This is a genomic window from Runella sp. SP2 (genome assembly GCF_003711225.1).
Classification (GTDB): Bacteria; Bacteroidota; Bacteroidia; order Cytophagales; family Spirosomataceae; genus Runella.
Map to the genome: position 1 here is coordinate 4436327 of NZ_CP031030.1, position 57671 is coordinate 4493997.

Below are 57671 nucleotides of genomic sequence, written 5' to 3' on the forward strand. Positions count from 1 at the left end.
CAACGAAAACACCGAGATTACTTTTTACCAAGATGCGACCCTCCAAGGCAAGAAAATCAAGGCGGGGACGTATTCCCTTTTTACGATTCCCAATGAAAACGAATGGGTGGTTATTTTGAACAAAGACCTCAACTATTGGGGAGCGTATCAGTACAAAGAAGCCAACGACGTGGCCCGCTTTACCGTAACGCCAAAAAAATCAGAAACGGTCATCGAAAACTTTTCCATTCAGTTTCCCAAAGGAACCGACGCACTACTACGCATGGGCTGGGACACCACCATGATTGAGCTACCCATTCAATTTTAGTTTGTTCCTACAGAGGCGTCGGCGACGCTAAGCCTTTTTCGCCCCGACGGGATGTCGTCGGGGCTTTTTTTGTAAATTTGTAGTAGGGTGATTGTTGCGTGTAACACTACAAAAAATACGGTACAACTTTTCGATGGTGCGAGCCAGAAAATATTAACTTCTTAAACAAATCAATATGAATGCAAAAGACATTTACAAAATGACCGACGAAGAACTATTAGCCGAGAAACAAAAACTGAAAAATTCCAAAATTTTTCATGCTTTATTTATTGGTTTTCTTGCAGGAATACTAATAGTCGGCCTTGTTTCGTGGAGCTTGTCTTCAAAGAAGAATTTTGGATTCTTAATTCCAATGTTGATTCCAGTTATTCTCATTTATAAGCAGCTAAAGAAACCAAACACCAACAAGGAATTAGAAGATTTACTAAAAAAACGTGGCTTAGACTGATAGCTATATGGTGCGAGCGTTCCCGCTCGCGCTATCGGCGGTTTCGCAGATACCCCTAATTTGTATAGATCGAAACTACTTACAGTTAGAGTTTCGTATATTTAGGAGTAAGCAGCAATTTTAGACGGACCATATGTGGACACATAAAAACACTTTCGCTATTGGTGGACTTGAAAATATTGGGTATGCACCTGGACAAGATTTTTTAATCGTTTTATCAAGCCAAGGACAAGGGATTTTTAATTGCAAAACAGGAGAAAAAGTTGCAAGACAATATGACGATTCTGACTCGTGGGAGAAATTCAATGAGTCAACGAATTCAATTGTAGGTTTTGACGTTTTAGAGAATGTAGAAATTAATACTTGTGGACTTTACGGAGAAGACAATTTATCAAAGACAACACAAGACGGCTGGGCATTAACCGTTTCCGAACCCGAACCTGACGACAAGCCCTTCGAAAAATATTTGGTTAAAAGGATTTATCTACAATCGGCTGACAAAAAAGAAAAAATATTTGTTGGAAAAGACGGCGCTTGCGAGTTACGAGCTTTTGGTTTTTCAGACACAGGTGATACGTTCGTAATTGCTCTAAGTTGCGACTTGACAATTTATAGCAGGACATAAATGCTACGACAAAAAACTGCTGCTTACATGGGTTTTGTGTTATGGAGGGCTGACGAACAAAGGCTTATCTTTAGTTTTTCAATTTGGCTTTGGGTCATGGGCTGGGCTGACGTTCCCTGATTTCCACCACAACACAAAGCCCTAAACGTCAGTGAGCAGTCAAAAAAGACAACCTAATATAAAAACAGTGTATCAAAATGGCAGCAAAAGACATGAAGACAATCTGGCAAGTTCCCAAATATTTACCCTACGTTCAACCAAATTTAACTGACGAAATTATCAAAGAAGCTGAGAAAAAAATTGGATATAAACTCCCCAATGAATATTTAGAGCTTTTAACAATCCAAAATGGTGGATACATTAGATACACAATTAAAGACACACTGCACTCTCAAATTTCAGGTATTGGACCTTACTATCCTTCCATTACCGCCTTTGAATGGCTGAAAGAGTATGAAGGACTTAGTTTTGAAGTTGACGCACTATTTCCTTTTGATGGAGATGGGCATTGGAATATTTGTCTAGACTATCGTCAAAATAAAGATGAACCAGAAATAACTTATATTGACACAGAAATTGATTTTGAAAAGCCAATTGCTAGAAATTTCAAGGAGTATATTGATAAGCTAATCATTGAGACTGAAAATCAATTTGTAATCGAGACAAATGCCCCTATAACAGAAACTTTAAAATTCATTTCTATCTCAATAAATAACGACTTTGGACAACCTGACTTATTTGCACATGGTTATCCAATTTACAGTAACAAATTCAATGACAATTGGATTTGGGTTAGTCCTAATAAAGTACCAAATGGTTTTATTAGGCAAGGTGAAGACAGGTATGAAGAGCTAAAAGGACAAATGGAAATTCAATCGGTACAATTTCCAGAAATTGATAAAGATTTTTTATTGATTACATTTTCAGGAAATGAACAAGCAGAAGAATTAACAACCTTGTTCAGGAATAATGGATTAACAATACGTGAATTAAGTGCGTACTTAAACAAAAGCTCGAACCGCTAACATCATAATCGCAATAGTGGCACTAACAGTTGTAAACCCTACATTTATGCTTCTATCAAACGTTTACACCCCGAAAGCTTTCGGGACACAAATGCCCCACCATAGCTAATAAGTAAACCGTTATGTGGCAGCCTAAAAGACGACACCGATAAAAAATGACAGTAAACGAAAGACACAAAATTAGCCTTACAGAAAATGGTTTTACGATTATTGAAAATATCTATTCTGATAAGGAAATAGAACAAATTTTGTTGATTATTGATCAAGCCGACAATGATAAAGAAACATTTAAAAAGTCAGCTGACATTTTTGCAATTAGGCAGTTTCTAAAAGAAATTCCTGAGACACAAAAATTGGTGTTTAACGACAATCTAAAGAGCATAGTTAGACAACTTTTTGGGGACAACTACTTTGTAGTTAAGAGTATTTATTTTGATAAACCAGAAACTTCAAATTGGTATGTTCCTTACCACCAAGACTTGACAATTTCAGTTGACAAAAAAATAAAACTTGCAAACTTTGGTCCTTGGACAACAAAGCAAAATCAATTTGCTGTTCAACCACCAATTGACATTTTGGAGAATATTTATACAATCAGAATTCACCTTGACGACACAGACGAAAATAACGGTGCATTAAGAGTAATTCCAAAATCACATTCCAAGAAAATTTATAGACCTGAAACAATTGACTGGACGACAGAAACTGAAACTACTTGCAACGTGAGTAAAGGCGGAATTATGATAATGAAACCTCTAATTTTGCACAGTTCAAGTAGGACAACAAACAATAAAAAAAGACGAGTAATACATATTGAATTTTCAAATCAAGAATTACCAACAGAATTAAAATGGGCAGAACGACTGAACTGAGAAAAGAAAGCTGACTGCATAACATGGATTTTACGTTAGGCAGGGTGACGTGCAAACTTGCAGCTTTGTGCTTCTATTCAAATTCAGTGCTGGTTGGCAGTTCTGTGCTCCGAAACCCGCCCAAACACAAAGCCCGAAAAAGTTATGCTGCACTTCGATGGTGCGAGCGTCCCCGCTCGTACCCCTTATTTACAGGCTTCTAAGCCTTGCCGTTACCGAAATAGGCTTGAAGCCTTGGAATAGTCAGCACAAGCAGGATGCTCGCGCTATCGGTGAATAGTCAGCACAAACGAAACGCTCGCGCTATCAGCTTTACTACTTCCTCAAAAATTGTTACCTTCGCCTCATTCAATTTTTTGTTTATGTATCCTTCTACATTTTCAAGCTTACTTCCTCCACCAGTAGCCTGCTAAACTAAGCAGCCTATTTTGGTATTTGATGGCTCTTCCTTGGAAGAAGTGTCTTTTATTGCCTATTGGCAAGCCCGCTCGGTTGTTTAGTTTCTGCCCACGCACGCAGTTTTTATTGTATTCATCGCTAGACAATCTTTTTTATGACTAAATACATTTTGATGGTACTGACGGGCGCTGTTAGTTACGGCATTCTGTCTTCTTTTGTTAAATTGGCCTACGGATACGGGTATCATTCGGCCGAAATCGCGTTTTTGCAAGCTTTGCTCGGGGCGTTGCTTTTGTTAGGCGTATGGGGGGTATCGGGCAAACCCAACGCTTCTCGTTCCCAAATTCCGTTGTTGCTCGTGGCGGGGGCGGCTATTGGAGCGGCTACTTTTTTGTACTACCTATCAGTCAAATACATTCCCGCCTCTGTCGCTATCGTCCTGTTGATGCAGTTTACATGGTTTAGTTTATTGCTCGAATGGCTATTCTTCCGCAAACGACCTTTGCTTTCCGAAGGCATCATCACGGTTGTTATTTTAGCAGGCAGCATATTGGCGAGTGGGTTACTCTCCCAAGAGCCGTTTTTGTTGTCGTTGCGCGGAGTCTTTATTGTCCTCTGCGCCTCGGTGGTGTATGCTCTTTACATTGTCATCAACAGTCGAGCCGACAAAGCAACTTCGTGGCAAGCCAAAAGCGCCTGGATGATGATAGGCTCGGCGGTCGCGATATTTTTGATGAACTTCCACAGCCTTGTATTTGAGAATCACTTTGGCCTAGGTTTGCTCAAATGGGGCGTATTTTTAGCGTTTTTCGGTACGGTATTGCCCCCTATTCTTTTTGCTATTGGTATGCCCAAAATTGGTGCTTCGACGAGCGGTTTGGTACTTACCGCCGAGCTACCCGTAGCGGTATTGACGGCGCATTTTTTGCTCAAAGAACCCATCAGTTTCCCGCAACTAATGGGCATCGCTCTCATGTTAGGTTCCTTGATTGCCCTGAATCGGGTAACTCGCCAAAAGCATTAAAGTCCCTTCCGTGACGTCGGAGACGCTAGTCCGTTTTCGCCCCGACGGATGTCGTCGGGGCGAATGGCAGTACTTTTTGAAAGCGCTTAGGTTATGGCCTAAGTTTACTCTCATCTAGCCCCTCTGAATTCTTTTTTGTCATCTTCATTTTTAAGTTTAATTTGGCCTTACAACCAAACCTAAAGTAGGACGAGTCAGCAATACAACGACCAACAAACAATGACTGAATTAGAGAAATATATTCATACTTACTTCGGTGTTAACAAAGAAGACTTAACAAAAATCAGTGCGTTTTTCAAACCAATGACACTAAAAAAAGGAAAATTCTTTCTTAAAACGGGCAGATATTCCGACCGGCTTGGATTTGTTCAGGCTGGAATAATTAGAGAATTTGTTTTTATGGACGACAAGGAAGTAACCAAGTGGATTTCAACCAAGGGCTATTTTGTGGTGGACTTATCAAGTTTCGTCTTTCAGCAAACAGCTCGTTGGAACATTCAAGCACTGACCGACTGCGAGCTTTACGTTATTGATCGCAAAGACTATCAAAAAATTGGACAGGTAATTCCTCGCTGGACAGAATTAGAGAAACTATTCATCGCCAAATGCTTCACCGTTCTAGAAGGCAGAATTTTGCAACATCTTTCCATGACAGCCGAGGAAAGATATCATCAACTTTTCAATTTCAATAAAGAATTGTTTAATCAAGTGCCTTTGCAGTACTTGGCATCAATGCTTGGTATAACACCCGAAACGTTGAGCAGGCTAAGAAAAAAAGCGGCTGGCTACACTTCTTGATATTTGTCAAGAGCAAGCCTTGATTTTGTGCTGACCTTTGTATCGTTAATTAAAACGAACGACAGTGTTCACAAAACAATTCAAAAATGAAAAGTATCAACGACAACGCGCCAGTAAAATGCAGTAAGACAATCGCTATCAATGCAAGTAGTGAAAAAGTATGGGCAGTAATGACCAATATTGACAATTGGGCAAATTGGCAAACCGATATAAGTAACCCTAAATTAAATGGAGAGTTAAAACCAGAAACAACATTTGACTGGAAAACGGGTGGGGCAAAAATTCATTCAACACTTCATACCGTTGTACCATTTAAAGCCTTCGGTTGGACAGGAAAAACATTTGGTATGTTTGCAATACATAACTGGACGTTAACAGAAACAAAAGGGCAAACCCAAGTTTCGGTCAACGAAAGCATGGAAGGTTTCTTTGCTACGCTTTTGAAGAAGTCGTTCAACAAAAACTTAGAAAAAGGTATGCAAAACTGGCTAAATTTATTGAAGGCAGAATGCGAAAAATAAGTAACAGAAACGACACATAAAATCAATTTGGTATGGATGTCGGGGCCAGTGAAGTCTGATAGTGCGAGCATCCCCTCTCGTAGCTCTTATTTGCAGGCTTCTAGCCTTGCTATTGACAAATAGGCTTGAAGCTTTGGAATAACCAGCACAAGTAGGATAAGGATAGGATGCTCGCGCTATCAGCGGTTTCGCAAATACCCCCTAAATTTGTATAGATATACAAAGCTGCTTACAGTTAGAGTTTCGTATATTTGGGAATTGGTGTCAATCTTGACAAACCAATTAGAAATTAACAATACAATTGAGTAATTAAATGAACTGCAAAAACTGTAACGCCGAAATCAATTCAAAATTTTGTCCCGATTGTGGGCAACCAGCTACCCTTAAAAGAATTGACGGGAAATACATTATTCATGAAATTGAACACGTGCTACATTTTGAACGTGGAATACTATACACCATAAGAGAGCTGATTACAAACCCAGGACAGAACATACGAAATTACCTATCTGAAAATAGAAGCCGACTAGTAAAACCAATAATTTTCATAATTCTCACATCTCTAATCTATTCATTAACGATTAGTATTTTTCATATTGAAGACGGGTACGTAAAGTTTGAAGGGGCAAAAGCAGAATTATCTACACATTTTAAAATAACTAAGTGGATACAAAGCCATTATGGATACGCAAATTTAATTATGGGAGTTTTTATTGCTTTTTGGACAAAATTATTTTTTAGAAAACATAAATTAAATTTTTTTGAAATCTTGATATTATTGTGTTTTGTGATGGGAATTGGAATGTTAATTTTTGCAGTTTTTGGCATTTTTCAGGGTTTGACACAGCTAAACGTAATGAATATTGGTGGAATGGTTGGTGTAGGTTATTGTACTTGGGCAATAGGTAACTTTTACGGAAAAACACAAATTGGCAATTACGTAAAAGCGTTCTTTGCTTACATGCTGGGAATGATAACTTTTCTCTTTTTAACAATCGCATTAGGAATTGTAATAGACATAATCTCAAAAAAGTAAAGCTTAAAAGATAAGTTTGGGCTTAACGTAGTATGGGTAATACATTCGGATAGAACAAAACTCAAGCGAGCAGCTAGCCTAGCAGTGACTGCTCTCCAACCCTTTTTATTTTATTACGACACCAAAACAAAAATCGGCACTAGCATTCTAGTACCGATTCGCATTATTTACAAAAAAATTTAAAAGCTATCTTACAATCGTAAATGCCTTTCGGTACAGCTGCCCGTCGGCCAACTTAATGATGTAAAAGTAGGTACCATCGGGGACTTCTTTGCCTGTATCAGTACTTTTCCCTTGCCAATCGTTGCGGTAATCGGCGTTGCTATATACCACTCCTCCGTAACGATTATAAACCTCCAAACTTAGCTTAATCCCACGTTTGTTGGTAATCACAAACTTGTCGTTGATGCCGTCGGAGTTGGGTGAAAAGCCTTCGGGAATCACCAAATCAGGCTCGTCGGTAGGCGTCACGACACGGTCGGGTACGTTGGCCGTGGGATCGGTTGTTGAAGGGTTGGTAGGCGTCGTTGTTGTCGTGCCTCCTCCAACAGTGTTATTGTTGCTTGGCGGCGTGGTCGTTGTCACGTTTGGACACGCTTCCGACAGGGCTGCCAACGAGCCGTTGGAGAACTGCCCTGCGCTTACTTCCTTCAAGTCATAGCCACTGGTTGTCGTCAACACTTGCGACAAACCTGATTTGGGAAAGGTTTGGGGCGTGTACCACGTCAACTGCGAGGTAGAAGCGGTGGTGGTGTTGACAATATCAAACTGAATCGTCGCAATCGTGGCCCAGTCCGTCGTTAGGCGTTGGGGGCTTTTTCCCGTACCTGTGTAAAACAAATTCAACGAAACCAAGCCTTTGTTTTGACCTTCAGTAGAACCGTTGAGGTTTTGGGGGCCGTATTCTTGGCCATTTTCCGCTTCGCTACTAAATCGGTATTGTTTTTTTAACACGGGGTTTTTGAGGATACGGTTATCGTAGCTAAAACGAAAGTTGGCATCTCCCATGTTAAAATTATCGTTCATTGACACCGCGCGAACATCAACATCCACTTGGGCAATTTTGGCGTTACAGTCGATTTTACTTACTCTGAGGCGGGCATTGAACATGGTTTGGGCATTTCCTTGGCTCCACAGCCCGACGAAGAGAAGGAATAATAAGGTTATTTTTTTCATGATTCCAGTCGTTTTACGGAGAAACAACACGTTCACCCCACAAAAGCAGGGCGAACGCATTTTTCTGAATTAGTGAGGAGTACGAGAATAACGTCCGTTGTTTTTCTTCCAAAGTACACTGTCAGAGAAGTTTACATCGGCATCCATGTTGTAATCTCCTTTTTTGTACTGGTCGAAAATACCACTTTCGAGTTTCCACCTGTTTGAGTCGTTGAAGTTGATGTCAAAGTTTTCAAAGAAATCATCTTTGTTGCCATCAGCCGCATACATCAGCCACTTGTTAGTGGTGGCGTCTTTGATTTGTCCAAACGACGGCGGGTCGGTTGTCACGTAGCTATCTTGTTGTGTAAAATCAAAAGAAATTTTACCCGCTACAATAGGCACTTTTGTGGGAGACATTACCCCGAGGTGATTACGGTGTTCGACCACCACAAACAAGGCCGACGCTGTCGTGTTTATTGTATAACATGGTTGAATAAAGGTAATCGTACCGTCGTCATGCAACAGCCCCGCTCCTTTCCAAACATTGCTTACACTCACCGAATCAGTCCGTAACGACACCAACACCCAGTCAACTACTGTATTTGGATAAATAAATCCACTGGCGTGTCCTTCGGTTCCTGTATAGTTCCAAGGCACATCGTTATACGGTTGCCCTTTTGGCGTTGCCACCGCAAAATCGCCGATTGGCGTTTGGCCAGGTAGCAATCCACGTTGGTTGAGCGTCGTTTCCATCTTACTTGTACTTGGGTTAAAAGGGCCTTCAAGAAGCACCTTCAACTCCACTGTCAAACAAGCTGGTGGGAAGTTTGACGGAATAATCGTCACGGGAACTTCTACGGTCACGCACAAATTACCTTGGTCGCAGATTGTTAAACAAACCTTATCATTCCCCGTTTGGCCTGCCTGAGGCGTGTATGTCAAACATACCTCGTGGCTACTGTTGTTGACCGACAAACCTGATATGCTGCCTTTCAAAGGTACATTACATTGCGTTACTGTGTGGGTGTCGCCGCCGTTGGGGTCACTAATCGGGCCACATATCGACACGGGTACACCTTCCTTCGTCACGATTGGCGGTAAGGACACAATCGGTGCTTGAGGAATAGTAGGCACCTGAACCCGTGGATACACCGTAATTGGAATATTTACCGTGTCACACAAGGACGGACTGCCATTGTCGCAAACAATCACACAAATAGAATCACGTCCAAAATAACCCGATGAAGGGGTATAAGTGATGCACAACTGTCCACCGACGGTGGTTATTGGATTCGCCGTACCGTGTTTGGGTGCACCGCAGACGGTGAAGCTATTGGTCCCCAATCCATTCGGATCCAATATCGGCATACACGTCGTTGTTATACTGTCCTGTACCGTGATAATGGGCGTCACTACCACCACAGGAGGCTGGTTCGTTGGTGAAGTCGGTATCTCGGGCACAATCGTGATGGGAACTCGGACGGTATCACACAAACCGCCCTGATCACACACAACCAAACATACATTATCCACTCCCGTTTGACCTACATTAGGCGTGTAAGTAATACAGACTTTTCCCGTCTGATTGCTCACCGTCTGAACCGTCGTCCCTTTGCTAGCTGCGCCACACACAGTTACGGTATGTGTGTCTCCAATGTTCGGGTCGTTGATTTCCCCGCAGACAGTCTTGGCTACGCCTGGCGTCGTTACAATGGGTGGCACGACGACAACAGGTGGGTAGTTTATCACGCAATTGGTAGTCGCTACCACAATCACACTTGCACTACTAAAACACAAAGCTACTGGGTCATAAAAAGCTACGTAAAAAGTACCTGCCCCCGCAGTAGTTACGGCACTAGCTGTCAACCTATTGACATTACTAGCAGGAAGCGCGCTGTGGAAGGTAACAATCGTTCCAAACGGCTTGGCCGTCGAATCTACAAATGCCCGTAAATCAACCGTTGTGGTAGGGCAAGAATTTGTAGCCACACGAATCGGCGAAGCTTGACTGTAACACGTTCCAAAATTATAGACGCCATAATACACCCCTGGAGCTGCTGCCGCCGTCTGGGTATTGGTCATTAGGTTGGCTGCTGAAACAGGGAAGCCATTGTGCCATTCAAAAGTAGCCCCTGCTGGCGGTGCCGCCGTGGGCTGATGGGTAGTAAGATCCACCGTTGGCAGCTGGGCATATCCTATAGATATACCCAAAAACCAAACAATGCTCATTACCCAACCTATAAAGATTCTCTTGGTTTTCATATCCAAAGTTCGTTATGTTGAGTAATGATGATTTATTTCAATTGTGGTCCTACCTGCACTGCCGAACAGTTGTCAAGTGTCCAGACATCCGCAATGATTTTTTTAGGAGTAATCGTCAATAAATCAGCAGTACATGTTGTCAAAGAGCCAACAGTGAAGTTCAACGTACCAAGCGCTGTTCCGTCGTAGCGAATAGGAATGTGCAATGTCTGAACTCCCGTATTCGTCGCACAAGCTTGGGTAACCCCGTTTGCGAGTGTAATCCCCGAACCACTCACTGTCAATGGCGTAAAACATCCCGCAGTGGTCACATTGACCGTCACCACCAACGTATGCTGACTTGGCGTACCTGCAACTGGGGCTGGATAAATAATGGTTTTGGGGCAATCAATGGTACCTGCAGCTCCTGCGGAAGTGACGATTACTGTATAGGTTACAGTCGTGCAGAACGCAATTGGGGTGGTACTATCGCATACCTTGATACAGAAATAGTACGTACCTGGCGTAGCTGGGGCGGTGTATGAGTATGCACCTGTCGCGCTATTAATGGTCAAATTACTTGTTAGAGGCAGCGGGTTTGCACCAACTGGCGCAGTACAGCCAGGATCGGAAGCACCGTTAGAATAGGTGTATGCACCAAGTCCTCCTTGTGGTTGCAACTCAGTAGCAGCATTTCCAGTCTTGGCTTCTCCCGTTACGGCCGTTTGTACTGCTGGTAGAGTCACACATGGCAATGAAAGGGTTACCGTTACCCCAACCGCTGGCGCAGGGCTATAACAATTGTTGATGGCATCGTAACAAACAGGATAATAAACGCCACCTACACCCACCGTTCCTGGCAAAAGTACTTTTGTGGAGGCCGATAAGCCCGTGTTTGTGGTATGCCATTCCAAAAGTGAACCTATTGGACACGTGCTTGTCACCAAACCTGTCAAACTTACGGTTGGCAGTGGACATATATTTGTAATTGCCGTTGCTGATAACGTAGGAGCTACCGAACCTGCAGCACAAACACAAGCGTTTATTGACACTGTCACTGAGTCAGACCAGAAGCTAAAACAGCCCGTATTTTTGTCGAAGTACAAAGCGTAATATTTACCTGCAGTAGCTACCGCTGTTGCATTTGTCAGTGTATCACCTGATGAAGCTGGAATTTTTGAAGTACTCCAAACCAAATGCGTACCACTTGGTACAGTACCTGTATTTGTCAACGCATTCAAATTGACCGTTACATTAGGACAGGTATTGGCTGCCGTCGTCGCTGTGATTACAGGAGGTAAAGAACCTGCAGCAGTAGCACCCCTCATGATAAGCTTGAATACTTTGGTATTGCCAATATCTAACGAAGCCAAGTTACCTACAGTAATTCGCACTTCGTCAAAGGTTTGTGTGGTGGTAAATCCAACAATTTGACGTGATGCGCTTAATAGTTCAAGTGAAATTAAGTTTCCTCCGCTCGTTTCTCTAAGCACACCATTCAAGTAAGTCGAAACGGTCGCGGCATTTACGAGGTTTACCCCTATCAACGACGCATTTTCAATATCAAAACCTACAAATTCACCTGCGGCATGTACTGTAGCACCATCTTTAATCGAAATCGATCCGTTGGCTAAAACCCCTGCCGTCAGAATAATTTCGGCAAAGTTTGCACTCGAATTATCGACCACATTCGTTGCATCATTTACGGCACAAAGCAAACAGGCCACTCCTGAAATACCCGTGCGACTTCCACTAATCACCGCAGGATACGTTGGTTGTACAAAGTCCGTTATTGTCGTACAGGTCAATGCAGGTCCAGCGCAAAACGTTTGGAATACCGCACCATAGACCCTTGTTACGCTCAAAACACCTAGTAAGTTACTAATCTCAATCTTCACCTCATCAAACGACGCCGTCGTCACCATACCCACCAACTGCTCGCCTGTGCCTGTCAACAACGCCGAATTTAACGATAACAACGTCCCCGCGCTCGACGTCTCTTGCAACGTCCCGTTCAAGTATGTCTTTATCGTAATCCCTGACAGTAAATTCGCCCCAATCAATCCTGGGTTGGAAATGTTAAACCCTGCAAATGTTCCTGCTGGATAATCTGTCAACTGGTCTTTAACTGCCAATGAACCTACACTTCCCGCCGACACCGCCATCGTGATGGTTGCATAATCCGTGGTATTCGAGCTCACCGCATTGGCGGCATCAGTTACCGAACAACCTAAGCACGCGATGCCAGAAATACCCGTATTCGCACCGCTTATTGACGTTGGGAAAACTGGATTGTTCATCGGTGTTTGGGTGTTACAAACCAATGCTGGCCCAGCGCAATAGCTTTGGAATACCGCACCATAGACCCTTGTCTCACTCAATACACCCAATAAATTACTAATCTCAATCTTCACTTCATCAAACGACGCCGTTGTCACCATCCCTACCAGCTGCTCACCTGTGCCTGTCAACAACGCCGAATTTATAGATAACAACGTCCCCGCACTCGACGTCTCTTGCAACGTCCCGTTCAAGTATGTCTTTATCGTAATGCCTGACAGTAAATTCGCCCCAATCAATCCTGGGTTGGAAATGTTAAACCCTGCAAATGTTCCCGCTGGATAATCTGTCAATTGGTCTTTAACTGCCAATGAACCTACACTTCCCGCCGACACCGCCATCGTAATGGTCGCATAATCCGTCGTGCTTGCGCTTATCGCATTCGAAGCGTCAGTCACCGAACAACCTAAGCACGCGATACCAGAAATACCCGTATTAGCACCGCTTATTGACGTTGGGAAAACTGGATTGTTCATCGGTGTTTGGGTGTTACAAACCAATGCTGGCCCAGCGCAATAGCTTTGGAATACCGCACCATAGACCCTTGTTACGCTCAAAACACCTAGTAAATTACTAATCTCAATCTTCACTTCATCAAACGACGCCGTCGTAACCATACCTACCAACTGCTCACCTGTGCCTGTCAACAACGCCGAATTTATAGATAACAACGTCCCCCCGCTCGACGTCTCTTGCAACGTCCCGTTCAAGTACGTCTTTATCGTAATCCCTGACAATAAATTCGCCCCTACCAATCCTGGGTTGGAGATATTAAACCCTGCAAATGTTCCTGCTGGATAATCTGTCAATTGGTCTTTAACTGCCAATGAACCCACACTACCTGCTGACACCGCCATGGTGATAGTTGCATAATCCGTCGTGCTTGAGCTTATCGCATTCGCGGCATCAGTTACCGAACAACCTACACATGCGATACCTGAGATACCCGTATTCGCACCGCTTATTGACGTTGGGAAAACTGGATTGTTCATCGGGGTTTGGGTGTTACAAACCAATGCTGGCCCAGCGCAGTAGCTTTGGAATACCGCACCATAGACCCTTGTCTCACTCAATACACCTAGTAAATTACTAATCTCAATTTTCACTTCATCAAACGAAGCCGTCGTCACCATACCTACCAACTGCTCGCCTGTGCCTGTCAACAACGCCGAATTTAACGACAACAACGTCCCCGCACTCGACGTCTCTTGCAACGTCCCGTTCAAGTATGTCTTTATCGTAATGCCTGACAGTAAATTCGCCCCAATCAATCCTGGGTTGGAAATGTTAAACCCTGCAAATGTTCCCGCTGGATAATCTGTCAATTGGTCTTTAACTGCCAATGAACCTACACTTCCCGCCGACACCGCCATCGTAATGGTCGCATAATCCGTCGTGCTTGCGCTTATCGCATTCGAAGCGTCAGTCACCGAACAACCTAAGCACGCGATACCAGAAATACCCGTATTAGCACCGCTTATTGACGTTGGGAAAACTGGATTGTTCATCGGTGTTTGGGTGTTACAAACCAATGCTGGCCCAGCGCAATAGCTTTGGAATACCGCACCATAGACCCTTGTTACGCTCAAAACACCTAGTAAATTACTAATCTCAATCTTCACTTCATCAAACGACGCCGTCGTCACCATACCCACCAACTGCTCACCCGTGCCTGTCAACAACGCCGAATTTAACGACAACAACGTCCCCGCGCTCGACGTCTCTTGCAACGTCCCATTCAAGTACGTCTTTATCGTAATGCCTGACAACAAATTCGCCCCAATCAAACCTGGGTTTGAGATATTAAATCCTGCAAATGTTCCTGCTGGATAATCTGTCAATTGGTCTTTAACTGCCAATGAACCTACACTTCCCGCCGACACCGCCATCGTGATGGTTGCATAATCCGTGGTATTCGAGCTCACCGCATTGGCGGCGTCAGTCACCGAACAACCTAAGCACGCGATGCCAGAAATACCCGTATTAGCACCGCTTATTGACGTCGGGAAAACTGGATTATTCATCGGTGTTTGGGTGTTACAAACCAATGCTGGCCCAGCGCAGTAGCTTTGGAAAACAGCACCATAGACCCTTGTCTCACTCAATACACCCAATAAATTGCTAATCTCAATTTTCACTTCATCAAACGACGCCGTCGTAACCATACCTACCAACTGCTCGCCTGTGCCTGTCAACAACGCCGAATTTAAAGACAACAACGTCCCCGCGCTCGACGTCTCTTGCAATGTCCCACCCAAGTACGTCTTTATCGTAATGCCTGATAACAAATTCGCCCCTACCAACCCTGGGTTGGAAATGTTAAACCCTGCAAATGTTCCTGCTGGATAATCTGTCAATTGGTCTTTAACTGCCAATGAACCTACACTTCCCGCCGACACCGCCATCGTAATGGTCGCATAATCCGTCGTGCTTGAGCTCACTGCATTGGCCGCATCAGTCACTGAACAACCTAGACACGCCACACCTGAAATACCTGTATTGACACCACTTATAGCCGTCGGAAAGGCAGGTGTATTCATCGATGTTTGGGTGTTACAATCCAACGCTGCACCTGCACAAAAGTTCTGAAAAACAGCATCATACACCCTTGTTACACTTAAAACACCCAATAAGTTACTGATTTCAATCTTCACCTCATCAAAAGGGGCCGTCGTCACCATACCTACCAGTTGCTGCCCTGCACCTGTTAATAAGATTGAGTTCAAGGACAACAACGTTCCTGAACTAGACGTCTGTTGCAACGTCCCGTTCAAATATGTCTTTATCGTAATCCCTGACAATAAATCCACCCCAATCAAAGCTGGGTTTGAAATGTTAAACCCAGCAAATGTTCCCGCTGGGTAATCTGTCAATTGATCTTTGACTGCCAATGACCCCACACTCCCCGCCGACACCGCCATCGTAATGGTCGCATAATCCGTCGTGCTTGCACTTATCGCATTCGAAGCATCCGTTACCGAACAACCAACACATGCGAGACCTGAGATACCCGTATTGGCACCACTTATTGAAGTTGGATGCGTCGGGTTATTCATCGAAGTTTGGGTATTACAATCCAATGTTGGACCAGCACAAAACTTTTGAATAATAACGTTATAAACACTTGCAGTAAACAAAACCCCCAAAAGCGATTCGTACTCAATTCGTACTTCATCAAACGGTTGAGTAGTGACAAAACCTAAAATAGCATGACCATTACCCGTTAATAGACTAGAGTTGATACCTACCACATCGGTAACCGCATTAAATGTCTCACGAAGTGACCCATTGTTATAGGTATAAATCGTTACTGTAGAAGCGATTGACGCTCCGATAAGCCCTGCCGTCCCCACTTCAAACCCTGCAAATGTCCCCGCAGGGTATTCGTCGGCAGCATCGTTATCTTTAACAATAATCCTACCACCACAACCAATACCCGACAATGCAATAGACGCATTGTCGGTCAAGGTACTGTTCACCACTCTATCCTCATTGCTTACAAACGAAACAATCGGCACGCAACCCCCGAAGGTAGTTCCCGTTGCCGCGATGTTTGTAAATGTACCGTTGACCAGCTCTGTTTGGTCATTACAAGGTGCGCTTGCGATTTGCGCTCGGGTCTCTTGGTAGAGAAATACCAGTGCGACGGCGAGCTTTACCCAAAGCCAATAAAAATGGCTTCGGCTAGTTGTTCCTAGCATAAACGTTTTCATAATTGATAAGAGATTTGATAAGGGGATATAATAGAGATTTCAAAACGGGAAAAAGCAAGCCTTAAATAGGCTTGCCTGCACTCTTGGTTTTCTTGACCACCAGCGGTATGCACAAATTCGGTGGACAACAATCAATTGCTTCGATGATGATAGGACAGCACCCTTCCGCAGGGCAGCTTCCCGCATCGGCACTGATGCTGTATGCTCCTGCCTCCGATAAATTGATGGAATTTCCTGTACCCACTTGCGTCGTTCCCTTAAACCATCGAACGTTGGTGAAGAAACTTGGCACGGTCACCGTAATTTCTTGATTTGAGCAAAGTTTGATTGGGACACTCACACAAGCATGGGCTATATCGTCTTCGAGTAGTGAGTTATTGTTTGGCGTCGAATCGGGATCGTCTTGGTCTGAGGCCGTCACTTCCGCCCGGTTGAAATGTACGCCTTCTGCCAAAACTTGCGTATTGATTGTTAGCTCTACGCTGTCACCTGGTGCGATGCTTGCAATGCTCCACGTCACCACTTGACCTGCTGGCGTGAGTGCTGGCGAAGAACTAAGCCACTTCAAAGCCACTGGAAGCGAGTCTGTTACCACAACGTTTGTCGCTGAGTCTGGCCCATCGTTTTTGACAGTTAGTTTAAATATGGCCGTACTACCTACAGTTGCTTGGGCAGCCGAGATACGTTTTTTGCTCAATGACAAATCCGCAACTTTTCCTGCACAACGCTGCGCAGGACACAGCGTTGCTTTCGTATATTCCACTCCTGTGGCCACATCCGTAAGTGTGTATTGATTGCCGCTAATGTTTACCTCGTTCATCCCTGTTTTAGGGAAATCAGTACTGGTTTGCCAGTTTAAATCAAAACAAGGGTTTGTCAACGCCCCTTTATAATCCATCGAAATACACGAGACGGTCGTCCATGCTTGGGTCACTTGGCGCGCCGTTGGCGTTCCTGTGGGGATGTATTTTACATTGAGTGACACCACACCACTGGTCGCATTTTCGGTACTTCCTGTCAAATTCTGGGCCGTGTAGCGGTTGTCAGATGCGGGAGCAACAGATGAAAAAGCTTCTTGCGAAACAATTTGTGGGTTTGTCAAAAGGGTTGCGTTGTAATTGAAGCGGTAATTGGCATCTCCCATCAAGAAAGCACTTTCGGCATCCGCAGCGCGTACTTCCACCCTCAATACTAATTTTTTGGTTTCACAATCAAAGCTTTTTACCGATAACCGTACGCCGAATTTGGCCTTACTTGCCTGACAAAACTGATCAGCACACACGGTTAGGTTTTCAAAAACCTTGGCTGAGGCCACATTTTTAGTTGTGTAGGCAAAAGGGGTAGCAGTTGTTACGATTACCTCGTTCATACCCGTTCTTGGAAAATCTGTATCTTTTTGCCACGCAAGTGTGTAGCAACCTGTTATGGCAAGGACATCAAACGACAAACAGCTCACCGTTGTCCAGTCAGTTGTTACTTGCCTTGCTCCTGCCCTGCCTGCAAAAATGGTATTTAGAGAAACTATACCATTTGTAGCCCCCGCCGTACTTCCTTCTAGGTTCTGAGATTGGTAGGCAATTTGGCTAGCGGGTGCATTTCCTGAGAAATTTTCTTCGCTTACAATCGTGGGGTTGGCCAATTGTTGGGTACTATACCGAAAACGATAATTCGCATCTCCCATTAGGAATGTACTATCGGCGTTATTGGCCTTAACTTGGACTTGCACTACCATTTTTTTGGTAACGCAATCAAATGATTTGAGACTCAATCGCACTGCAAAAGAGCCTTTTTGGGCATGGGTCGCAATCGACACCAATAGCAAGCCAACGGCTGCCAACAGTCGTACAAATTGTTTCATCGGAAAAGGGGTATTTGTAATGGAAGATGTAAACGATAAGCAGGTAGTGCTCACACCACGAGCAACCGTTCTGAGGAAGAGTCTAGAAAATAAAACACCTTGTTTCGCAGCTTCTCGGAGCCTTGAAAATGACGAATAATCGCCTGATAGTGATGATTTTGGGACAAAAAGTTCCCTATCACCATTTTTGCAGTATCTTTGCATGGTGTTAACCTGTTTTTGGGGTTCAACCAACGAAGGAGGAGAAAGAAGGCTTGATTACTTTGGTCGGTACTAAGGATTCTTTCCCTCCTGTTTTGATATTTTTATTATACTTCTCTGCTACATTGTCATTTTTTTCTTTAAAAAACCTATTTGTATATATCCCAAAAGAGTCCAACAAATCGGTTTTATTTTTAGTTATCGAGCATCAATTTTGAGGCCAAGCAACCTGCAAAAAAAATGTGCTTTTTTTTTACATAGCCAATTCACACTTTGGCATAGGTTAATTCAAAAAATATACTGATGAATTGAACAATACTGCGTATATTTTTTTTCTTCACCCTCTCCTACCCAAAAAACTACACGAAACACCAATATCTCATATACCAATGTTCTATTTTGATATATAAACTACAATTTTGAATACCAATAACTACAAACATATACTAATAACTAGCACGCTTTTTGTTATACAAAAACCAACTGCCTCAATCATCCATTGACTGATTGATTGGCTTAGGTATTTACATAAATTTACTTTTCCGTTCGTTATGAATAGTCTGACCCCTGTTATTGCAATTGCTGATATAACCCTTGCAAATCAAGTGAAGGAGTTTGTTGTACAACTTCCTTTTATGCAACCTCCCATTGTCTGTCAATCAGGCACCCAACTGTTGGGCATTCTAAATACCCAAGATGCCAATATCCTTTTTTGGGGGGCTGATTTCACCGACATACCAGGGTTTGATTTGTTTCAACTCCAAACAAATCTTCCACCCGTTATTGTTGTGAGTCATTCCAAAGAGATGGCCCTAGCAGCCTTTGATGTAGGCGCGCTCGACTACTTGGTCTCACCGCTGATTCCGCTGCGCTTTCAAAAAGCTTGTTATCGGGCTTTACACGTAATGAGTCACGCCAGTAATTTGACGTTAGCGGACAAAATCATGGTAAAAATTGGGCGAAAAATACACGCTATTCTTTTTGAAGAAATCCTGTTTATTGAAGCCTATGGCATGTATTCAAAAATCTGCAAAACAAACGGCAAAGTACTGGTAATCAACGATGTAATTACCCGTCTTGAACACCAGCTACCTTCCAAAATTTTTACTCGGGTACACAAATCCTACATTGTTAATATTCAGAAGATAACAAGTTTTGATAAGAAAAATCTTTACATCGACGACAAAGCCATTGAGATAGGCGTTACTTACAAACTCCGCCTAAATAGTTGGCTCAAGTTATTGGACAAAGAATAAAAAAACGGCATCCAGCTTACTTTGTCGTAAGTTGGATGCCGCCATAATGCTTAAAGTAGGGTATTGAATTTAGGAGAGCCTAAATTGAAGGTATGTTTTGGCCAAAAGTGCTATTTTCTGAAAATCTGGCACCCGAATCCGCTCTTCTTGAATGCGAGAGGCAGACGTTTCTTTAATTTTATTAAACAAGGTCAAATAATAGACATAGGCTAAATAAACCCCCATACGAGCACTACGTGGCAGCTGTTGAATGGCAATGTTAGCCGCATCAAAATCGGCCTGAATATCGGCTTCGATTTTTCGCTTGGCTTCTTTGGAAAACAAACGAAAATCGACTTCTGGGAAATATACCCGCCCACGATCGACAAAATCGCTTTTCAAATCGCGCAAGAAATTCACTTTCTGAAACGCCGCGCCCAATCTCCTTGCACCTTCTTTGAGGTGATCAAACATCTTGCTATCGCCTTCACAAAATACCCTCAAACACATCAACCCGACCACTTCCGCCGAGCCATAAATGTATTCGTCGTACAGATTTCTATTGTATTCCAAGGGAGCCAAATCCATTTCCATGCTGTGCAAAAACGCATCAATCAAATCACGTTCGATTTGGTATTCATTCACCACCAACTGAAACGCGTGAAGCACGGGGTTGAGACTGATACGCTGCTCAATTGCCTCATACGTATCGTAACGAAATTTGTCTAACAAAAACTTTTTATCGTGGTCATGGAACGTATCCACAATCTCGTCGGCGTATCGAACAAAACCATAAATGGCGTAGATGGGCAAATGAAACTTCGCATCTAACGTCTTGATACCCAACGTAAAAGAAGTACTGTAGCGCTCCGTGATAAGCTTGCTACATTCCAAGGCTGTCTGATTAAATAACTGTATCATGGAGAATGGTTTGGTTTCTTTATGCTTTCTCAACTTCATCGGCGACTACTAGGCCCGAAATCAACGACGGCGGTACGCCTGGCCCAGGTACTGTAAGTTGTCCTGTATAAAACAAATTAGCTACCTTTTTGTTTTTAAGGGTTGGCTTTAAAAATGCCGTTTGCATCAGTGTATTTGCTAAACCATAGGCATTCCCCTTAAACGCGTTGTAATCCGACATAAAATCGCGGTGGGCGTAGGTACGTTTATAGACCACATGCGAACGAATATCTTCCCCGACGTATGTCTCCAGACGTTCCATCACTACGTTGAAATACCGTTCGCGAATTTCGTCCGAGTCGTCCTTTAAATCAGGTGCAACAGGAATCAACAAAAACAAATTTTCGCAGCCCTCAGGTGCCACCGAAGGGTCGGTTTTGGACGGTGCCGATGCGTAAAACAAGGGCTTACTGGGCCACTGTGGTTTGGTATATATTTCGTGGGCGTGCAGCTTGAAATCTTCGTCAAAAAATAGATTGTGGTGCTGTAGTTTTGGGATACGTTTATTAACACCCAAATAGTACAACAACGACGATGGCGCAAGGGTACGTTTGTCCCAATACGTATCCGAATAATTGCGGTACTGCCCCAGCAATTTTGTATCAACATGATGATAATCAGCCCCTGCCACCACCACGTCGGCGTCGAACGTACCCGTCTCGGTCACTACTTGTTTGGCTACCCCTCCCACTACGTCGATGCGAGTCACGTTTTGATTGAGCAAGATTTTTACCCCTTTTTCTTCCGCCAGCGCCACCATTCCTTTCACAATCTCGTGCATTCCCCCCATCGGATACCACGTCCCCATCGAAATTTCGGCGTAGTTCATCAGGCTGTACATGGCAGGCGTATTCTCAGGCGTTGCTCCCAAAAATAAAATGGGAAACTCCATCAATTGCAGCAGTTTTGGATCCGAAAAATACTTACGGATGTGCCCAGCAAAAGTCTGAAGCACGTCCATTCGGCCCAAATCGTAAAGGAGTTTTAGGCTCACAAACTCCCAAATACTCCGACTGGGCTTCCAAACGAATTTGTTCATACCCACGTCGTATTTGTACGCCGCTTGTTCCAAAAACGCCTCCAAACGCTGCCCGCTGCCAGGCTCTATTTGCTCAAAAAGTTGTTTTAATTTATCGATTCCCGCAGGAATATCGACGGCCGAAGTGGCATCAAAAATAACGGCATACGAGGGGTCTAGCCGCACAAGTTGGTAGTAATCAGAGGGCTTTTTGCCAAATTTTCCAAAATACGTCTCAAACACGTCGGGCATCCAGTACCAGCTGGGGCCCATGTCAAACGTAAAACCTTTTTCACGAAAAACCCGTGCCCGCCCACCAGGCACGGAGTTTTTCTCTAAAATGGTTACCTCAAATCCTTTATTAGCAAGGCTAGTGGCGGCCGAAAGCCCCGCAAAACCTGCTCCGATGACGATTACTTTTTTCAACGTATAAATTGTTCTTCCGTGATGAATGTAGTAACTAAACTCGTAAACCCCATCAACGGTTTTAGAATATACGCAAAAAAGTTAAAAATTACGGTTTGACCACGACCCCGTCTTTCATTACGAAAGTCACGTTTTGAAGCGTTTTGATGTTTTGAAGGGGGTTTTCATCAGTAGCAATGATATCGGCGTATTTGCCTTTGCTAATGCTACCCATGTTGGCTTCTTCGCCCAAAATCTGCGCGGGTACGATGGTCGCCGACTTAATGGCTTCCATTGGCGGCATTCCTACTTCGGTCATGTACTCAAACTCTTTGGCGTTTTTTCCGTGGGCAAATACCCCCGCATCGGTTCCGAAGGCGATTTTTACGCCTGCTTTATAGGCTTTTTCAAATGTTTTCTGAATCAACGGCCCGATTTCCAACGCTTTGGCGCGAACAAACGGGTGGAAATACCCAATGATTTTGGCAGAATCGGCCGCCGAACGTCCCGCAATGATGGTAGGTACGTAATAGGCACCCGTTTTTTTGAAAATCTCAATAGCCTCATCGTCCATGTACGTTCCGTGTTCGATGGTCGTCACGCCCGCGCGCAACGCCCGCTTCATCCCTTCGGCACCGTGGGCATGCGCAGCTACGTGGAAGCCGTAATCTTTGGCCGTAGAAACGATGGCCGATACTTCATCGTCGGTAAACTGAGGCGCTTTTCCACTCTTGGCAATGCTCAACACCCCACCCGTGGCGGTGATTTTGATGCAATCGGCTCCGTCTTTGTAGCGTTGACGCACGGCTTTGCGGCCAGCTTCGGGCGAGTCCACGACGCCATCGGTCATTTTTTCGGGAGCGGTAAAGTGGTTGCCTAAACCGTTGGTAGGGTCACCGTGGCCCCCCGTTGTTGCGAGGGTTTGGCCTGCCGTAAAAATGCGCGGCCCCACGACCAAGCCTTTGTTGATGGCGTTGCGCAGTGAAATATTGACGCCACTTCCGCCCAAATCGCGCACGGCGGTAAAGCCCGCCATCAGGTTGATGTAGGCGTATTTTTGGGCTTCAAACGCAATGTCAGCGGGCGTATAACTGACGCGTTTGGCAAACTGGTCGCGGCTAGTTTCGCTTTCGATGTGCACGTGCATGTCGGTCAAGCCTGGCAAAACGGTTTTGTTTTTTAGGTCAATCACTTTGTCGGTACCTTGGCCTTTGGTATAGCCTTTTTCCACGGCTGTGATTCGGTTTTTCTCCACCACAATCGTCATTTGGTCTTGGGCGGCGTCTGCTAAGCCGTCGATAAGTTTTCCGCAGTGGATGAGGGTACGCTGGGCGTACAATGAAGAGGAAGCAGCGAGCGCCATGGCCCCCGCAAGAAGATAGATTTTTTTCATTGGGATTTGGTCTTTGTTTGAAAAGGCAGCTCAAAGAAAACAAACTGTGACGACATCTCCACAGAAAATTTTGACAAAGCCGCCATCTATGTTATTTTATTGTTAATGTGGATTGAATCGTCTCACCCGCAGAAAGCCGCTGAAGAATTCCACCGCAGATTGGCGCTGAAAAAAGCTTACATCAGCGGGCATCTGCGGCTTTCAATCTGCGCCAATCTGCGGGTATTGTCCCTGTAACCAAATCATTGGTCGTTGATTTATTGACGCAAATCTCACCCATTTATCCCCACGACAAGCCCGAAGGTGTTGCCATTCTCAGCAACACGCTCATCGCAGTTTCTAACGACGATGATTTTGGGGTGGTGGACAACGGGCAAAATAGCTTCACCACGAAGATTTTACCTGCCACAAGAAAAGTGGACAAGAATCGTATCTATTTCATCAAGTTATCAACGCCGTTGAAGTAAGCATAATTCAGCATACAAAAACGAGGCGCTTCGATGGAAGCGCCTCGTTTTTGTATTCTAAATTCTCACTCCGCCCGCACAATGTACTCAGGCTTCACGGTCTCGAATTGGTTGAGACGCAGCCACAGTTGGGCGAGCACAACCACGTCTTCTTTGCAGTAGCGCCGAATGCGGTCGAGGTCTTTTTCGGCATAATACACCCGCGTCACATCTTCACCGCTGATGTCTGACTTACTGCTCGGAATTCCAAACAGCGCTGCCAGCAAGTCCAACTGAGCAAAGCTTTTGTAGTCGCCGTAACGCCACATGTCGAGTGTGTCTTGGTGAAGGATTTCCCACGGCTTTTTGCCCGAAAGTTGGAGTGATTCGGGCAGTGTAATGCCGTTGACTAGCATCCGTCGGCAAATGTAGGGGAAGTCAAACTCTTTGCCGTTGTGGGCGCAGAGAATGAGCTGGTTTTGGGGGTATTTTTCGAGCAATTCCTTAAACTCCAGCAGCAAAGCCCGCTCGTCGTCGCCCGCGAGGGATTTTACTTTAAAACGCGGCTGCTCATCGGTGGTATTCCAATACAGCGCCCCAACTCCGATGCAAATGATTTTGCCAAACTCCGCATAAATCGCCGCCCGACGGTAAAACAAGTCGAACGGAGCCACGTGGTCATCGTTGCGAATATTGGCGGCTTTGCGTTCCCACTGCTCCTGCATTCGTTCGTCAAGCTGGTCAAATGAAGCTTTCGACGAAACCGTTTCGATGTCGATAAAAAGTACGTTTTTAGCTTTTTTGCGGAGATCCATGGCTGTGAAGTTTAAGGAATAAACTATTATTTCGGGAAACGCATTCGGTAATCTACCTTCACTGCGCCTTTGGTAATATCAGCCAAGCGTTTTTTGAGCATTTGTCGCTTGAGCATCGGCAAATAATCCGTAAACAATTTACCTTCTAGGTGGTCGTATTCGTGTTGAATGATACGAGCCGCCATGCCATCGTATTCTTCGATGTGTTCGTTCCACTCAGGGTCACGGTATTTAATTTTGAGTTTTTCGGGACGATATACATCCGCCCGAATTCCTGGAATACTCAAACAACCCTCTTCAAACGCCCATTCATCGCCCGTTTCTTCCAAAATTTGGGGATTGATAAACACCTTTTTGAATCCTTCCAAACTTGGGTCTTTGTCCTCTTCTTCTTCGTCCTCGTTGAGAATAGTACCATCTACGACAAACACGCGAATACTTTGTCCTACTTGTGGCGCAGCCAACCCAATGCCCGACGATTCGTACATGGTTTCGTACATATTAGCTACAAATTCGGCCAAGTTGATTTCGTCTTTTTCAATGGGTCGAGCCACTTTACGCAAAACGGGATCGCCGTATGCTACGATGGGAAATATCATGGAAATTATTTTTTCGTGGTTAAATACGATTGTAAGATGATGGTCGCGCTCATTTTATCGATGTTGGATTTATCCTGACGGTCACTTTTTTTGGTTCCCATCGAAATCATCGTTTGGAGTGCCATACTGCTGGTAAAACGCTCGTCGTGTTCGTAAACGGGTGTTTCGGGAAACGCTTTTTTGAGTTGTTTAATAAACCCTTTCACGTGCGGCGTGTTGTTGGTATCGGTATTATCCAATTTTCGGGGCATTCCTACCACAAACGCTTCAACGGCTTCCGTGGTGGTGTAACGCTTCAAAAAGTCGATTAATTCGTGCGAACGAACCGTATCAAGCGCCGTCGCAATGATTTGCAAAGGGTCTGTCACGGCGATTCCTGTCCGTTTTGTACCATAATCAATCGCAATGATTCGCGCCATTTGTTCGTTATTTCATCGTTTAAACCTTATAGGTTTTGAAAACCTGTAAGGTTTACGTAATTAATTAAGTTGCAAATATAGCAGAAAATTCGTCAGCCTCTTTGGGGAAAAATGTTGAAAAACCACCTCAACGAAATGACATTTTGGCAGAACTGGAGCGCTCGCATTATTATTTTATAGAAAAAAGCGTTCCCCAAACAATGTCTTGTTAAATATTGTTAAAAGTTAGAAATTGGGGCACGGAATGCTTTTAAAACGCGTTATCTCGGTACTTTTTTACAAGCAATCACTCAAAAAACCATAACCAAAAGCTCATAAAAGTCATGAATCAGAATTGGAAATCATTGGCATTGGTTGGACTTATTTCAAGTGCAGCGACCATCGGAGGTTACAAGCTTATTGGAGGTCTTGACGATACCAAAGACGTTATTTTCAAAGAAGCTGACAGCCCATTAGCTCGCTTCACTTCGGCTCCTCCTGCGGGAGCAGCCGTTGATTTTACTTACGCTGCTGAAATATCAACGCCAGCGGTAGTTCACATCAAAGCATCAGCCATGCGCCAGGCCCAGCAAAGAGGCATGGATTTATTCGATTTCTTCGGGGAAGACTTTGGTTTCCGCCGTGGCGGGCCTCAAAAGCAAGAGTCATCAGGCTCGGGAGTCATCGTTAGCGCCGACGGGTTTATTGTCACTAACAACCACGTCGTAGAAGGTGCCGAAGAACTCGAAGTAGTAATGTCGAACAAGCGCACTTACAAAGCCAAAGTAATCGGCACAGACCCTTCTACGGACATTGCGGTCATTCAAATCCCTGCCAAAGACCTACCTTCGCTCGCGTTTGGTAACTCCGACGCCATCAAAGTAGGTGAATGGGTAGTGGCCGTAGGAAACCCTTTCAACTTGGAATCGACCGTGACAGCGGGGATTGTAAGTGCCAAAGGTCGTGGAATTGGAATTTTGAACCAACGCCAATCAGCCAACCGCCAAGGCGGAGACACGCCTCTTGAGTCGTTTATTCAGACAGATGCCGTTGTTAACCCTGGTAACTCAGGAGGCGCGTTGGTAAACTTGAAAGGGGAATTAGTGGGTATCAACACCGCCATCGCCAGCCCAACAGGTAGCTACGCAGGCTATGCCTTTGCCGTACCTGCTAGTTTGGTGAAGAAAGTGTCAAGCGATATTATTAAATTCGGTGGCGTTCAACGTGGATACATTGGTATCATACCTGAAGAACTCGACAGCAAAAAAGCTGATCAGTACGACGTGAAGGTAGCAACAGGTATCTACGTGCAAGGTTTTGGTGAAGGTAGCAGCGCGGCCAAAGATGCAGGCTTGAAAGTAGGTGATGTTATCACCAAAGTCGATGGTATTGAGGTGGACTCTGACCCTAAATTCCGCGAGCTTGTAGCTCGTAAACGCCCAGGAGAAGCTGTCAATTTGACTGTCAACCGCAACGGGTCAGTAAAAGATTATAGTGTTGTATTACGTAACCGCGAAGGTGGCAAAGAAATCATCAAAACGGACGAAGCAGATGTAGCCCTTGGTTCACTTGGGGCTCAGTTTGGAGACCTCAATCAACGTGAAGTACAACGTCTTCAACGTGCCAACATCAGTGGAGGTGTAAAAGTAACAGCCATGCAAGGCGGAAAACTTGCCCGAGTAGGCGTAGAAGAAGGTTTTGTGATTACGAAAGTCAACGATAAGCCAGTCCGTTCGGTGAAAGAGCTTAAAGCAGCTTTGGCAGGAAAGAGTGGTGGTCGCGTTCAGATGGAAGGTTTGTACCTCGATTATCCCGAAGACGTTTATTCGTTTGGATTTAATTTGTAATCTTTGATTTATAACTTAAAGGGTTAGGGCTTTCCAAGTCCTAACCCTTTGTTTTTTTCAGAGGTTTAGTTATTATTGCTTGTTCTCCTAACCATCTTCTACCATGACAACCGCGATTATCATCACCATTTGTCTCTTAATCTTAGCTGCTTATATATTTGATATTACCTCTTCAAAAACCAAAATACCATCTGTTATTTTATTGCTCCTTATGGGTTGGGGAGTGCGCCAGCTTTCGATGTCAACGGGGCTTTTTATTCCAAATCTCACCCCTGTACTGCCAATTTTGGGAACTATTGGACTCATCCTTATTGTCTTAGAAGGCTCCCTGGAATTACAACTCAATGGTTCAAAACTTGGATCTGTCAAAGAATCGTTCATGGTGGCACTACTTCCTATGGTAGTTTTAGCCATCGGAGCGACTGCTGCTTTTGTCTATTGGGGGGGAACATCTTTTAAAGATACACTATTAAACGTACTTCCATTATGCGTCATCAGTAGCGCCATTGCCATTCCGAGCGTCAAAAATTTACCAAATACCCAAAAAGAATTTGTCATTTATGAAAGCAGTCTTTCTGACATTTTGGGCGTGGTATTTTTTAATTTTGTGGCCTTCAACGAAACCTTCGGCTTTAGCTCACTTACCCAATTTGTTGGTCAGTTGCTGGCTATTATTCTCATTTCATTTGTGGCTACGGGCGCACTGTCGTACTTATTGAGTAAAATCGACCACCATATTAAGTTTGCGCCCATTATTCTGCTCATTATTTTGATTTATAATGTCTCAAAAGTCTATCACCTTCCTGCCCTGATTTTTATTCTTATTTTTGGGTTGTTTCTGGGAAATTTAGACGAAATCAAGCGATTTGGCTGGATAGAGAAGCTTAAACCCAACGTCCTTGACCGTGAAGTGGCGAAGTTCAAAGAAATTGTCATCGAAGCGACGTTCGTGATTCGGGTTTTATTCTTTTTATTGTTTGGTTACCTGATGGAAAGTGCCGAGATTTTTAACCCTAATACATTTGTGTGGGCAGTTGGTATTGTAGCGGGGATTTTTGTCGCCCGAGCTGCTGCCCTAAAAATATACGGCCTACCCCTTTCGCCGTTGGTGTTCGTTGCGCCACGTGGTTTGATCACCATTCTTCTTTTTTTAAGCATCCCTGCCACGCAAATGATTCCTTTAATCAACAAATCTCTGATTATTCAAATCATTATTCTCACTGCCCTCATCATGATGGCAGGCTTGATGTTCAACAAAAAAGGAGAGCAGGAAAAAGATACTCTTTAAGTGTCGAGGGTTGAATGGAGAATGTCAAACGTGCTGAGGGTTGCTCACAACCCGAATTTTGGTTCTACTCAGGGAAAGGTTGTCAAATTGACAACCTTTCCCTATTTTTGTAACACTATGAGAATCATTGCCAAACGTACTTTGAGGGATTTTTGGGAATTAAATCCTGACTCAGAAAATTCATTATTAGAATGGCATGATGTTGTTACAAGTATAGTATGGCACACTCCCAATGATGTAAAATCAACATTTGGGAATGCGAGTATCATTGATAAAAATCGCGTTATTTTCAATATCAAAGGCAACGATTACCGACTTATTACTCATATCGATTACGTCTTTGGAATCGTATTCATACTGTGGGTAGGAACGCACGCAGCCTATGATAGAATTGATGCAAAAAAAATTGAATTTAAACGAAAGTCTCAACCATGATAAAACCGATAAAGACAGAAGAGCAGTACGAGGAGGCACTTGAGCGTGTTTATCATTTACTTCAAACTGAGCCACAACCTCAAACCGAAAAAGGCGATGAATTGGAGTTATTGGTAACTCTTATTGAGTCGTATGAAGCTATATATTACCCTATGAGTGCTTCCGACCCCGTAGCCTATTTAAAAAATAAGATGGCTCAAAATGGACTCAAACAAATAGATCTGATTCCGTTTATTGGGGATAAAGCTATGGTTTCTAAGGTATTAAATAAAAAAAGAGAATTAACTCTTTCAATGATTAAGCGTTTGAGTAAAGGACTAAATATCCCTGCTACTCGCTTAATTGGGCATTAAAAAGAATGTCAAACGTGCAGAGGGCTGCTCACAACCCGAATTTTGGTTCTGCATTTTGGGATTATACGTCGGGGTGTAAGCACCCCGACGCACACAACACACGCAATACAGTCGGGTTTTGAGAAACCCGTCCTCACGTTCTAAACGCTTGCACCTACGCGCTCCAAAAGTTTCTTAGTGGCTTTGATTCCGTCGTATTCTGACGTTACATTTCCTTCGTATTCGATACCCACAATGCCACGGAAACCTGCGTCTTTCACAATTTTGAGAAGTTTGGCGTAATCCATTTTCGCTTCGTTGCCATTGGCATCAAAATCATTGGTTTTGGCACTTACCCCTTTGGCAAATGGCATCAATTCTTTTACCCCCAAATAACGGTCGTATTCTTCAGTGCAGCTTCCACCCCACTCGCCACCTGTACTACGCTTAATGCAGAAGTTACCAAAATCAGGAAGAGTCCCTACGTTTTTCATGTTTACTTGCTTCATTACTCCCGACAACCACTTACCATCGGATGAAAAACCTCCGTGGTTTTCTACGATTACGTTGATGCCCACAGGAGCAGCAAATTCGCCCAATTTACCCAATCCGTCAACCGCAGCTTTGGCTACCTCCTCCGCCGTACCACGGCCAAACGAGTTTACCCGAATGGTCTTACAACCCAAGTATTTGGCACATTCTACCCATTTTTTATGGTTGTCAACGGCCTTATTGCGGGTTGCATCATCCGTTTCGGCTAAGCCGCCCTCGCCATCAATCATAATGAGGTGGTTTTTGATGTCGTTGTCTTTACAACGCATCAAAAGCTCATTCAAGTAAGCCGTATCTTTGGCTTTGTCTTTAAACATCTGATTGACGTACTCCACAATTCCAATTCCGAACTCCTTGCGAGCCACGACTGGAAAGTCTAAGTTGGTCAGTTTTTTTTCGTTGAAAATGGTTTTGTGCAACGACCACTCGGCCAATGAAATCTCAAACCATAGTTTTTTCTGGGGCTCAAAGGCCAACACTTCAGGAGCAAGCGCTGCAGCCCCTGCCACAGCCCCTAGTTGCTTGATAAACGAGCGACGATTGTTCATTTAATTGGTTTAAAAGGGTTTGTACTAATTTATACGTACCCATTGAAGTTGACACCAAAATCATCACACTTCAATGGGTTTTTATTTTACTCTTCAAAAGGCAATCGTGGAAGTATTTTTACTTCTTCCCAACGTACCGCTCAAAAAACTCATAAATCCGCAACATACGGTCGATACGCTGACGAGGATTTCCACTGCGGCTCAATTCGTGCGTTCCGCCTGGCATACGTACGTACTCCACCTCTTTCCCCATGATTTTCAACGACTTGTACATCATTTCACTTTGAATCACGCCCGTGCGTAAGTCGTTTTCACCGTGTTTAATCAGAAATGGGGTTTTGATTTTATCCACAAACGTATAAGGTGAATTCGCATCCATCGAAGCCTTCGTTTCAGCTTCCCACGGATAACCTCCGAAATAATTAGGCACCAAACGCCACGCGTTTCCTTCGCCCATAAAAGTCGTCAAATCATACACACCGCGCTGGGCAAAAGCCGCCTTAAAACGGTGGTCGTGTGCAATAATCCACGCCGTCAAATAACCCGCATACGACCCGCCCGTAATCACCTGACGCGCCGTGTCGGCCCATGATTCTTTGGCCGCTTCCGAACAAGCACGCAATACGTCTTCCGCAGGGCCTGTTCCCCAATCACGGTAGTTGGCTCGCATAAACTCTACGCCGTAGCCTCCCGAACCGCGTGGATTGGCATAAACAACCCCGTAACCTTGGGCGCAGAAATACTGGAACTCATGCCACATAGAGCCTTCGCCTGGCCCCCACATGGCGGTTGGGCCACCGTGCATATTCAGCAATAACGGATATTTTTTACCCGCTTCCACCACCGTTGGCTTCATGATCCAGTACTCCACGGTCTGGCCTTTTGAGTTCGTAAACGTGTGTTTGGTAGGAATACTCAACGCTTTTTTGGCTACCCAATCGTTGTGCGACGACAACTTCTGCGCATTTTTCATCAACACATCGGCCCGATACAACTCCGATGGGTTTGAGATTTCGGTTTTGGCAAAAACTACTTGATTGGGCTGTACGTCAAAATCGGTTACTCCTGTGTCATAGTCAGAAAGTTGCTCTACTTTTTCTACTGTAGGCACTGCACGGTACAACGGCGCGCCTCCGTTTGACGAAGCGGTAAAGTAAACATACTCGACTTTGCCTACTTCTTTTTTATTTTTGGGGAATGTCAATGTCACCCATTTCAAATTGCCTGGCGAACGGTCGAAGGGATTAATATTATAGGTAGCGCCCGCATTTTTTAAGTTCAAAAAGCCTAAATGAAATTGGTCAAGCGTACCTGATTTTATGGCTGCTTGCGACGTTGTAAACGCCAACCACTGTCCATCGGGCGAAGGCGTAGGCTGCCCAAAACTACGTGCTTTGTCGGCCAAAACCGTACGCACCCCAATTCCATCGGCGTTCATTACACAGATACGGCTAGCCAAGTCACGGTCGGGATGAACAAGACTATCGGCGCGTGTTGAAAACCAAATTTGCTTTCCATCGCCCGACCAAGCCCCTGAACCATAAGAATAAAACCCTTTGGTCAAAGGCTGTGGCTTAGCTCCTTCTTTTACGTCAATCACCAACAAATGCGAAAAGCTCAATTCCTGCCCCGCCGAGGCTTCGCCTTGGAAATTGAGACGGTTGATTACTTTCGCTTTTTTATCCTCCACATCTTTGTCAAGATAGGCCCTGATTTCCTCAATCGTCCCGTCAGGGTTAGGTTTGGCGGTGTTTTTTTTGAGTTGTTCATTTTTCAAAAAACCTGCTTTTTCCAAACTCCATGCAGGCCCACCTTTTGATGGGTTCAAAATCGAATCCGTCATCAAAGTCGCAAAGCTTACCGAGGTCGAGAATAAAATTTTAGAACCGTCGGGCGAAAACTGCGGCCCACCTGCGCCGTGCTTGTAGTCAGTCAACTGCCACGCTTCCCCTCCATCCAAAGGCATCACAAAAATTTGAGACTTTCCTTTCACGCTGCGGGAAAAAGCAATGCTTTTGCCATCGGGGCTCCAAACGGGACCAACGGCACTTTCGCTGCCACGCGTGAGGGCACGAGGGGCTGTTTTCCCATCTGCATCCGCCAGCCAAATGTGCAATTTGTAGTCATAATCGCTGCCATCGGCGTTGGGTTCAATGGTATTTACGTTGTAAACGATACGTTTTCCATCGGGCGAAATCGCGACGTTGCCCAGTTGTTTGATGCGAGTGAGGTCAGACGCGACCACTTTTTCTTTGGTTTGGGCTATGCTCCCAAACGATAAACTTATGAAAACAGCGCAATGCAGAAAGGCGCTTGTTAGGTTAGTAAAAAAACGCATAATGAAGAGTTTGTTGATTTTTGTCCGAAAGTACAGACTTTTGAAGACTTATAAAAAATTGACAAAAATCCGTTTCAGGTTGTAGATACCTTGCTACCCGTTATTTTTGCGGTCTAAAATCATTTTCAGATGCGAAACGTAAAAGTAGGTTTGGTGCAAATGAGCTGTACCGCCGATGTCAACGATAATTTAGCAAAAGCCATCGCCAAAACCCGCGAGGCCGCTGCGCAAGGTGCTCAAATTGTTTGCCTTCAAGAGTTATTTAAGTCGCTCTATTTCTGTGACGTAGAAGACCACGCCAATTTTAGCCTCGGCGAAGCCATCCCAGGACCTACCACCGACGTTCTTAGCGATTTAGCCAAAGAGCTCGGTATTGTCATTATCGCTTCCTTATTTGAAAAACGCGCCCCAGGCTTGTACCACAACACCACGGCCGTTTTGGATGCCGACGGAAGTTACTTGGGAAAATACCGCAAAATGCACATTCCCGACGACCCAGGCTACTACGAGAAGTTCTATTTTACCCCAGGGGATTTGGGCTACAAAGTGTTTCAAACCAAATTTGGGAAATTGGGCGTGCTTATTTGTTGGGACCAATGGTACCCCGAAGCAGCCCGTATCACGAGTTTGATGGGGGCGGAAATTTTGTTTTACCCAACGGCCATTGGCTGGGATGTCAACGAACAAGACCCTGCCATTAGCCAAGAACAATACAACGCTTGGCAGACCATTCAACGCAGCCACTCCGTTGCGAACGGCGTGTATGTAGTGTCGGTTAATCGCGTAGGGCGCGAAGCTGATCAGCAATTTTGGGGAGGTTCGTTTGTTTCCAATCCTTTCGGAAGTCTGATGTATTTGGCTTCTCACGACCAAGAAGAAACGAAAGTAATTGAACTCGATTTGGACAAAACGGAGTATTATCGCACTACGTGGCCTTACCTCCGCGACCGCCGCATCGACAGCTACCAGCCAATCACGAAGCGCTTGATTGACGAGTAATCAGTACATTATTTAGCATAGGCAGTTTTCAGGAACTGCCTATGCTCCCTTTTTCTCAAAACTCACTCCTTCCTAGATTTCGGCATCTACTTCGCCTTTCCCTTCTAATTCGTAAAACAAATCCTGATTTTCACAAAACAAACGCTTGGATTCATAAAATAGAGCTTCTTAATCTCCCGAAGTTTATTTACATTGAGAGGTATAATCCTAAGCCTCATGAAGCCGTTTCTTACTAGCTCTATTTACTATACACTGGTGAGTATTTTATTTATTACCTATCTCTCACCAAAGGTATTTTCCCAAAATATTCCCGACCCCAACTTTGCCGCAGCCATCCGAGCCGCCTGCCCTACTTGCATTGATGGAGCTAATAATTTATTGCCTCCTGCAAAGACCCTAACAAGCCTTGACGTATCAAATAAAAATATTTCTAACTTAACAGGGATTGGAGGGTTTACGGCATTAACTCAAATTAATTGTATGCAAAATCAATTAACGAGTTTACCTACCTTGCCCAATACTTTATTGGATTTGCAGTGCAATAATAATCTTTTGACAACTTTACCTTCTTTGCCTGCAAATTTAAATCGTTTAATTTGTACTGATAATCAACTTACAAGTCTCCCTTCATTACCAAGTAACCTCATAATTTTAAATTGTGACAATAATCAATTAACCAGTTTACCTTCTTTACCAAATGGATTACTAGATGTGTGGTGTCACCATAACCGGTTAATAAATTTACCAACTCTACCATCTAATATAATTTCATTGATTTGTGAAAATAACCAACTTACTATATTACCTGAGCTACCTAGCAAATTAACGACCCTAATCTGTTCAAATAATAATTTAACAGTGTTACCTACTCTTCCAAGTGGGCTAACAAGATTATTTTGTTCTTTTAATAAACTGACTTCGTTACCAAGTTTACCGCCAAATTTACCTGATTTATACTGTAATTCTAATCAACTTACAGTTCTGCCAACCTTGCCAAGTAGCCTGACTTTACTGTATTGCACTGACAATCAAATTGCTAGTTTACCTACTTTACCATTATCCCTAGCAAAACTGCACATTGATGCGAATAAGATTAAGTGCTTGCCAAATTTGGTGGCTGGTTTACAAGTGTACGATAGTAATACACCTATCCCCACTCCCCCTGTTTGTGGTACACCAACTTGCCCTGCCCCAGTAGCCACGGGAGCGGATATTTGCCTTGGCACTTCTGTGACTCTAACGGCAACTGGATGTAGTGGTAATGGAGCAGTATTGAAATGGTATAAATCAGCTAATGACTCGCTTGCAGTGATACCAGTCTCGCCCAATACAACCACTAACTACTACGCCAAATGTGAAATAACAACAAATGGCGTAACGTGTATATCGCCAGCCAGTAATAGTGTTGCAGTGACTGTTATCTATCCTCCTGCTCCTCCTGTTACTACTGTGGGGTCTATTTCAACAGTATGTGTTACGAATTCAGTGACACTGAGCGCAACAGGTTGCACGGGAGCAGGTAATACCATTAGATGGTTTATGACAGGCACTAACATGTCTGTCACAATGCCTTTTACCCCTACTGTATCTGTTAGTAGCTATTATGCTAAGTGCGAAAAAACGGTTAACGGAACTTCGTGTCTTTCGGGTGAAAGTAATGCTATAGGAGTGCTTTACACACCAGTACCCATAGCTACTGGCGCCACTACTTGCAGTGCTACGCCAATCACGCTCTCAGCCACAGGATGTAGTGGTAATGGAGCCGTTTTAAAATGGTTTAGAGCTACGGATAACGTTCTTGTCTCTATGCCTGTTGCTCCTTCAATAACCACTAATTACTACGCAAAATGTGAAATTACTTCCAATGGCACTGTCTGTACTTCGGGTGAAAGTAATGCTATAGGAGTGCTTTACACACCAGTACCCATAGCTACTGGCGCCACTACTTGCAGTGCTACGCCAATTACGCTCTCAGCCACAGGATGTAGTGGTAATGGAGCCGTTTTAAAATGGTTTAGAGCTACGGATAACGTTCTTGTCTCTATGCCTGTTGCTCCTTCAATAACCACTAATTACTACGCAAAATGTGAAATTACTTCCAATGGCACTGTCTGTACTTCTGCTGCGAGTAATGTCGTTACAGTTACTATTGGTCTTGCGCCTGCTACTCCTGTAGCCTCTGGAGCGCGAATATGCCCTGGGAGTTCCGTAACACTCACCGCCACGGGATGCAATGGTACTGGTTTTTCTCTTAAATGGTATCTTGGAGGAAGTCAAGTAACTATGCCCGTAGCTCCCGCAGTTACCACCGGCGGCTATTATGCTAAATGTGAACTAAATATGAATGGCGTTACTTGCGTTTCTTCTGCAAGTAACGGTGTTACGATTACCGTGGCAAATCCACCAGAACCCACTATAGATAACTCAACAATCACTATTTGTACTGGCAATTCGGTGACTTTAACGGCTACATGCGCCAGTGTAGATTATACGATAAAATGGTTCAAAGATCCTAATGAATCCGTTACTATGCCTGTTACACAAGGGGCAAACTATTACGCCAAATGTGCCATGACGACCAACAACGTTACTTGCCTCTCAGGGTCAAGTAATAGTAAAAGAGTAATTGTAATGTCTCCTGTAGCTCCAATGGTAACCTCTGGGGAAACAATATGTCCAGGAGGCTCAGTATCATTGTACTCTTCGGGTTGTAGCACATATATCGGTTTAGATGTAACAAGCAGCCTCTTGAAATGGTTTAAAACCGCCGATAATACCCCCGTTACCATGCCCGTTTCACCAACCATAACTACGGATTACTATGCCAAATGTGAAGTAGTATCTAACGGTACTACCTGTAGTTCGCCTGCGAGCAGTAGTGCCTCAGTAACAATCGCGCCACTTCCTACTCCCGTAGCCACAGGAGCTACGATTATTTTAGGACAATCAGTAACACTAACGGCAACAGGCTGTACAGGGGCAAGCTATACCTTGAAGTGGTTTGTAGCCTCTACCAATTCTGCCGTTACCATGCCTGTTTCTCCAACTTCCAATACCGATTATTACGCAAAATGTGAATTTACTGGTACAAATGGAATTTCGTGTTTGTCTTCCGCCAGTAACAACGTAACTATAACTACTGAAGAAGACCCTAATCCCAATGCCCGATCTGCCATAGACATTCTCACTACTTTGTACTACGCAACCGACGGCCCCAATTGGAAAAACAAAACTGGGTGGCTACAAAACAATGACCCTTGTAGTTGGTATGGGGTAAATTGTCGAACTAACTCTTACAACATAAAAGAAGTTGTATCCATTGAATTAAGAAATAATAATCTTAAAGGAATTATTCCTTCTAATATTGGCAATTTATATTCCTTGAATAGTTTGGATTTATCTCAAAATCAACTCAGCGGTAGGATTCCTTCAACAATTGAAAATCTGCTAAATTTGAATTATTTAGCTTTATTCTCTAATCAACTTAGTGGTAATATACCGTTTTCTATCGGTAATTTAAGAAACCTACAATATCTTTATCTGAACCATAATCAACTCAGTGGAAATATTCCTTCTTCTATTGGAAATTTGACAAAATTATTAGATTTCTTTCTAAGTAATAACCTTTTTACAGGTATCATTCCCTCTGTTACTGGCAATTTGGTAAACCTTAAACGCCTCTTTTTGGACAATAATCAGTTTTCTGAAGGTATTCCTGCCACTATTGGTAATTTAATAAATGTTGAAATTCTGGCATTTTCTAATAATCAACTTTCTGGCACAATTCCTTCATCTATTGGGAATCTAAAAAAACTGAGGGCTCTAGAGGTATCTTTAAATCAATTTAGTGGAAATATTCCTTCCTCAATTGGCAGTTTAGTCAGTTTAGAGACAGTTTCATTAAACGATAATTTACTTACCGATAGTATTCCTTCCTCCTTAGGAAATTTAAAAAGTTTAAAAAATCTGTATTTATACAACAATCAATTAAAAGGTTGCCTACACCCCAATTTAAAACAGCTTTGTGGTAAAAATGTAATTATTAATAGTGGCGGTAGCGAAACAAATAAACTACCCTCATGGGAGCAATTTTGTAGTACAGGAGTAGGAATATGTGATACTCTTAAAGTAAATCACTACCACCAACTCCCCGCCAACCCACTTTTCAATCAGCGCAAACTATTAAAAGAAGGGGATACATTTAAAGTCTGCGCGGATGGCTCGGAGGCTTCAATTTTTAAGTTTTCGGGCGGAGGCTATGATTATAATAATATCAATGTACGGATAAAAGAAAATACGCTTAACAATATAGATCTTTACGGACAGTTTACGATAGCACACAAAAGTAAAGATAGCTTGGTAGTAAAATACAAACACCCAGAGTATTTTAACGGAGGGGGTAAATTGGCTACTTATACATTAGAGGTGTTTGATGCTGCTAACAACCCCTCAACATCATTAGCAACGAACAAATTGGAAGTGTATCGTGCGCCAATCGTATTTGTTCACGGATTTAGCGCCAGTCGGAAAACATTTCTGGACATGGAATCTACCCTAATAAACTGGGGTCTGTACGAACCTCGTCTGATTCATCGGTTAGATTATTCAGCAACCAGTTTAGCTGCTTTTCGTGAAAATAAAGATGTAGTACCTAATGCAATAAATACGCTTTTCAATTCTCTCAGGGAGGCTAATATTGCCTCTGGTAAAGTAGCTTGTATTGGGCACAGTATGGGCGGAATTCTCAGCAGAATGTATTTACAAAATACCAGTACGGTAGCATATAGAGGTGATATTCAAAAACTAATCACCGTAAATACCCCCCACTCAGGCTCTCATTTGCCTTGCCTGTTAGATGATCCTACTATTTCTGCACCGGTCTTGGCTAAATTAAGTGAATTAGCCAATATTTATGCATTTCTTTGGTGTCCTTCCAACAATGAAAATTGTTTTGCGGTGGCAGACCTTGGCATACAAAGTATTGCAATCAGAAACGACCTAAATGGCCCAAATCTCAATAAGAATAAAGTTCCAACTCATGCTATTGCCACAAAGACAATCCCTTTCTCACTTATTCCACCTGATGGAGCCTTCGGAATAAGACCTATTGATGCAATTATTTACACAATGGCCGATATCACTCTTGAGGATGTTTTTCGTGAAGCAAATGACATGGCAGTGTCTTACACAAGTCAATTAGGGGGCCTGAGTGGCTGTACGAGTACTTTTGAAGATATAGCCCACATGGGCTCTACTGACAACATAAGTGTAATCTCAAAAGTCGTTAATTTACTAAAAGAAAGCCCTTCAAGCAGTAGTTTTTGTCAAGATGGCTTTTCTCCTTCAACAATGAATTGTGTACCTCTGGGAAGCATTAATAAGCCACAAAATGCGATTGTGAATACAAACTCGCCAAGTATTTCTATCATTACTCCTCAAAAAGGAGCATCTATTCATCATTCTAAAGAGTTGGGTATTAATGTCCAAGGTAGCACGTTAACAGAAATTACTACATATATTTCCTACACTAATACATCTGTTTACATTGCAAGAAAAGCGGGCAGTGAAGCCGTCTTTAATTTCTCAGTAGATACTTTAGTGGGAAAAAGAAAAATAGTGGTTATAGGGAAAACCGCAACTGGAGAGTATGTTTCTGATAGTACCTATTTCTACGTAACCAAAGATATATGCGATGATAAAGGAACCATTCTAAATGTATCGGGTAGTATCACGAGTGGCACCTATTCTTCTCCAAACATAATCTCCAATGCCCTAATTAGTGTCCCTAATGATGTTACATTTCAAGCCACAGGTTATGTAATCTTTACCCCTGGATTTGAAGCAAAAGCACAAACTGTGTTTAAAACAGAAATCAAAGCTTGTCCAACAGCCCCTAATCCACCGCCTAAATAATATAAATATCTATCTACCCTTTTTAGTATTGAAATATCTCCACTTATACGTACAAAGAATGAATTAATGAAACGGTTCTCTACTTCTCTTGTAGCCAAGATTATTTTTACGTTATGCTGGTTTACATACGCGTTACCGAAAGCTACCTCTCAAAATATTCCCGACCCAAACTTTGCCGCAGCCATCCGAGCCGCCTGCCCTACTTGCATTGACGGGGCTAATAATTTACTTGCTCCAGCAAAAGCTTTGACAGAGTTAAATGTATCTTTTAGCAACATTTCTGATTTGTCTGGTATTGAAGGGTTTACCGCATTGCATTGGCTAAATTGTGGTAACAATAAAATTACAAACATTAATATGTTACCTAATAATTTGCAAGTATTTTATTGTTATTCTAATCAACTTACAGCGTTACCAACTTTACCCGAGAAGCTCGAAACACTTAACTGCTCTAGTAATTATTTACTTAACAATAGCTTTGTTAACCTCCCCGCTAATTTGAAAAAACTTTTTTGTTGGTCTAATAGAATCAGTAGCTTACCCTCCTTACCTACAACTTTGAAATCGTTATGGTGCTCTTTCAATCCAATAACTGTTTTGCCCAAACTACCCAGTGGTTTAGAGGAATTATTATGTAACGGCTGTCAATTATCAGAAGTCCCCTCAATACCTAATAGCTTAATTTGGTTAGACTGTGGGTCCAATAAGGATATAACACATTTACCAGAGCTGCCAAGTTCATTGGAGATATTGTTTTGTGAAAGTAATAAGCTTATTGCTTTGCCAATCCTACCCCAAACGCTCAAGAAATTAGACTGTGGAAATCAGTCTCTTACAGTTTTGCCCGCACTTCCTAGTAGTTTAGAAGAGTTATATTGTTATGATAATCAAATCAAGTCTTTACCTACTCTACCAAGTAATTTAAAAAGATTAACTTGCTCTGGTAACCAGCTTACTACATTGCCTACTCTGCCAAACACATTAAATTTTTTAGACTGCGGAAAAAATAATTTAATAGATTTGCCTGTCTTACCTACAGCTCTAAAATTTTTCTTTTGTAACAAGAACCAACTATCCAACTTGCCATCACTTCCAAAGGGCTTGAATGAGTCATGGATTTTTGATAATAAAATCACCTGCCTTCCAACCCTACCAAATTCGCTTTTCTCCTTGGTTCTTGATAATGACGACATTACTTGTGCTCCTAATTATGTAGATGGTTTAGTGGTAAAAAATGCAATTTTTGTCGATATTATACTACCTATTTGTTCTTCAACTGCCCCCATACTCGTGTCAGGTGCAACCCTTGATAACCCCTCGGTTACTGTAGGAAATACAGCAACGTTGAGGGCGAAAGCAACAGGCTCTGGAATTATAAAAGTAAGGTGGCAACAAAAAAAAGCGACAGAAAGCAGCTATACCGATATTAATGGCTCATCGTCCATTTATATGCCAAATACAGATATTATTTATACAACTCCCCCGCTTACTATACCAAACAATAACGTCTCTTTCCGAGCAGTTTTCAAATCAGGGTGTTCTGAAGATGTTTATTCTTTGCCTGTTACGATTCGTTTCGCAGATATTGGAATCATTTTTTCCGTTGGTTCAGGAGACTGGAACAACCCAAGCACATGGGATTGTAATTGCGTGCCCTCCGCTACTCAAAATGTAGTTATTAAGAGCGGTCATAAAGTTGCGTTGACTCCTGCAATGGGGCCTCAGTCGTGTAAAAATCTAGTGATAGAACCTGGGGCTGTATTTGATGCAAAAGGAGTATTTTTATCAGACCCTCGATAGCAAAATCAATAGTTTACTCTCCCTTTTTCTCAAAACTCACGCCTTCAAAAATATCTTGTAGGGAGAGTTGGGTATCAAAAAACGGGAGAGAAACGTTTTCGTTTATATCCGTGTAAAAGTCAAATTGCCAACTTTTACCACTGCGGGTATAAATCTCCACGATAGGTTCGTCTTGGTGGATTGTGAGATAGTATTGTAAAGACGATAACCCAAAATACTCCAAGCGTTTTTTATCTCTGTCGATGTCTTCGGTGCTTTCAGAGAGTACTTCTACAATTAATACAGGGTCGGTTACGTACTTTTTATGGTCGCCTTTTTGGTGAATTACGACCAAGTCAGGGTAACGATAAACCTTGTTGCCCATCACCATCAATTTCACATCGTGGGCAAAGAAAGCATAGCCCTTTAATTGTCTAAAAAGCGCTTTGAAGAAAAAGGCGACATTCAAAGCTATTAGATTAGCAGTAGTTGTTTCTCCTGGTATCTCAATGATTTCTCCGTAATAAAATTCGTGGCGGATTTCGGATTTTTCTTCCAAAGCAAAGTACTCCTCCACGCTAAACTTTTTTTCGGCTACCGTTTCCATTATTACTTCCCTTTATGCGTTGATGGATACAAGTTACTTGTTTTTTTTTGAAAGTTAATCAAAACATCCCTTCCTCGATTTCGGCGTCCACTTCGCCTTTTCCTTCTAAAATCTGCAAAATAGGCTTGATTTGATAGATGCTACGGTTGTAGCGGTTGCTCAAAAGGATGATGACAAATTTGTCTTTTGGGCTAAACCACATCAAGGTATTGTAGCCTTTCCACCAGCCCGTGTGATACACGTACTTGGCTTGTTTGGTGGCTTCGTCCACGTGCATCCGAAAGCCATAGCCGTAGTTTCTGATGCCTCTTTTCTCAAAACTACGAGGTGTGAAAGCTTCCTTCAGCGTTTCGGGGCGCAACACGCAGCCTCCGCTCAACCCTGCATACCAGCGAAAAATATCATCCATGGTAGAATAAACACCCTTGTCACCCACTACATCATCAAAATTGTCTTTTGGCAAACGGCGGTTGTATTGATAGCCTGCAGTACGTAACTGATTTAGGGAGTCATTTTTGGTCGTAATAAGCCACGTATTTTGCATTCCAAGGGGCTTAAAAATCGAATCTTGAAGAAACGCCTCAAACGTTTTTCCCGACACCTTCTCTACAATGGTGGCCAGCAAAGCATAATTGGTATTGCTGTAACTAAAATACGTATTGGGCGTATTATAGGGTCTTGGTTTTACGGCGCAGTACCAGCGCACGATGTCATCGTTGGTCGGGTAAGGATTGCGTTTACGTACGCTGTCGGTGAGTACATAAGCATAATTGGGCAAGCCACTGCGGTGTGAAAGCAAACTTTTGACCTGAATACCCGAGTACGGAAACTGCGGAATAAATTTCTTGACGGAGTCTTCCAAACTGAGCTTACCTGCTTCATACAGTTTGAGAATGGCTACCGCCGTGAATGTTTTTGAAAGCGACGCCAACTGAAACTTCGAATCAGGACGAAGGGTGTCTTTTTTTTCAACTTGGGCGTATCCGTTGGAATTTCGGTACAAAACGACGCCCTGTTGTGCAATGAGGACATTACCATTAAACCGCTCTAGTTTAAATTTTCGCTGAAAAAGTGAATCCAAACGAGCTGCTTTTTCATCGGCCTTGATACGTTTTTTTACTTCGGCAAGTTTTTCAGGAGAAAGCGACTTATCCGAAACACAATCGACTAATGTGTGGTGAAGATGAGATGCTTGATGTTGATTATCGCTGGTGTTATTACACGAAAAAACAACCACTAAGGCGAGAAATGCAATGGTTCTAATCATTCTAAAGTGGGTTAACGAGCGGGGTGAATATAAATAAAAAGGCTTCGGCACCAAAGCCAAAGCCTTTTTAGGAATGAAAGTTTATCGTTTTGAAAACACTTTCAAGGGCGATTATTTACCACTTTTAGCAGGTGTAGCTGTTTTGTTGGCAATCACTTCACCTTTGAGTGTTAAATAAACGGTTCCGTTTTCAGCGTTGCTTGGTACAGTCACAGTCTTGTTGAAAGGTCCCATCACGCCAGCGTTAAACGTAGCTTTTACAGTTCCTTTTTTGTTTGGCATCACTGGCTCGCGCGTCCACTCAGGAGTTGTACATCCGCAAGAAGCCGCTACGTTACCCAATACGATAGGGTCAGTACCTGTGTTTGTGAACTCAAATACGTAAGTCACTGGCTTTCCTTGCTCGATTTTACCGAAATCATTTTCGTTCTTAGCGAATTTGATTACTCCTTTTTGGGCGAAGCTAACTGCGCTAAATGCTAAAATTGCTACGAATAGTGAAAAAACCTTTTTCATGTTGTGTGTAAAATTAAGTTTTGTGAAAGTTGGTTGCTAGTCTAACAAAAATTGTAGGAGCAAAAGTTTTGCCAAATGTTATTTTTGCTCAAAATTTTAGAACAAAGAAACTCAAAAAAGTTGTATTTTGAAACATTGGTTGTTTTCCTGTATATTTACTTGCCAAAACAACGAAATCTTACAAAATTATACTCATCAAGAAACGTGATAGAAAACGAACTCGCCACCGACCTTATTGCGCTAACGCGCCAAAATATTCTGGACGACTATCGTTTGGTATGTGAGAGTCGTCAAGCAAGCTTGTTGGGAAGGAAAGATGTGATGGGAGGTCGAGCGAAATTCGGAATTTTTGGTGATGGAAAAGAATTGGCCCAAATAGCCATGGCCAAAGCATTCCGAAAAGGTGACTTTCGTTCAGGCTATTATCGCGACCAAACCGTCGTGGCAGCCCTTGGAGGACTCACGTGGCAGCAGTTTTTTTCCCAACTTTATGGCCATGCCGACGTCGAATTTGAGCCTCACACCGCAGGCCGTTCGATGAACAACCACTACACCACGCGCTATTTGGACGAAAATGGTTTGTGGAAACCCCAAACAACTACCTATAATCATATCAATGACCTTGCTCCTACGGCTGGACAAATTCCGCGCTCAGTAGGGTTAGCGTACGCTTCTAAGCTTTACCGTGGCAACGAAAGTTTGCATGGAATGACGGATTTTTCGCACAATGGCGATGAAATAACATTTGCAACCATCGGAGATGCCTCTACTTCCCAAGGAATGTTTTGGGAAACGATGAACGCCGCAGGGGTCTTGCAAGTGCCTCTTTTAATGTCAGTTTGGGACGATGGCTTTGGGATTTCGGTGCCTGTCGAATACCAAACCACGAAAGCCAGTATTTCCAAAGCACTAGGTGGATTGCAAAGAGAAAATGGGACTAACGGCATTGAAATCTTTACAGTCAAAGCTTGGGATTATGTAGGACTGATTGAAACCTACCAAAAAGCGGCAGAGCTGTGTCGTACGCACCACATTCCAGTATTGGTACACGTAGAAGAAGTCACCCAGCCGCAAGGCCATTCTACCTCAGGCTCGCACACCCGTTACAAATCAGCCAAGCGCCTCCAATGGGAACAAGAAGGTGACTGCAATCTGAAGTTTAAAGAGTGGATTTTGTCTAACGGCTACGCGTCCCCTGACGAATTAGAGGAGATTGATGAAAATGCTAAAAAGTTCATTCGTCAAGAACGAAACAATGCTTGGAAGGTATATAGTGAAGCAATCCTACGTGAACAAAATGAAGTTGTGGAACTGCTGCAAGCAGCCGCTCACGAAAGTCGATTTACCTCCGATTTGCTCAAAATGAGTGATGAGCTGAAGCGAGAAATTGTCCCCTTGCACCGCCACAATACATCAGCCATACGCAAAGCGCTTCGTTTTCTACGCTTTGAACCCTCTGCTTCTCGAAACGCCCTGGTAGAATGGTTGACCAAAAATGCAGAAATTAACCACGACCGTTTTAGCTCGCACTTATACAGCGAATCGCCCGAATCTCCCCTGAAAGTAACGCCCGTAGCTGCACAATACCTCGAAGACGCTCCCTTACTAGATGGCTACCAAATTATTCGCGCCAATTTTGATGCCCTATTTGAACAAGACCCACGCATTGTCGCGATGGGTGAAGACGTAGGAAAAATTGGCGACGTAAACCAAGGTTTTGCGGGACTTCAAGAAAAATACGGCGAACTACGCATTACGGATACGGGCATTCGAGAGACAAGCATTATTGGTCAAGGCATCGGACTGGCTATTCGAGGTCTAAAGCCCATTGTCGAAATCCAGTACTTTGATTATATCTTTTATACATTAGCCACCCTCACCGACGACCTAGCTTCGCTGCATTATCGTACCAAAGGTGGGCAAAAAGCACCGCTTATTGTTCGTACACGCGGTCACCGCTTAGAAGGTATTTGGCATTCAGGCTCTCCGATGGGTTCGGTGATTCACAGTTTGCGTGGTTTACACGTTTGCGTACCGCGCGATTTGACACAAGCCGCAGGAATGTACAACACGCTATTACGCGGCGATGACCCAGCCCTGGTCGTGGAATCGCTCAATGGGTATCGCCTCAAAGAGCGTCTTCCTTCTAATTTGGGGCAATTTTGCGTGCCACTGGGTGTACCCGAAATATTGCGAGAAGGTTCCGACCTCACCATTGTCACCTACGGCTCGATGTGCCGCATTGTACAAGAGGCGGCTGAGCAGCTGTCCGAGCTGGGAATTAGTGCTGAAGTAATTGATGTTCAAACACTTTTGCCTTTTGATATTCATCATTCGATTGTGGACTCTATCAAGAAAACCAATCGGGTGATATTTGCCGACGAAGATATGCCTGGAGGAGCATCCGCTTACATGATGCAACAAGTGTTGGACGGTCAAAATGCCTACCAATGGCTTGATTCGGCACCAAGATGTGTGTCGGCCAAACCTCACCGCCCTGCCTATAGTTCAGACGGTGATTATTATTCAAAACCCAATGTTGAAGACATTGTAGAGGCTGCGTATAGTCTCATTCACGAAGCAAATCCACAGCAATTCCCTGTGCTGTACTGACCTATATTGACTTCCAAACCCCGCGCTTTTACCCGCAGAGTATTCTGCGGGTTTTTTGTTAAAGATTGATGAAAGTCAGGTTATTTTCTTAGTCACTTTAGTAGGTTGTGGTTGGAATCGCTAATTTTGCGGTTTACTTTCAAAGACATACCTAACCAAACGATATGAATTTCAAACTATCGCAAGTCCCCGACCGCACTTCCAAACCACGTCAGTACGGATTAACAATGGTCATGGATAAAGGGTTGAGCATTCGTCAAGTCGAAGATATGCTCGACATTTCGGCTCCTCATATTGATATTGTCAAACTCGGATGGGCTACCTCTTTTGTTACGCCCAATCTCAAAGATAAAATCGCCGTCTATAAAAGTGCAGGTATTCCAGTTTACTTTGGGGGGACGCTGTTTGAAGCGTTTGTCGTACGAAATCAATTTGAAGACTATCGCCGTCTTATCGACGAATACCAGCTGGAATACGCCGAAGTATCAGACGGGTCGATTGAAATGCCTGCCGAAATTAAGTGTGATTTTATTCGCGTTTTGGCCGAGCAAGTAAAGGTATTATCGGAAGTAGGTTCAAAAGACGAAACCAAGATTATTCCGCCCTACAAATGGATTCAGCTCATGAAAGCGGAGTTGGAAGCGGGAGCTTGGAAAGTAATTGGGGAAGCCCGCGAATCGGGGAACGTAGGTCTTTTCCGTTCAAGCGGAGAGGTTCGCCAAGGGTTAGTAGAAGAAATTTTGACCCAAGTGCCTAACAAAGACATTATTTGGGAAGCGCCGCAGAAAGCCCAACAAGTGTGGTTTGTGAAACTGATAGGTGCCAATGTCAACCTTGGGAACATCGCTCCTAACGAGATTATTCCGCTCGAAACCATTCGCTTGGGGCTACGTGGAGACACATTTGCTAATTACCTCAACGACAAAACCCGCAAACGCTGGAAGTTGTCGAAATAGGTCGATAGAAGACTATTTTAAGACACATAGACCGCAATAGAATAAGCACATAAAAAACAGAGAAAATCGCTTTGTTTTCTATGTGATAAATCTAGGTGCGCTATGTGGTCATCTTCAAAATTTCGAGCAACTCTAAAAAACAAAAATGTAACCAAAAACCATAAAAATGGAATTTCTCGCACAAGTAGTAGATTTTTTTCTGCACCTCGACAAGCACCTTGCTGACATTATTACTGAATATGGTACGCTGACGTACTTGATTTTGTTTCTCATAGTATTTACTGAAACTGGTTTGGTGGTAATGCCGTTACTTCCAGGCGATTCATTGCTTTTTGCGACGGGAGCGTTGGCGGCTTCTACGGGCGCACTTAATCCCTGGATTGTCATTCCGTTGTTGATTGTGGCGGCGCTGATGGGCGACAACGTCAATTATTTTGTGGGTAAGTTTTTGGGCTCGACCATTAAAAAACGAGAACGGATTCTGTTTTTTAAACGAGAATATTTAGAACAAACCGAAGCTTTTTACGAAAAACACGGAGGCAAAACCGTGATTATGGCGCGTTTTATCCCGATTGTCCGTACCATCGCACCGTTTGTGGCAGGGGCAGGAAGCATGACCTACTCACGTTACATTCTTTTCTGCGTGGTAGGGGCACTTTTGTGGGTACCGACGTTGACGATGCTAGGTTTTTTCTTCGGTAACTTACCAATCGTAAAGAAAAACTTTGAATTGGTTATTTTTGGAATCATTGGCCTCTCGGTATTACCGATGGTTTGGCAGTTTGTCAAAGCCAAGTTTATGATGCCGAAAGCGTAGGCAAGCATAATATTTAAACGAAGCGGCCAGCCAAATTTACTTTGGCTGGCCGCTTCGTTTAAACGCTTCTACAAAGCCTTCCTCTTCTTTCCTTGAAAATCAACTATCTCAACCGAAACATCCTGAGTAGTTAGTGCCAACTTACGCGCCGATTGCGATAGGAACGAAGCGCCATAATAAAGTTCTTGGCGACGAGTAGTACCTTTTTTGTCACGAATCAGTGCGTACGCATCATGGGGCTGTAAGGCTACCCATTTGAGTGCAGCGCCATTTTGACCAAAGCTCCGTAATGAACCACGGTTTTGGGTAGCAATCACGATTCTACGCCCTGCTTTGTTGGTCAGTTGTGCTAGTCCCTTGGCATTGCCTGGCACATAAAAGCCCGTTTGAGTTTGGAGTACTGGGGTAAAATCGCCTTTGCCGTTGCCTTTGAGCAATAACCCATTAGAAGCATCGTATCGGCCAGAACTGGTCTCATTTCCAAAATCGTTGGCCACTAGCAAGACGTCTAAGAAACCATCAGCGTCAAAATCTTCAACAATCATCCCGTTGATCGGAGCGATTTGGGCTAATATCGGTAAAGGCTTGGTTTTGAACGTTCCATTCCCTGTATTTTCGATATAGACAGATTGGCAATAGGTAACGTCCAATTGAAGTGCTTTTTTACGTTCTTCTTCCGTCAGGATATTATCAAACGTCGCATTAACAAAATCAGCATATTTCTGAAAACGCATTCTTGTCTGAATAAACTGCTTGATAAGGTCTTCGCGCCCGTGGAAAGGTACTCGAACGGGTTTATTTTCAGGATCTGAGAAGTAAACAAACGGAATGGCGTCATAGCTTCCATCTTGGTTAAAATCGCCCGCAAGAATGCTCAACGGATGGGTCTCAGAGGCTTTGTTGAGGGTGTTCAGCCCGAGGTTACCTGCAATGTAGTCGGTATCGCCGTCGTGGTCGAAATCAGCGCCTACTAAGCTTCCCCAAAAACCTTTTTTAGTGTCGAGTTCGGAGTGTACAATGTCGAATTTACCCTTTTGGTTTTTGAGCAAAGTCAACGGCATCCATTCTCCCGCAATCAACAAATCAAGCCAACCGTCGTTGTCGGTATCGGTCCAAAGTACATCGCAGGCAAGACCGAGGTTTTGCAGGGCAGGGGCAATCTGAGTCGTAACGTCGGTAAATTTCACCACCCCTCCTTTGGTATCATTACGTAAAATATAACTGCTGGCAGGAGCTGGATACTGATCAGGGATAACCCGTCCTGCCACCAACATGTCTAAATCGCCATCACGGTCATAATCGGCCGCGCGTACGCACGATTTGCTGGTTAGTAATGCAGGTAGCGCACCTTTCGCAAGCAAAAAATGTCCTTTGCCGTCGTTGATGTAGAGGCGGTCTTGATAACCAGGGTCATTGGGGCGTAATTCATTTCCACCGCTTGCAATGTACAAATCGTTATCACCATCACCATCGGCATCAAAAAGCAACGTACCCAAGTCTTCCGATGTTTTGTCTGTTCCTTCTTTATCAGGCAGTAGGTCAGCCAATGTAAAACTACCAGAAGGGTTTTGTAAGAAGAAACGTCCTTTGTGCTGGCGAGAGCCTCCCACGAAGAAGTCGTCCAATCCATCCCCGTTAATATCGCCTGCCGAAACCGCTGGTGGATATTGCGAAAGCTTGTGAGGCAATAGTTTTTGAACATTAAAATCAATGTATTCTACCTCTTCGTGTTTCCAATCAAGTCGTAAGGAATCGTTTAAATCCGTAAAATAATACGCCCGATTCTGAGTAGGCGCCACGTAGTTTTGAATTGCGTTTGACTGTGATACGATTAGGGTTTGGTCGGCTTGGAGATTTTTCAGCACTTGTTGTTTTCCATTAGGCCATACCACCGTCGCAGAATCAATCAATCGGTTTTCACCCAAACCAAAATGTGCCACTGGCTCTACAGTTGACAAATACCCACGATAAGGCGAGTGTTCATAGACCTGGGTATGATTTCCGTGGTAATAAAGCGTCATTTTAGCGCCAAGACCGCTGAGGTTATGCCCCTCCCCTTTAAACACGACCCGCAAATAATGGGCTTTTTCGGGCTTTGATTCCACCAAATTGTTACGATATACAAAGGCAGAATCATTGATATTATTGCTTACAAGGTCTAAATCGCCGTCGCGGTCGAGGTCGGCATAAGCAGCACCGTTACTAAACGATGCTTGGTTTAGCCCCCAAGCTTCTGAAACATCTTTGAAGGTGAGATCACCGTTGTTTTTGAAAGCGTAATTAGGGATTTTAACAATGGGAATTTCTCCTAATAAATAGCTTTTCGGAGCAATAGAACTACTTTCTGCTCTAAACTGTCCAAAATCACGGTCTGTTACATCTCTCGGAAAACCGTTCGTAATAATCAAGTCGCGAAAGCCATCGTGGTCAAAATCGGCCAACATAGGCGTCCAACTCCAATCCGTTTCGGCTACGTCAGAAAGCATACTTATTTCGGCAAAAGCGGGGTCATTGCTATTGGGTTTATTTCCCAAATTAAGTTGAAGTGTATTGCGAACATATTGATGCGTAAAACCAAACAGGTCGTTGTTGAGGTACGTTTGGTAACTATTAGGCCCCATCAGGCGTTTTTTACGGGCATTGTCTTTGGGCAGCATGTCCACCGCGACAATGTCAACGAGGCCATCATTATTGATGTCAGCCACGTCATTGCCCATGGCCGAGTTGCTGGTATGTTTAAAATAGTCGGCTGCTTTGTCGGTAAAAGTACCGTTGCCGTTATTAATGTAAAGCAGGTCGTCGGTCAGGTAATCATTTGTAATATAAATATCCTTAAAGCCATCACGGTTAAAATCACAAATGTTGATACCCAGCCCGTATCCTTCGATTTGAATGCCTGCTTCCTTCGATACGTTGGTATAAACAGGGTGACTGAGTCCCTCGCTCCAATCGCAGCGGTAAAGACGGTCGGTAGTTGGTGACGAACCATCGCGGCGTTTTTCGTGAAACTGATTGGGGTTACTTTCAATCGTATTCGTCAAAACGTACAAATCCAAGTCTCCATCATTGTCATAATCAAAGAAAGCAGCGTTCATCGAATGCCCTCGGTCGTCAATACCATATTCATGCGCCATTTCTTTGAATGTAGGCACGCCTTCACTGTCGTTTCCTTGGTTCACAAAGAGCAAATTGGCCCGTTGGTCTTCTACACCTTTGGTGGTGGCAGTGAGGTAAATATCCATGCGCCCATCGGCATTGATGTCAACCAAACTCGCGCCCGAGCACCAGCGTCCTAGATTTGAAAATGCAGCTTTTTTACTAACATCCTCAAACTTCATATTGCCTTTGTTGAGATAAATACGGCTATCGACTTGATTTCCCGAAAAAATAATATCGGGTAAGCTATCACCGTTCATGTCTGCAATCCCCACGCCTCCGCCGTTATAGACATACTCAAAGTCAAGGATATTCAAGGTATCATTTTCGACGATGCGGTTCGAGAAGTCGATGCCTGTATCGCTGACTTCTAGTCTCGAAAAGAGGGGTTGATCTTTGCAGGAGCTCAATAAAAAGAGGGCAAACAAACTAATAACAGCAAGGCGTGCGACAACCATACGCTCAAAATTTAGGTGAATGATTGGATAAAAATACAAGATTACGACTGGTTCTATTTAAACAAAATCGGCAAGTCGAATGACTTGCCGATTTTGAGTTGCAAGAAATAACCGAGGATTAGTAGCCAGGGTTTTGTTTTAAGATTTGTTCTTTGCTATTCAACAAGTCCATTTGACCTTGAGGAATAGGGAACAAAGCATATTTAGCTTCATATTTAGCACCACCTAATGCACCAGGCAACAATACCTGATCGTACTGGAGATACTTATTGATGGCAGCTACATCCTCGCCCCAACGAACCAAATCATAGAAACGATATCCTTCCATTCCCAATTCAATTCTTCTTTCAAAGCGAACTGCCGATCTAGCATATTCTTTTGATGGGAAAGCATCATACAACGCAATTTTATAATTAGCGGCTGGTTTGCCATCAATCATTACGTAGTCAGACGCGTTCATTGCTCTACCTCTTACCATGTTGGTATATTCGAGTGCTTTAGCCAACGAACCTACTTCGATTTCTGCTTCTGCGGCCATTAAAAGCACGTCAGCAAAACGGATAATAGTAACGTTGTAGGCATTATAAGTTTGGTGTCCCCAACCTCCTGTTTCAGTCAAGCCCGCTGCTTTTTCAGCTTTGGTAAACAAGTATTTTTTAGGAGAATATGGACCACCGTTTGGTTGGTTACGAATCATGCTAAAGCCTGTGTGTGGGCCCCAATCCAAGAATGGAATACCTCTGCGGCCTACTGTGTGGTCTAGTCGTGGATCAAGTGGCCCTGCGTCTGGCGTGAAAGCCACGTCAGATTTGATACCCATATCCGTCTTAACCGCGTTGGCAGGAGCATTGTAAGTACCATCTAAAAGTGGAAGTCCTTTTGCATCTGTACGGAACGAGTTTACGAATTCAAACGACGGTTGGAAGAATCCACAGCAAGTACCTGGATCAGATCCTTGGATAAAGTTCAATTGCAAATCAGCGTTGGCGTTGTTTCCATTTCCTGATTTAACAGTTGCTTGAACTGCAAACACCGACTCAGCATTGTTGTCATTAGCAACACGATAAAGATCTGAATATTTAGGAAGCAAAGCATATTTTTTGCCGCCCGTTGTTTTACCGTTCGCAATAATTAAATCAAACAACGCTTTGGCTTCTGCATATTTCTTTTGATATAAATATACTTTTGCCAAATAAGAAGCCGCCGCCCATTTGTTGGCACGTCCAACAGCTGATGATGTTTCAGGCAAATCGTTGTAAGCCGTTTTAAAATCATCCTCAATTTTTGGCCATAGCTCAACATCGTTTTTCACTTTGTCGATTCCGTTTGAAAGGTTTTTAGTTTCATCAACATAAGGTACTAAGTTGAAGTTTCTTTTCAATTGGAAATAGAAGTGACCTCTCAAGAAACGTGCTTCTGCAGTTATCAACTTGATATCTTCCGCTTTTACACTTGGCTGTGCTTCTTTCAACAAAGCCAAAACGGCATTAGCTCTCGAAACACCTTCAAAATAACTTTGATACACGTTGGCGGCTACAGGATCCGTCGAGTTGTATTGGAATGTTTGGATAGGGTTCATTTCAGAACCATCCCCTGGGTCAGTACCTTTGTTGGCATCCCCCCCTCTAATACTTCCAATCAGCCAGTTTGAAGGGCCTGAGTGAGTTTGACCTAAAGCGCTCAACTGAGCGTACGCAGAAATTAAACTTCCGTCCAAACCAGCTTTGCTGGTAAGCTGGGCTTTAGCAAGTGAGCCCGTTGGAGGTACTTCTAGAAAGCTATCTTTACAGGCATATCCAGCTAACAAAAGAATAATGCTTGTAAGTGAAAAGATTATTTTTTTCATTTTGTTCATATGTTAAAATCCAACATTTATACCGAAAGTGAATTGACGAGTCATTGGGAAGTTTCCTAAGTCCACCCCAAAGTTAGTATCCGCAGCACCAGCTACTTGAGGATCTAATCCACCATATTTAGTAATTGTAAATAGGTTGTTGACAGCGGCATGAACACGAAGTCTGCTCAATCTTAGTTTATTCGCCAATTCCATTGGGAAGTTGTAGGCAAATGAAAGGTTCTGGAATCTTAAATAAGAACCATCTTCTACGTAAAAATCACTAGATTGAGAACCTGTACTGAAACCATCATTTGCTTCAAAGATTGGAATTGTAGCACCTGTATTCTGCGGCGTCCAAGATTGTTTTACGCGCTCTGAGATGGCAGAACCTGCAAACAACGGATAGAAATCGGTAAATCTTTTTGAGATGTTAAAGATTTTGTTTCCGATTGATGTGTAGAAGTACGACAATACTTCAAAGTTTTTGTAGGTAAGACGGAAGTTCACTCCACCCGTAAATTTAGGTACTGGACTACCCAAATACGTACGGTCAGCAGCAGTTATTCTGCCATCTCCGTTCACATCAACATATCTGAAACGACCTACGCCAGATCCGTCTTGCGCTGGAGCATTTTTGATTTCTTCTTGGCTTTGGAAAAGACCTTGTACTTTATATCCGTAGAAAGAAGAAAGAGAATAGCCCAATTGGTTACGAATAGGGTTTACACCTCTAAAGCCAGGGTTTACGTCTTGCAAATAAGTAAGACCGCCACCGATTTCGGTAATTTTGTTATCAAGGAAGCTACCAGTAACATCAAATTCGTAGCCTACTTTACCCCCAAATTTACCGCGCGTAATTACTTGAATATCAATACCTTTATTAACCATCGTACCTACGTTAACCGAAGGAGGTGTAGCACCACCCACTGTCTGCGTAATTGGCAAGCGGTACAACAAATCTTTGGTATCTTTCTGCCACAAGTCGAAGATGACGTCCAATTTCCCGTTAAGGAATGAACCATCAATACCCACGTTTTTGGTAATACTTGTTTCCCATCTTGCATCAGGGTTTCCGATGCGTGATTGCCTGAAACCTCCTACTACACCACCGTTTGTACCGTTGATGTCGTACGACGAGTTTTCTACGCTTTGTGCATACAAATCATACTGATTAGCAGGAGCAACGTTATTTGAGTTACCCATCAAACCATATCCCCCGCGAATTTTCAAATCAGTAACCCAAGAGAATTGTTTCATGAATGGCTCATCCGAAAGTCTCCATGCCGCAGATACCGCTGGGAATACCCCATATCTGGTGTTTGCACCAAATCGAGAAGAACCGTCACGACGAAGTACCCCTGTAATGATGTATTTATCTTTCAAGTTGTAAATCGCTCTACCAAAATAGGAATTAAATGTAATCCCGTTGTCTTTGGTACTGTTTGCTGGGTTTCTGATATCCAAGGTAGAGATTGTAATGTAGTTTGGATCACCAGAGAATGGGTTACGGCCATCGGCGCGTAAATCTTTTCCAAAGCCCGTGTTAAGTGCTTCTTGTCCAACCAATAAATCCAAATTATGGATACCAAATTTCTTCTTGTAAGAAATTGTATTCGTAAAAGTCCATCCCAATCTAAATCCACCACTTTCGTTATAAGACCAGTTAACACCTTTATTTTCAAGGGTTTCATAAATTGGACGACCATACCCCCAGCTGTAGAAATTAGTAAAGTTACCCCCGATTGATGAACGCAACGTCAAGTCTTTGATTGGGTCAACTTCGATGTAGAAGTTACCAGACGCCAAAGCATTGTAGTTTTTGTTGAGCTTACCAGCCTGTTGGTTAGCAATAGGGTTTGAACCTTGTCCGAAACCTAGGGCAGTAGTACCCGCAAATCCACCAAATTCGTCATAAACAGGGATAATTGTAGGCGATCTGAATGCGCCCAAGATATCGTTTTCATCTTGTGACGACTGCAATCCTTCATTTCCTCCCTGACGGCCTAAGATTTGAAGAAAAGTAAGTTGGATATTTTCACCAATTCGTACATTTTTGAAAATATCAAACTCTGTATTCACACGCATCGCATAACGCTTTGCACGCTGGCTTGGCAAAATACCTTGTTGGTCTTGCATTGACAGACCCACATAAAAACGAGACGCATCACCTCCACCTTCAAAACCTAAGCTATGTCTGCTGATTGTTCCTGTTTGGGTCAATTCTTTATACCAGTCAGTTCCTGCCTTGTTAGCTTTGATAACTTGGTAGAAATCACCAATAGTTGGTCCAGTAATGTTATACTTCAAACGTTCTGCGGCCAAATCAACCGTTCCAATTACCCCACTTCTATTACCTACTTTAAGGTAATCGGGCAATACTGGCGTTGGACCTGAACCATACTGAGGGTGAGAGAGAGGCGAACCAGAGTTTTTAAGCGCTATCCAAGTCCAATCTGCTTGGTCTTGTGGGTTCATCATTTTTTGTCCTTTACCTGGATCAGTAAGACCATATACACCATCGTAAGTAACGCTCAGTTTTCTAGCTGATTTTTTACCTCTTTTAGTAGTATATACAATCACACCGTTGGCCGCTCTTGCTCCATAGATAGAAGCTGCCGACGCATCTTTCAATACCGTCGTAGATTCAATGTCTTCTGGGTTCAAGAAGTTTACGTTACCTACTGGGTATCCATCAACAATGATGAGCGGTTCGTTACCACCAAATGCCCCAAAACCGCGAACCCGAATCTGGCTTCCTGACCCTGGTTGGCTGGTAGTCACAACCGTCAAACCTGCGACCCGACCTTGTAATTGTTGCTCAACACTTGAAGATGGCACCGTTGTAAGGTCTTTGGTTTTTACGGTAGAAATAGCCCCCGTTGACTCACGGCGCTTATCTACACTATAACCAGTGACAACCACTTCAGTCAAAGCATTTGCTTCATCCTCAAGCTTGGCATTAATAACTGTTTGGTTTCCAACTGGGACTTCCTGCGATTTGTAACCAATCGCCGAAATAACTAATACAGGATTGGCACCTTTGACATTGATAGTGAAAGCGCCGTCGGCATCTGCTGACGTTCCCACGTTACTACCTTTCAACAACACGGTGGCTCCTGGAATAGGGCCATCAGAAGCCATTACTTTCCCCGATACTTTACGTTCTTGGGCGTGTGCTGGGTCGGGAGCAAGGAGAAGTAGGAACATCCAAGCAACCACACACGTCAACAGTGAGTAGAACTTTGTTCTCATAAGAAAAAACTGATAGGTTAAAAAGTGAACAAAAAATATAAAAAAAATACAAATTTTCTAGGTACAAAAAAAACATAATAATACGTTACATACGTACACAGTCTATGTTTCAAAAATTGACAATAATGCGTGGGAAATTGTGCAACACCCAAAAGCTACCTTTTGGGTTGCTTCTAGAAACGTACTCAGTAAATAGATAACGAACGTGTGGAGAAAAGCCTTACGGCTAACTAATAGGTACTAACAAACGAACAATTCTGCTAATCCAACTAAAAAGAGTTTATAAATGACTATATACTTACAAAAAAATAAAAATCTTTGTTTTT

39 protein-coding genes (1 of these 39 cut by a window edge) are annotated in these 57671 nt (G+C 43.4%); 21 read left to right on the forward strand and 18 right to left on the reverse strand.

All coding sequences use genetic code 11. From position 1 onward, the window contains the following. The 9 genes from DTQ70_RS17735 to DTQ70_RS17775 form a co-directional block, all read left to right on the forward strand. Window positions 1-307, forward strand: the 3' portion of a protein-coding gene (locus DTQ70_RS17735) for a DUF2911 domain-containing protein (protein WP_122932043.1). 242 nt of this gene lie to the left of the window's left edge; the window shows 307 of its 549 coding nt (coding positions 243-549); its start codon lies beyond the left edge, outside the window; it ends in the stop codon at window positions 305-307. A 175-nt stretch (window positions 308-482) separates the two neighbouring features. Next, entirely contained in the window at window positions 483-755 is a 273-nt protein-coding gene (locus DTQ70_RS17740) for a hypothetical protein (RefSeq protein WP_122932044.1), read from the forward strand. A gap of 133 nt (window positions 756-888) precedes the next feature. Further along, on the forward strand, window positions 889-1380 hold the full coding sequence (locus DTQ70_RS17745; RefSeq protein WP_122932045.1) for a hypothetical protein: 492 nt from the start codon (window positions 889-891) through the stop codon (window positions 1378-1380). A 197-nt stretch (window positions 1381-1577) separates the two neighbouring features. Then, window positions 1578-2405: an SMI1/KNR4 family protein gene (locus DTQ70_RS17750; protein ID WP_122932046.1), complete on the forward strand. Its 828-nt coding sequence runs from the start codon at window positions 1578-1580 to the stop codon at window positions 2403-2405. Between the two features lie 155 nt (window positions 2406-2560). Further along, on the forward strand, window positions 2561-3277 hold the full coding sequence (locus tag DTQ70_RS17755; RefSeq protein ID WP_122932047.1) for a phytanoyl-CoA dioxygenase family protein: 717 nt from the start codon (window positions 2561-2563) through the stop codon (window positions 3275-3277). Between the two features lie 553 nt (window positions 3278-3830). After that, window positions 3831-4700: a DMT family transporter gene (locus DTQ70_RS17760; RefSeq protein ID WP_122932048.1), complete on the forward strand. Its 870-nt coding sequence runs from the start codon at window positions 3831-3833 to the stop codon at window positions 4698-4700. A gap of 219 nt (window positions 4701-4919) precedes the next feature. Next, window positions 4920-5498: a Crp/Fnr family transcriptional regulator gene (locus DTQ70_RS17765; protein ID WP_122932049.1), complete on the forward strand. Its 579-nt coding sequence runs from the start codon at window positions 4920-4922 to the stop codon at window positions 5496-5498. Window positions 5499-5584: 86 nt separating this feature from the next. After that, complete coding sequence (locus tag DTQ70_RS17770) at window positions 5585-6019, forward strand: SRPBCC family protein (RefSeq protein WP_122932050.1); 435 nt, start codon at window positions 5585-5587, stop codon at window positions 6017-6019. Between the two features lie 313 nt (window positions 6020-6332). Further along, a complete protein-coding gene (locus DTQ70_RS17775) occupies window positions 6333-7055 on the forward strand; it encodes a DUF3667 domain-containing protein (protein ID WP_122932051.1) in 723 nt (240 codons plus the stop codon). 186 nt (window positions 7056-7241) lie between these two features. Here the strand turns inward: DTQ70_RS17775 and DTQ70_RS17780 are convergent, their stop codons facing one another. The 4 genes from DTQ70_RS17780 to DTQ70_RS17795 all read right to left on the reverse strand — a co-directional run bounded on the left by DTQ70_RS17780 (window position 7242) and on the right by DTQ70_RS17795 (window position 18365). Next, window positions 7242-8231 carry a gliding motility-associated C-terminal domain-containing protein gene (locus tag DTQ70_RS17780; protein ID WP_164490092.1) on the reverse strand — a complete coding sequence of 330 codons (990 nt, stop codon included), beginning with the start codon at window positions 8229-8231 and terminating at the stop codon, window positions 7242-7244. Between the two features lie 69 nt (window positions 8232-8300). After that, window positions 8301-10475, reverse strand: a complete 2175-nt coding sequence (locus DTQ70_RS17785; RefSeq protein ID WP_122932053.1) for an Ig-like domain-containing protein — start codon at window positions 10473-10475, stop codon at window positions 8301-8303. A gap of 32 nt (window positions 10476-10507) precedes the next feature. Next, window positions 10508-16507: a hypothetical protein gene (locus tag DTQ70_RS17790; RefSeq protein ID WP_122932054.1), complete on the reverse strand. Its 6000-nt coding sequence runs from the start codon at window positions 16505-16507 to the stop codon at window positions 10508-10510. A 61-nt stretch (window positions 16508-16568) separates the two neighbouring features. After that, the gene (locus DTQ70_RS17795) at window positions 16569-18365 is read right to left on the reverse strand and encodes a DUF11 domain-containing protein (protein ID WP_164490093.1); all 1797 of its coding nucleotides are present in this window, start codon (window positions 18363-18365) and stop codon (window positions 16569-16571) included. Between the two features lie 752 nt (window positions 18366-19117). Between DTQ70_RS17795 and DTQ70_RS17800 the strand changes: the two genes are divergently transcribed. Beyond that, window positions 19118-19822 carry a LytTR family DNA-binding domain-containing protein gene (locus DTQ70_RS17800; RefSeq protein WP_122932056.1) on the forward strand — a complete coding sequence of 235 codons (705 nt, stop codon included), beginning with the start codon at window positions 19118-19120 and terminating at the stop codon, window positions 19820-19822. Window positions 19823-19891: 69 nt separating this feature from the next. Here the strand turns inward: DTQ70_RS17800 and DTQ70_RS17805 are convergent, their stop codons facing one another. From DTQ70_RS17805 to DTQ70_RS17815, 3 genes are all read right to left on the reverse strand, one after another. Beyond that, window positions 19892-20722 carry a phytoene/squalene synthase family protein gene (locus DTQ70_RS17805; RefSeq protein ID WP_122934463.1) on the reverse strand — a complete coding sequence of 277 codons (831 nt, stop codon included), beginning with the start codon at window positions 20720-20722 and terminating at the stop codon, window positions 19892-19894. Window positions 20723-20741: 19 nt separating this feature from the next. Beyond that, a complete protein-coding gene (locus DTQ70_RS17810) occupies window positions 20742-22205 on the reverse strand; it encodes an NAD(P)/FAD-dependent oxidoreductase (protein ID WP_122932057.1) in 1464 nt (487 codons plus the stop codon). Window positions 22206-22293: 88 nt separating this feature from the next. Continuing rightward, window positions 22294-23577, reverse strand: coding sequence for an amidohydrolase family protein (locus tag DTQ70_RS17815; protein WP_122932058.1), 1284 nt, complete (start codon window positions 23575-23577; stop codon window positions 22294-22296). A gap of 245 nt (window positions 23578-23822) precedes the next feature. On the opposite strand from DTQ70_RS17815, the gene DTQ70_RS17820 reads away from it, so the two are divergent. Further along, window positions 23823-24044, forward strand: a complete 222-nt coding sequence (locus DTQ70_RS17820; RefSeq protein WP_122932059.1) for a hypothetical protein — start codon at window positions 23823-23825, stop codon at window positions 24042-24044. Window positions 24045-24109: 65 nt separating this feature from the next. Here DTQ70_RS17820 and DTQ70_RS17825 read toward each other — a convergent pair whose 3' ends face one another. From DTQ70_RS17825 to ruvX, 3 genes are read right to left on the reverse strand one after another with little or no spacing between them, the layout of a single operon-like run. Beyond that, window positions 24110-24838, reverse strand: coding sequence for a ribonuclease H-like domain-containing protein (locus DTQ70_RS17825; RefSeq protein WP_122932060.1), 729 nt, complete (start codon window positions 24836-24838; stop codon window positions 24110-24112). 26 nt (window positions 24839-24864) lie between these two features. Further along, the gene (def, locus tag DTQ70_RS17830; protein WP_122932061.1) at window positions 24865-25437 is read right to left on the reverse strand and encodes a peptide deformylase; all 573 of its coding nucleotides are present in this window, start codon (window positions 25435-25437) and stop codon (window positions 24865-24867) included. 5 nt (window positions 25438-25442) lie between these two features. Beyond that, window positions 25443-25856 (reverse strand): Holliday junction resolvase RuvX, encoded by a 414-nt coding sequence (gene ruvX, locus DTQ70_RS17835; protein ID WP_122932062.1) that lies wholly within the window; start codon window positions 25854-25856, stop codon window positions 25443-25445. 323 nt (window positions 25857-26179) lie between these two features. On the opposite strand from ruvX, the gene DTQ70_RS17840 reads away from it, so the two are divergent. From DTQ70_RS17840 to DTQ70_RS17855, 4 genes are all read left to right on the forward strand, one after another. Next, the gene (locus DTQ70_RS17840) at window positions 26180-27682 is read left to right on the forward strand and encodes a trypsin-like peptidase domain-containing protein (RefSeq protein WP_122932063.1); all 1503 of its coding nucleotides are present in this window, start codon (window positions 26180-26182) and stop codon (window positions 27680-27682) included. A 103-nt stretch (window positions 27683-27785) separates the two neighbouring features. Next, window positions 27786-28970, forward strand: a complete 1185-nt coding sequence (locus DTQ70_RS17845) for a cation:proton antiporter (RefSeq protein ID WP_122932064.1) — start codon at window positions 27786-27788, stop codon at window positions 28968-28970. 117 nt (window positions 28971-29087) lie between these two features. After that, complete coding sequence (locus DTQ70_RS17850) at window positions 29088-29405, forward strand: type II toxin-antitoxin system HigB family toxin (RefSeq protein ID WP_122934464.1); 318 nt, start codon at window positions 29088-29090, stop codon at window positions 29403-29405. Next, window positions 29402-29758 carry a type II toxin-antitoxin system HigA family antitoxin gene (locus DTQ70_RS17855; RefSeq protein ID WP_122932065.1) on the forward strand — a complete coding sequence of 119 codons (357 nt, stop codon included), beginning with the start codon at window positions 29402-29404 and terminating at the stop codon, window positions 29756-29758. The genes DTQ70_RS17850 and DTQ70_RS17855 overlap by 4 nt, the downstream gene beginning before the upstream one ends. 140 nt (window positions 29759-29898) lie before the next feature. Here DTQ70_RS17855 and DTQ70_RS17860 read toward each other — a convergent pair whose 3' ends face one another. Continuing rightward, on the reverse strand, window positions 29899-30837 hold the full coding sequence (locus DTQ70_RS17860; protein ID WP_122932066.1) for a sugar phosphate isomerase/epimerase: 939 nt from the start codon (window positions 30835-30837) through the stop codon (window positions 29899-29901). A 118-nt stretch (window positions 30838-30955) separates the two neighbouring features. After that, complete coding sequence (locus tag DTQ70_RS17865) at window positions 30956-33175, reverse strand: S9 family peptidase (RefSeq protein WP_122932067.1); 2220 nt, start codon at window positions 33173-33175, stop codon at window positions 30956-30958. 129 nt (window positions 33176-33304) lie between these two features. Between DTQ70_RS17865 and DTQ70_RS17870 the strand changes: the two genes are divergently transcribed. The 3 genes from DTQ70_RS17870 to DTQ70_RS17880 all read left to right on the forward strand — a co-directional run bounded on the left by DTQ70_RS17870 (window position 33305) and on the right by DTQ70_RS17880 (window position 41887). Next, window positions 33305-34174 carry a carbon-nitrogen hydrolase gene (locus DTQ70_RS17870; protein WP_122932068.1) on the forward strand — a complete coding sequence of 290 codons (870 nt, stop codon included), beginning with the start codon at window positions 33305-33307 and terminating at the stop codon, window positions 34172-34174. Between the two features lie 216 nt (window positions 34175-34390). After that, window positions 34391-40087: a 3-coathanger stack domain-containing protein gene (locus DTQ70_RS17875; RefSeq protein ID WP_122932069.1), complete on the forward strand. Its 5697-nt coding sequence runs from the start codon at window positions 34391-34393 to the stop codon at window positions 40085-40087. 66 nt (window positions 40088-40153) lie between these two features. Beyond that, window positions 40154-41887 carry a leucine-rich repeat domain-containing protein gene (locus tag DTQ70_RS17880; RefSeq protein ID WP_122932070.1) on the forward strand — a complete coding sequence of 578 codons (1734 nt, stop codon included), beginning with the start codon at window positions 40154-40156 and terminating at the stop codon, window positions 41885-41887. A 13-nt stretch (window positions 41888-41900) separates the two neighbouring features. Here the strand turns inward: DTQ70_RS17880 and DTQ70_RS17885 are convergent, their stop codons facing one another. The 3 genes from DTQ70_RS17885 to DTQ70_RS17895 form a co-directional block, all read right to left on the reverse strand. Next, window positions 41901-42473 carry a Uma2 family endonuclease gene (locus DTQ70_RS17885; protein WP_122932071.1) on the reverse strand — a complete coding sequence of 191 codons (573 nt, stop codon included), beginning with the start codon at window positions 42471-42473 and terminating at the stop codon, window positions 41901-41903. A gap of 58 nt (window positions 42474-42531) precedes the next feature. Beyond that, entirely contained in the window at window positions 42532-43740 is a 1209-nt protein-coding gene (locus DTQ70_RS17890; RefSeq protein ID WP_122932072.1) for a serine hydrolase, read from the reverse strand. A gap of 111 nt (window positions 43741-43851) precedes the next feature. Beyond that, the gene (locus DTQ70_RS17895) at window positions 43852-44256 is read right to left on the reverse strand and encodes a DUF1573 domain-containing protein (RefSeq protein WP_122932073.1); all 405 of its coding nucleotides are present in this window, start codon (window positions 44254-44256) and stop codon (window positions 43852-43854) included. A gap of 204 nt (window positions 44257-44460) precedes the next feature. Here DTQ70_RS17895 and DTQ70_RS17900 point away from each other — a divergent pair, with 204 nt between their 5' ends. The 3 genes from DTQ70_RS17900 (at window position 44461) to DTQ70_RS17910 (ending at window position 48642) form a co-directional block, all read left to right on the forward strand. Then, complete coding sequence (locus DTQ70_RS17900; protein WP_229599963.1) at window positions 44461-46869, forward strand: thiamine pyrophosphate-dependent enzyme; 2409 nt, start codon at window positions 44461-44463, stop codon at window positions 46867-46869. 164 nt (window positions 46870-47033) lie between these two features. Beyond that, on the forward strand, window positions 47034-47825 hold the full coding sequence (locus tag DTQ70_RS17905; RefSeq protein WP_028524387.1) for a phosphosulfolactate synthase: 792 nt from the start codon (window positions 47034-47036) through the stop codon (window positions 47823-47825). 166 nt (window positions 47826-47991) lie between these two features. Then, entirely contained in the window at window positions 47992-48642 is a 651-nt protein-coding gene (locus tag DTQ70_RS17910; RefSeq protein ID WP_122932075.1) for a DedA family protein, read from the forward strand. Between the two features lie 68 nt (window positions 48643-48710). On the opposite strand, the gene DTQ70_RS17915 is transcribed toward DTQ70_RS17910, so the two are convergent. From DTQ70_RS17915 to DTQ70_RS17925, 3 genes are all read right to left on the reverse strand, one after another. Beyond that, window positions 48711-52256, reverse strand: a complete 3546-nt coding sequence (locus DTQ70_RS17915) for a VCBS repeat-containing protein (RefSeq protein ID WP_122932076.1) — start codon at window positions 52254-52256, stop codon at window positions 48711-48713. A gap of 118 nt (window positions 52257-52374) precedes the next feature. Beyond that, window positions 52375-54102 carry a RagB/SusD family nutrient uptake outer membrane protein gene (locus DTQ70_RS17920; RefSeq protein ID WP_122934465.1) on the reverse strand — a complete coding sequence of 576 codons (1728 nt, stop codon included), beginning with the start codon at window positions 54100-54102 and terminating at the stop codon, window positions 52375-52377. Between the two features lie 12 nt (window positions 54103-54114). Beyond that, window positions 54115-57345 carry a TonB-dependent receptor gene (locus tag DTQ70_RS17925; RefSeq protein WP_122932077.1) on the reverse strand — a complete coding sequence of 1077 codons (3231 nt, stop codon included), beginning with the start codon at window positions 57343-57345 and terminating at the stop codon, window positions 54115-54117. Window positions 57346-57671 lie beyond the last annotated feature (326 nt).

What these genes read in the sequence shown, in the direction of transcription:
- DTQ70_RS17740 (WP_122932044.1), top strand. Translation starts at nt 483, where the DNA reads ATGAATGCAAAAGACATTTACAAAATGACCGACGAAGAACTATTAGCC.
- DTQ70_RS17745 (WP_122932045.1), top strand. Translation starts at nt 889, where the DNA reads ATGTGGACACATAAAAACACTTTCGCTATTGGTGGACTTGAAAATATT.
- DTQ70_RS17750 (WP_122932046.1), top strand. Translation starts at nt 1,578, where the DNA reads ATGGCAGCAAAAGACATGAAGACAATCTGGCAAGTTCCCAAATATTTA.
- DTQ70_RS17755 (WP_122932047.1), top strand. Translation starts at nt 2,561, where the DNA reads ATGACAGTAAACGAAAGACACAAAATTAGCCTTACAGAAAATGGTTTT.
- DTQ70_RS17760 (WP_122932048.1), top strand. Translation starts at nt 3,831, where the DNA reads ATGACTAAATACATTTTGATGGTACTGACGGGCGCTGTTAGTTACGGC.
- DTQ70_RS17765 (WP_122932049.1), top strand. Translation starts at nt 4,920, where the DNA reads ATGACTGAATTAGAGAAATATATTCATACTTACTTCGGTGTTAACAAA.
- DTQ70_RS17770 (WP_122932050.1), top strand. Translation starts at nt 5,585, where the DNA reads ATGAAAAGTATCAACGACAACGCGCCAGTAAAATGCAGTAAGACAATC.
- DTQ70_RS17775 (WP_122932051.1), top strand. Translation starts at nt 6,333, where the DNA reads ATGAACTGCAAAAACTGTAACGCCGAAATCAATTCAAAATTTTGTCCC.
- DTQ70_RS17780 (WP_164490092.1), bottom strand. Translation starts at nt 8,231, where the DNA reads ATGAAAAAAATAACCTTATTATTCCTTCTCTTCGTCGGGCTGTGGAGC.
- DTQ70_RS17785 (WP_122932053.1), bottom strand. Translation starts at nt 10,475, where the DNA reads ATGAAAACCAAGAGAATCTTTATAGGTTGGGTAATGAGCATTGTTTGG.
- DTQ70_RS17790 (WP_122932054.1), bottom strand. Translation starts at nt 16,507, where the DNA reads ATGAAAACGTTTATGCTAGGAACAACTAGCCGAAGCCATTTTTATTGG.
- DTQ70_RS17795 (WP_164490093.1), bottom strand. Translation starts at nt 18,365, where the DNA reads ATGAAACAATTTGTACGACTGTTGGCAGCCGTTGGCTTGCTATTGGTG.
- DTQ70_RS17800 (WP_122932056.1), top strand. Translation starts at nt 19,118, where the DNA reads ATGAATAGTCTGACCCCTGTTATTGCAATTGCTGATATAACCCTTGCA.
- DTQ70_RS17805 (WP_122934463.1), bottom strand. Translation starts at nt 20,722, where the DNA reads ATGATACAGTTATTTAATCAGACAGCCTTGGAATGTAGCAAGCTTATC.
- DTQ70_RS17815 (WP_122932058.1), bottom strand. Translation starts at nt 23,577, where the DNA reads ATGAAAAAAATCTATCTTCTTGCGGGGGCCATGGCGCTCGCTGCTTCC.
- DTQ70_RS17825 (WP_122932060.1), bottom strand. Translation starts at nt 24,838, where the DNA reads ATGGATCTCCGCAAAAAAGCTAAAAACGTACTTTTTATCGACATCGAA.
- def (WP_122932061.1), bottom strand. Translation starts at nt 25,437, where the DNA reads ATGATATTTCCCATCGTAGCATACGGCGATCCCGTTTTGCGTAAAGTG.
- ruvX (WP_122932062.1), bottom strand. Translation starts at nt 25,856, where the DNA reads ATGGCGCGAATCATTGCGATTGATTATGGTACAAAACGGACAGGAATC.
- DTQ70_RS17840 (WP_122932063.1), top strand. Translation starts at nt 26,180, where the DNA reads ATGAATCAGAATTGGAAATCATTGGCATTGGTTGGACTTATTTCAAGT.
- DTQ70_RS17845 (WP_122932064.1), top strand. Translation starts at nt 27,786, where the DNA reads ATGACAACCGCGATTATCATCACCATTTGTCTCTTAATCTTAGCTGCT.
- DTQ70_RS17850 (WP_122934464.1), top strand. Translation starts at nt 29,088, where the DNA reads ATGAGAATCATTGCCAAACGTACTTTGAGGGATTTTTGGGAATTAAAT.
- DTQ70_RS17855 (WP_122932065.1), top strand. Translation starts at nt 29,402, where the DNA reads ATGATAAAACCGATAAAGACAGAAGAGCAGTACGAGGAGGCACTTGAG.
- DTQ70_RS17860 (WP_122932066.1), bottom strand. Translation starts at nt 30,837, where the DNA reads ATGAACAATCGTCGCTCGTTTATCAAGCAACTAGGGGCTGTGGCAGGG.
- DTQ70_RS17865 (WP_122932067.1), bottom strand. Translation starts at nt 33,175, where the DNA reads ATGCGTTTTTTTACTAACCTAACAAGCGCCTTTCTGCATTGCGCTGTT.
- DTQ70_RS17870 (WP_122932068.1), top strand. Translation starts at nt 33,305, where the DNA reads ATGCGAAACGTAAAAGTAGGTTTGGTGCAAATGAGCTGTACCGCCGAT.
- DTQ70_RS17875 (WP_122932069.1), top strand. Translation starts at nt 34,391, where the DNA reads ATGAAGCCGTTTCTTACTAGCTCTATTTACTATACACTGGTGAGTATT.
- DTQ70_RS17880 (WP_122932070.1), top strand. Translation starts at nt 40,154, where the DNA reads ATGAAACGGTTCTCTACTTCTCTTGTAGCCAAGATTATTTTTACGTTA.
- DTQ70_RS17885 (WP_122932071.1), bottom strand. Translation starts at nt 42,473, where the DNA reads ATGGAAACGGTAGCCGAAAAAAAGTTTAGCGTGGAGGAGTACTTTGCT.
- DTQ70_RS17890 (WP_122932072.1), bottom strand. Translation starts at nt 43,740, where the DNA reads ATGATTAGAACCATTGCATTTCTCGCCTTAGTGGTTGTTTTTTCGTGT.
- DTQ70_RS17895 (WP_122932073.1), bottom strand. Translation starts at nt 44,256, where the DNA reads ATGAAAAAGGTTTTTTCACTATTCGTAGCAATTTTAGCATTTAGCGCA.
- DTQ70_RS17905 (WP_028524387.1), top strand. Translation starts at nt 47,034, where the DNA reads ATGAATTTCAAACTATCGCAAGTCCCCGACCGCACTTCCAAACCACGT.
- DTQ70_RS17910 (WP_122932075.1), top strand. Translation starts at nt 47,992, where the DNA reads ATGGAATTTCTCGCACAAGTAGTAGATTTTTTTCTGCACCTCGACAAG.
- DTQ70_RS17915 (WP_122932076.1), bottom strand. Translation starts at nt 52,256, where the DNA reads ATGGTTGTCGCACGCCTTGCTGTTATTAGTTTGTTTGCCCTCTTTTTA.
- DTQ70_RS17920 (WP_122934465.1), bottom strand. Translation starts at nt 54,102, where the DNA reads ATGAAAAAAATAATCTTTTCACTTACAAGCATTATTCTTTTGTTAGCT.
- DTQ70_RS17925 (WP_122932077.1), bottom strand. Translation starts at nt 57,345, where the DNA reads ATGAGAACAAAGTTCTACTCACTGTTGACGTGTGTGGTTGCTTGGATG.